Raw genomic sequence first — 57671 nt, 5'->3', positions numbered from 1 at the left:
GTGAGTCGGAAGACGGTGAGAAATATTGTGAGGCGGGAATAGGTCTGACGTGCGAAGAAGCCTGCAGGATCATATTGAGCCGTGAGAACGGATTTACCCTGGTATCGGAAGATGGTGAGGATATAGGCACACCCGACTATGTCAGTGTCTTATTTGATAAGGACCTCTCCGTAGCCCAACGGCTTTGCGAGGCAAGGATAACCCCAGTCGCCCTGTCATCAAGCCGGGCGGAGTTTTTCAGGAGCATTGAGATAATGGATCCTGAATGGCTAAGACTTCTAAAGACTGTAGAAGATGATCCGGTAAGTTTTGATGAGAGGAGAAAAACCATACTCGCTCATGGCAAAGAGTTTATAAACTTCGCGGCTTACCTTAGCTACCGTTACGCTTATTGCAGGGGATGGAAAGAAATGATCAGTGAATCTGTAGGTCTTTTGGCAGATCTTGTTGCCAGGGGGTGCGATGTCTATGAGGCGGCGAGGATGTTCTCTTCCGAGATCGAGTATTCGGATGAAAATATGGATATACTCAGAAGATACGCATTTTATGTGCACCACGACAGGTTCCTAAACTGACTGACATGGCAGTGTAACAATGTTACAAAAGCTTAAAACAAGCATATTCGGAGGTTTTTATGGTAAACAGCTTCAATGAGATGGAATGGACTGCAAATCCCGGTTTTAAGGGCGGAGAGGGGACCTTCTACAACAAGGTCTTCACAGACGGCGTCAACAAGATGATGCACGGAAAGCTTCCGGCAGGTGCCTCGATCGGCTACCACATGCACGAGGGAAACTGCGAGATGATCTTCATCCTCGAAGGCGAGGGCAAGGTCATATACGATGATTCCGAAATGAGAGTAAGACCGGGCGTATGCCACTACTGCCCTGAGGGACATTCACATTCACTCGTAAATGACGGGAATGCCGATCTTGTTTTCTATGCGGTAGTACCTAAGCAGTAAATAAAACGGAGGGATAGAGGATGCCACATTCATCGGGAGGAGGTTCCCACGGTGGCGGTTTCCACGGCGGTGGATCGCACGGGGGAAGCAGTTCTAACAGAATATCAAGGACTTATTTTCCGGGCTCGAGACGTTATCTGAAACACCACCGTTACGGCAGTGAGGATGAGTATATATATGCTAGTTCAATGCCGAGGAAGACAGGTAGATCAACGATAGCGGTAATCGCGGTCATGGCTGCCGTTTTTACCGGAATGACCGGAATCGGTATATTCTCTTCGATTCCGAAAAAACTCAATGCGCATTATCTGGACATGCCCGCTGTTCATGATGACATCGGTGCCATCAAGGATGAGGATGAACTCGAGGAAAGGATCAATGAATATTGCGACCTGACCGGAATATGTCCCGTTATATACACTGTTTATGACGAGGATTGGGAAATCGATTACAGAAACCTTGAAGATTATACTTACGATAAATATGTTGACAATTTCAGAGATGAACAGCACTTCGTGATCGTGTATTCCGTGCCGTACAGAGACATGGAGCTTTTAAATGAAGGTAAGATCCGTGTCCCTGATTACTCCTGGGAAGCCGTTCAGGGTGACGAGACGGATCCTTTCCTGACGGAATCCGAATTCCGCAGTTTCGGAAAGGCCGTCATGAAAGCGCTTGAAAGAGGTTACGATCCCGGAACTGCTTTTTCCGAAGCGTTCAGCCATTCGATCAAGGATGCGGAGAGCAAACTGGATCCCGGTTCCCCGGCAGGCATATTCCAGTTGATCGGGTCAGTATTGCCGCTGCTTTTTATCGCGGGTATCTTTGTGCCCATTCTGATACTTACCATCAAACAGTATAAAAGAGACAAAGATGTTGATTATGTTGAGGTTCCGCTTGATGACCAGCCTCAGGCTTCCGCGGGTGGCGTAAGCGCCGGTTTTCATACGGAAACTTACAGCGGTCCGAATTATTCTTCCAGGTCGTTCAGCTATACTCCGTCTGAATCAGCTCCGATGCCGAAAGGCGTTAAGATCTTCAGCTTATTGTTCTTTATCCCGTTCGTGATAGCAGGCATCGTAATGATAGCGACCGCAGCCGGAATGCTCGCTACGGGCGGCGACGGCAGCTTCGGCATAATGCTCCTGATATTCGGTCTGGTCTGGACAACGATAATAACGGTTACCATCATCAACTTTTTCGTAAAGAACTTCAAAAAGACCAAGGCTGCGGAAACACCTCTTACGGCGGAGTATCCCAAGGCAGAATATCCGCAGGCGGAATATCCCGTGGCTCAGAAGCCCGTGCAGAACAGTTCGCCTGTATCGCCCGCGTCCGGAAATACGGAGTTCGATCCGCGGTTCTTCGGCACGTCAAAGAGCGATTACGATTCGGATGATGAGGATTACAAGCGCATGAAGCGCAAGGGATACGAGTGATCATCCCTCATACTGTCTGAAGTCGTCGGCGTACTTAAGGTTTGGTTCGATGTAGACGGGTTCGGCGTGATCTGTCGCGAGCATTATCTCGTTTACCATGATGTATGTATCGCCTGTGTCGATCCAGACGTAGGCGAGTGTTCTGTCGTACTGGTCGAACTCTTCCACGTCGTATTCGAGATAGACGATATCGATCTCAGACATAAGGTCCTTCATGAATGCGGATGCTTCACGGCCTTCGTCGGTATTTTTGCTCTCGTCCTCATGGACTGATTCGGGAGCGTTGATGCCTGTGAGACGGACTCTTAAACGTTTGCCCTCCGGGTTGTGGACTATTATCGTGTCGCCGTCCACCACGCGCTCGAGTTCACACGGGACCAGAACGGACGGGTCGACCTGAAGGGTGACACCGAATGGCAGGTCCATGCCGCCGACGTCGTTTTCGGAATAGACGGAAGCGACGGTATCGGAGGTCTCGCGGTAAACGGTCTGCTGGGGGAGCGGATCAAAGCACCCCGTCAGAGCCAGGGCTGAAAGGGCAATACCCAGCGCGGCGGCAGGTAAAAAGCGTGCACGCACGCCGCCTTTTCTGCATTTTGCGGTGCGGGAAAGCCCGCTGTTGACTGTAAGTCCGTATTTTTTCATGAGTGTATTGTAATCAATAAAATAAAAAGTGCAAAGACGTTCCCTCAATGTTACAATTCTGTGTTAGAATTCTGTCTAGTAAATTTCATCAGGGCTTAAGAAGGGGGCGTAAATATGCCAAAGAGAGAAGATATAAATAAGATCCTTATTATCGGTTCAGGTCCTATCATCATCGGTCAGGCTTGCGAATTCGACTATTCCGGAACACAGGCGTGCAAGGCTTTGAGGAAGCTCGGTTACGAGATCGTCCTTGTCAATTCCAATCCCGCGACCATCATGACCGACCCGGATGTCGCCGACAGGACTTACATCGAACCGCTCAACGTTAAGCGTTTGGAGCAGATCATCGCGAAAGAACGCCCGGATGCGCTTCTCCCCAACTTAGGCGGACAGTCAGGTCTCAACCTCTGCTCGGAGCTTTCCAAGGCTGGAATCCTCGAGAAGTACGGTGTACAGGTAATCGGCGTACAGGTCGATGCTATCGAGAGAGGTGAGGACAGGATCGAGTTCAAGGAGACAATGACTTCACTGGGTATCGAGATGCCGAGATCACATGAGGCATACTCTGTAGAAGAGGCCATCAAGATCGCAGAGGACTTGGGCTATCCTGTAGTTATCAGACCGGCATATACGATGGGCGGCGCCGGCGGCGGCCTCGTTTACAATATCGATGAGCTCAAGGTCGTCGTAGAGAGAGGTCTTGCAGCTTCCATGATCCATCAGGTACTCGTTGAAGAGTCCATCAGCGGATGGGAAGAACTCGAGCTCGAAGTTGTAAGAGATGCAAAGAACAACGTCATCACGGTCTGCTTCATCGAGAATATCGACCCTATCGGCGTTCATACGGGCGACTCATTCTGCTCGGCACCTATGCTCACTATCTCTGAAGATGTCCAGAAGATCCTTCAGGATTATTCATACAGGATCGTTAAGGCGATCGAGGTTATCGGCGGCTGCAACTGCCAGTTCGCTCACGACCCGAAGACGGGAAGGATCGTGGTTATCGAGATCAATCCGAGAACTTCAAGATCCTCAGCTCTTGCTTCCAAGGCAACGGGCTTCCCGATCGCACTCGTTTCCGCAATGCTCGCGTGCGGTCTCACGCTTGATGAGATCCCTTGCGGCAAGTACGGCACTCTCGACAAGTACTATCCGGACGGCGACTATGTCGTAATCAAATTCGCAAGATGGGCTTTCGAGAAGTTCCACGGAGCTCAGGACAAGCTTGGTACACAGATGAGAGCCGTAGGCGAGGTCATGAGCATCGGCAAGACATACAAGGAAGCTTTCCAGAAGGCGATCAGATCCCTTGAAAAAGACAGATATGGTCTGGGCTTTGCAAAAGATTTCAACAAACTCTCCAAGGAAGAACTTATGCTCAAGCTTACACAGCCTTCTTCCGAGCGTCAGTTCATCATGTATGAGGCACTCCGTAAGGGTGCGACAGTTGAAGAACTCTATGAGCTTACCAAGATCAAGCACTGGTTCATCGAGCAGATGAAGGAACTGGTTGAGGAAGAGGAAGAACTCATCAAGGGTGCCGGAAGGATACCTTCCGAGCCGGTTCTCCGCCAGGCAAAGCTCGACGGATTCTCTGATAAGTATCTCTCTCAGCTCCTTAGCGTTTCCGAAGACCTTATCCGCCGTGCACGTTATGAATACGGCATTAAGGAAGCCTGGGAAGGCGTTCATGTTTCAGGAACACAGGATGCCGCATATTATTATTCTTCCTATCATATCGAAGACAAGTCTCCCGTATCTTCCAACAAGAAGATCATGATCCTGGGAGGCGGCCCGAACAGGATCGGCCAGGGTATCGAGTTCGATTACTGCTGCGTTCACGCTGCACTCGCTCTCAAGAAGCTCGGCTTCGAATCCATAATCGTAAACTGCAACCCTGAGACGGTATCCACAGACTACGATACTTCCGACAAGCTCTATTTCGAGCCTCTGACACTGGAAGACGTTCTCGCTATCCATGAGAAGGAAAAGCCGTTAGGCGTTATTGCGCAGTTCGGCGGCCAGACACCTCTGAACCTTGCGGCAAGCCTTAAGGCAAACGGCGTAAACATTCTCGGTACCACACCTGAGACGATCGACCTCGCAGAAGACAGAGATCACTTCCGCGCCATGATGAACCGTCTTGGCATCCCGATGCCTGAGGCAGGCATGGCCGTCAATGCCGACGAGGCAATCGCCATCGCAAACAAGATCGGTTACCCCGTAATGGTACGTCCTTCTTACGTCCTCGGCGGACGCGGAATGGAAGTCGTTCACGATGACGAGATGATGAGAGTCTACATGAATGCCGCAGTAGGCGTTACACCTGACAGACCCATCCTCATCGACCGTTTCCTGCACCACGCAACAGAGTGCGAGGCAGATGCTATCTCCGACGGCACGAACTGCTATGTTCCCGCAGTCATGGAGCACATCGAGCTTGCCGGAATCCACTCCGGTGACTCCGCGTGCATCCTGCCTTCAAAGAATCTCTCTCCCGAGATCGTTCAGACAATAAAGGAATATACAAGAAAGATCGCTGTCGAGATGAACGTTGTCGGTCTCATGAACATGCAGTATGCGATCGAGGACGGCGTTGTCTTCGTTCTCGAGGCTAACCCCCGTGCATCAAGAACCGTTCCGCTCGTTTCCAAGGTTACGGGCACCAACATGGTCAAGATCGCTACGGATATCATGACAAGCCATCTCACGGGCAGACCTTCACCCGTACCGGAACTCCACGACAAGGTCATCCCTCACTACGGAGTTAAGGAAGCAGTCTTCCCGTTCAACATGTTCCAGGAAGTAGACCCGATCTTAGGACCCGAAATGAGATCCACCGGTGAGGTATTAGGACTTGCAAGCCACTTCGGCGAAGCATGCTTCAAGGCTCAGGAAGCAACAAAGACAGAACTTCCTTTGGAAGGTAAAGTTCTGCTCTCTGTCAGCGATCTTGATAAGGTTGATCTGGTCGATGTCGCACAGGCATTTGCTGATCTCGGATTCAAGATCCTTGCGACCGGCGGCACCTATGACATGATCGTCAAGGCCGGCATCAAGGCAGAGAAGGTTAAGAAGCTCTACGAGGGCAGACCTAACATCGGAGATATGATCCTCAACCGTGACATCGATCTTGTCATCAACACGCCGGCAGGGAAGACGTCAGCTCACGATGACTCCTACATCCGTAAGGATGCCATCCGCCAGCACATCCCTTACATCACCACGATGGCTGCCGCAAAGGCTTGCGCAGAGGGCATCAAGGCTGCGAAGGAGAGAGTCTTCGAGGTCAAGGCGCTTCAGGATTATCACGCAGACATCAAGTAATCTTCTGTTATCAGGTTATTTCCAAAGGCTGTTCCGTTTTACGGGGCAGCCTTTTTCATGCATGCTTCCGTCATGGTTTCAGTTCATTTCGCGGCGGTTTCTTCACTCAAAATTGCCTCAATATTCATATCTTGCTTATTTAACAAATCTTGCTGTATTCACCCGCAAGAAATGTAAAGCCGTTTTTGTGCATCAGAGCGGCTGATGCGCACAGTAAAAACCGCTGAAACCCTTGATATTATTGAGTGATGTCATTCGAACGTTTTCACGTGGCGTCGAAAAACAGGATTCGCAATAAGTGTTGAATTTGTTGAACACGCATAACTTTTTTTGAATAATATTTGCAAAATGGTAAATGTCTTTTGAAAAGCAATCATTTAGTATGTTATTTGTACTATTAAGCGAATCGGGAGGTTCATATGTATTACATTGGAATTGATCTCGGCACATCAGCGGTAAAACTTCTGTTGATGAAGAGCGGGGGAGAGATCGTCAGAACTGTTTCTGAGAGTTACCCCGTAAATTTCCCCCAGACCGGATGGTCAGAGCAGAATCCTGAGGATTGGTTCGAAGGCAGCCTCAAGGGATTGAAGAAGCTCATCGAGGGTATCGACGGCAATGAGGTCGCAGGCATCAGCTTCGGCGGCCAGATGCACGGACTTACGCTCCTCGATGCTGAAGGCAAGGTCATCAGACCGGCTATCCTCTGGAACGACGGCAGATCCCAGGTTGAGACGGATTATCTCAATAATGAGATCGGCAAGGCAAACCTGTCCAAGTACACAGGCAACATTGCTTTCGCCGGCTTTACGGCTCCGAAGGTAATGTGGGTACATAAGAACGAGCCTGAGAACTTTGCAAAGATCGCAAAGGTATTGCTCCCCAAGGATTATCTTGCATACAGACTGTCCGGTGTTTTCGCCACGGACGTTTCTGATGCTTCCGGCACGCTCTATTTCGACTGCGAGAACAGAAAGTGGTCTGACGAGATGCTTAAGATCCTCGACATGAAGCCCGAGTGGCTCCCTGAGGTTTATGAGAGCTATGAGCCTATCGGCAAGATCCTTCCCGAGATCGCGGAAGAGCTCGGAATCAGCAAGGAGTGCATCATCGCTGCAGGCGCAGGCGACAACGCTGCCGCTGCAGTAGGTATGGGCATCATCGGCAACGGCGGATGCAATATCTCTCTCGGAACATCCGGAACGATATTCATCTCTTCCGATTCTTTCAAGAACGACGAAGCTAACTCTCTCCACGCTTTCGACCACGCTGACGGCGGATTCCATCTCATGGGATGCATGCTCTCGGCTGCAAGCTGCAACAAGTGGTGGATGGACGAGATCATCGGCACTTCCGACTACGCAAAGGAACAGGAAGGCCTTGATGCACTCGGAACAAACAAGATCTTCTTCCTGCCTTATCTCATGGGCGAGAGATCTCCTCTCAACAATCCCGACTGCCGTGCAATGTTCATCGGCATGTCCATGGATACAACAAGAAAAGACATGACGCTTGCAGTCATGGAAGGCGTTGCGTTCGCTCTCAGGGATTCTTTTGAGTGCGCCAAGAAGATGGGCCTCGACATCAAGAGTTCCTCCATCTGCGGCGGCGGCGCAAAGTCAAAGCTCTGGTGCAAGATCGTATCCAACGTTCTGGGCATCGAACTTACCCAGACAGAGAACGACGAAGGTCCTGCAATGGGCGGTGCTCTCCTTGCGGCAGTTGCTTGCGGTGAGTATGCATCAGTTGCTGACGCATGTGCCGCTACGGTAGTCAAGCACGTTTCCGTAGTTCCCGATCCTGAGCTCGTTGCTAAATATGACGAGAGATATAAAGAGTTCTCAAAAATCTATCCCGCATGTAAGGAGGCAGGTATATGGTAATTTACGAGGCAACTTCTTCTAATTTCAAAAAGTATGGAAGAATCGTCAAGAACATCGATTTTGCACCCGTTATCGAAGCACTGGGTAAGATCGCACTTCCCGCTGAGGGCGTGGCTTACGAGCCTTCGGTCCCTTCTCTCGAGGAGGCATCCGCAAAGGTTGACGTTACAAGACTCTTCGGCGGCGAACTCGCACTTGAGACAGGTTATTGTGCAGGTCACAACTCTCTTCTCAATGCTGTCGAGTATCACAGATCTTCAGAGATCAACGTCTGCGCTACAGACTGCATCCTTCTTTTGGGTTCTCTGCAGGACGTAACAGACGATTTCTCATATGACACTTCAAAGATCGAAGCATTCCACATCCGCAAGGGAACAGCTGTTGAGCTCTATGCAACAACACTTCACTATGCACCCTGCGGCATCGAGAATGACGGATTCATGGTAGGCGTAATCCTTCCCATGGGCACGAATTTCGATCTCGAAGAAGAACACATCGACTGTCTGGCAGTTTCAGACAGCGAAGATAAGCTCCTTACGGCAAAGAACAAGTGGCTTATCGCTCATCCCGACGCTCCCGGTGAGAAGGGACATTTCCCCGGACTCATTGGTGCTAATATTGAAGTCAACGTGACAAAAAAACAGATGGAGGAAATCTAACATGTCAAAGAAATTATTTAACGCACCCGACGTTAAGCTCGCTATCGTAGCAGTATCCCGTGACTGCTTCCCGGAATCACTTTCCGTAAACAGAAGAAAGGCTCTTGTTAAGGCTTATACCGAGAAGTATGGTGCTGATGACATCTATGAGTGCCCTATCTGCATCGTTGAGTCCGAGATCCACATGCAGCAGGCTCTTGCAGACATCAAGGCTGCAGGCTGCAACGCTCTTTGCGTTTACCTCGGAAACTTCGGACCTGAGATCTCTGAGACAATGCTCGCTCAGCAGTGGGGCGGCCCCGTTATGTTCTGCGCAGCTGCAGAAGAATCACAGAATGATCTGGTTGGCGGCAGAGGCGACGCTTACTGCGGTATGCTCAATGCTTCTTACAACCTCAAAATCCGTGGCGTAAACGCTTACATTCCTGAGTATCCTGTAGGAAACGCTGAAGAGTGCGCTGACATGATCAACGAGTTCATCCCCGTAGCTAGAGCTCTCGACGCTATGAAGAACCTCAAGATCATTTCTTTCGGTCCCCGTCCGCAGAACTTCTTCGCATGCAACGCTCCCATCGAGCCTTTGTACAGAATGGGCGTTGAGATCGAAGAGAACTCCGAGCTCGACCTTTTCGAAGCTTTCAAGAATCATGAAGGCGACGAGAGAATCCCTGCAAAGGTTGCAGAGATGGAGGCAGAGCTTGGCGCAGGCAACAAGAAGCCTGAGATCTTAGAGAAGCTCGCTCAGTACGAGCTCACACTCCTTGACTGGGTTGAGGCTCACAAGGGTTCAAAGAAGTATGTTGCAATCGCCGGTAAGTGCTGGCCTGCATTCCAGACACAGTTCAAGTTTGTTCCTTGCTATGTAAACAGCCGCTTGACAGGTATGGGTATCCCGGTATCCTGCGAAGTTGATATCTATGGCTGCCTCTCCGAGTACCTCGGATATGTTATCTCTGAAGATATCGTTACTCTCCTCGACATCAACAACTCCGTACCTCACGACATGTACGACGAGTCCATCGCAGGCAAGTTCGATTACAAGTTCACAGATACATTCATGGGCTTCCACTGCGGTAACACATGCTCCAAGAAGCTTGCTTTCTGCGAGATGAAGAACCAGATGATCATGGCTCGTGCTCTCCCTGTAGAGGTTACAAACGGTACTCTCGAGGGCGACATCGCTCCCGGTGACATCACATTCTACAGACTGCAGTCCACATCTGACGGCCAGATCAGAGCTTACGTTGCAGAGGGTGAGGTTCTCCCTGTTGCTACTAAGTCCTTCGGCGGCATCGGCGTTTTCGCTATCAAGGAAATGGGCAGATTCTACAGATACTTCCTTATCGAGAAGAACTTCCCTCACCATGGCGCAGTTGCTTTCGGCCACTATGGAAAGGCTCTCTACAACCTCTTCACATATCTTGGCATTTGCCCTTGCGACATCGGCTACAACAAGCCTGAGGGCGACAGATATCCGAAGGAAAATCCTTTCAACGCACCGTTCAACTGATATAGTTTGGATATGTATGGTGGGGCTTGATCTATGGGTCAAGCCCTTCCGTATGTCTCAAGCTTGAAGAATAAAACATTATGAAAAGGGAAAACCTAAAATGAACAACAAAGAACTTCAAATCACAGCGACAAAAGTTCGCAAGGGAATCGTTGAAGCAGTTCACAGTGCAAAGTCCGGACATCCGGGCGGATCACTTTCCGCTGCAGATATGTTCACTTTTCTTTATTTTGAAGAAATGAACATTGATCCTAAGAACCCGAAAGATCCTAACAGAGACAGATTCGTTCTCTCCAAGGGACACACAGCTCCGGGTCTTTATTCCACACTCGCAAACAGAGGATTCTTCCCCGTTGAAGACCTTAAGACACTCCGTAAGCTCGGTTCTTACCTCCAGGGACATCCCTGCATGACAGAGACTCCCGGCGTAGACATGAGCACCGGTTCACTTGGCCAGGGCGTTTCCGCTGCAGTAGGTATGGCTCTCGCAGCTAAGCTTAATGGCGATTCCTACAGAGTTTATGCGCTTACAGGAGACGGTGAGATCCAGGAAGGGCAGATCTGGGAAGCATTCATGTTCGCAGGCGCTAAGGGTATCGACAACCTCACAGTAGTTATCGATAACAACGGACTTCAGATCGACGGTAAGATCGACGACGTTTGCTCACCTTATCCGATCGACAAGAAGCTCGAAGCATTCAACTTCAATACGATCTGCATCGACGGTCACGATTTCGACCAGATCAGGGATGCATTCGCAAAGGCTAAGGAATGCAAGGGCAAGCCTACGGCTATCATCATGAAGACAACCAAGGGCAAGGGCGTTTCCTACATGGAAAATCAGGCAGGATGGCATGGCAAGGCTCCTTCTGATGAAGAGTACGAGCAGGCTATGAAAGAGCTTGATGAGCAGTTAGCAAAATATGAAGCAGAGGTATGATCATGGGAGATATAGTAAAAATCGCTACACGTGAGAGCTATGGTAACGCACTCGCAGAGCTCGGCAAAGTGAACCCCAATGTGGTAGTTCTTGATGCTGACCTCGCAGGCGCAACAAAGACTTCCACATTCAAGAAGGCATTCCCGGATCGTCATATCGACTGCGGAATCGCAGAGGCAAACATGACAGGCATCGCAGCCGGTCTTTCCACATGCGGCAAGATCCCGTTCATTTCTTCTTTCGCTATGTTTGCGGCAGGCAGAAACTTTGAGCAGGTTAGAAACTCAATCGGTTATCCCCACCTCAATGTTAAGATCGGCGCTACACATGCCGGCATCACGGTAGGTGAGGACGGAGCTTCCCACCAGTGCTTAGAGGATATCGCTCTTATGAGAACGATCCCCGGAATGACAGTCATCGTTCCTTCCGACGACATCGAAGCTAAGGCAGCAGTTTTCGCGGCAGCTGAGACAGAGGGTCCCTTCTACATGAGATTCGGAAGAGCTGCAGTACCGGTAATCAACGACAATCCCGACTACAAGTTCGAAGTAGGCAAGGCTGTTGTCCTCAAGGACGGCACAGACATGGTCATCTTCGCTTGCGGCGTTTGCGTTGCTGAGGCACTTGGCGCAGCTGAGAAGCTCGCAGCTGACGGCATCAATGCTGCAGTCGTAAACATCCACACTATCAAGCCCATCGACAAGGATACGATCCTTGAGTTCGCCAAGAAGACAAACAGAGTATTCACAGTTGAAGAGCACTCCGTTATCGGCGGTATGGGCAGCGCAGTATGCGATGTTCTTGCTGAAGAGTATCCTGTAAAGGTTACAAAGATCGGCGTCTATGACAGATTCGGTAAGAGCGGTCCGGCCGGCGCCCTCATGAAGGAATTCCAGCTTGACGCAGAGGGAATCTACAACCAGATCAAAGCTAAGATCTGATAAGTTATTTATACTTAAAACATGGAGCTGTCTCATAGCGGTTACCGCTTAAGGGACAGCTCCTTTTTCATGTCTGCTGATCAGTCTTTGTACCAGGACTTATTTTTCCTCTTCTTCCTTGAAAGAGATATTGGCGCCGAACTTCTCGAATATCCTCTTGAGGAACAGCGAATAGAACAGCGCAATGACGGCGATGCCGATAAACATCAGACCGCTCATCATGATGACGGTGAACTGATATGTAAGGAAGAGAAGTATTCCGGTTATTACGATGAACATGATCGTGACCGGGATATTCGAAAGAGCGATAAGAAGTGAATTCTTAAGTATCTGCTTGAACGTTTCCTCGAACCAGGCCAGGAGAGGGAAGGCATAGCAAGCGGAAGCGAATATCGCTGCCACGAAGAAGTAAGCAGGGTACTGTGCCCATGAGTACTTCGGATCCATCATGGTGTTGACCATATAGATCTCGAAGCCGAAGAATGCAAGAAGTGCGGCATAGAGCAGTTCCAGCGCGGTTGCCTTAATAAAGTTATCTCTGAAGGATTTGAAGTAATCCCTTAAGACGGCGGGATTGTCGCCGGCAAGTATTGCGATCGTTATCCTGTAGAGTGCCGTGATGGATGCGCCTATGGTAAAGATCGGTATACATGTTATTAAAAACAGAAAATTAACGATTATAAGGTTGCAGATCGCGGTCAGTAATCTGGTACCGGTGCTCTTGGGACTGAAAAAAGAAGAAGCCATATCTATCTCCAAATTGCTCTATATAATAAATATACGAAATAATACCATATAAATATTCTTCTTGCTTATCCTGTCATAAGGATCGGATTCTGTATGAGTTTTAGCCTTATGCACAAACACGGCGGGAAAGCCTTGTAGAAAATGCGAAAGAGAATTTTAGAATTTATGCAATTTAACCTTTGCGAAAGCAAAAATTGTACAATTTACTCAATAAAAGCAAAAAATGTATAGTTATAGTCAAATCGTAGCAAAAAATGTGGAGAAACGCACCCCGATTTTGACTATTATCTACTATGTAGAAGGACCGAAAGGTCCCGAACATAATTTTTAAGGAGGAAACTTTATGAAAAAGGTTATTGCCAGTGTTCTTTCTGTAGCAATGGTCGCAGCTCTTGCAGCTGGTTGTACAACAACAGAGACTACTGCTCCGGTTCAGACAACTGCAGACAACGGAAACGGTGGCGAGGTAGAGACTTCTGCTGACGTAGAGCCTACTGATAGTGAGACAGAGGAGACAATGCCTCAGTACGGTACAGGTTCTGAAGTTATCAATCTTTGGTCATTCACAGCCGAGATTCCTAACATGGTAGCTAAGTACATTGAGCTCAACCCTTCTTTCGGCGAGAAGTACACAGTTAAGTGCACAATCGTTGCTACAGATGGTGGTGCTTATCAGACAGCTATCGACTCAGCTCTCGCAGCTGGTGGTGATTCCGCTCCTGATATGTACGCAGCAGAGGCTGCATTCATCCTCAAGTATGCTCAGGGTGATATGTGCCAGTATGCAGCTACATACAAGGATCTTGGTATCGATGTAGATGCTAAGACAAAGGCAGCAGAGATCGCACCTTACACAATCGACATCGGTTCCCGCAATGGTGAAGTTGTAGCTCTCGGCTATCAGGCAACTGGTGGTGCTATGATCTACAGAGCATCCATCGCTAAGGATGTCTTCGGTACTGATGATCCGGCTGAGATCGAGAAGATCGTTGGCGCAGGTTCTGGTAACTGGGATAAGTACTGGGAAGCAGCAGCTAAGCTCAAGGAAAAGGGTTATGCTGTAGTTTCTGGTGCTGATGACATGTGGAACGTTTGTGAGAAGTCTGCTACACAGGCTTGGCTCAACGGTGACCAGGTTGTTATCGCTCCTGAGAGAGAAGCATTCCTTGACATCGCTAAGAAGCTTAAGGACGAAGGTCTTTCCAATGACACAGGTTCTTGGTCTGAGGCTTGGTACGCAGATATGGCAGATTCTAACGTATTCTGCTTCTTCGGACCTGCTTGGCTCATCAACTACGTAATGATTGGTAACTGCGGCGGCACAGCAGCTGGTGAAGGTTCTTACGGTGACTGGAGAGTTTGCGCTCCTCCGGTAGGCTTCTTCTGGGGCGGCACATGGGTTCTTGCAAACAAGGACACAGATCAGAAGGAAGGCGTTGCAGAGCTCATCGAGTGGATCACTCTTGATACATCCGAGACAGGTCTCCAGTATCTCTGGGCTAACGACCTCATGGGCAACGGCGCAAAGGATACAGTTGCATCTGGCGTAGTTATGGCTAAGTCTGATGGTAAGCTTCCTTTCTGCGGCGATCAGAACATCTTCCCCGCATTCATCGCTGGTAACGCAAATGCTTCCGGTAAGGCTATGACTCAGTATGACGAGTCTATCAACGGCTACTTCAAGGATGCAGCTACTCAGTATGCAAATGGCGAGATCGATAGAGATGCAGCTATCGCTCAGTTCACAGACAACGTTAAGGATGCATTCGCATTCTAATAGTGTTTAGTCTTTAAATGCTGTTGGCGGCAGGGTAGATAGATATTTACCCTGCCGCTTTTTAAAACTAGGGGGAGGCTGTAATGAGAAACAAAAAACTTGTTAACTACTCAAAATACGGATATTTATTCTCGATTCCGTTTATTCTCACATTTTTGACATTTACACTTTATCCTATCCTTTTCACATTCTGGATCGGATTTACGGATCTTACCGGTGCCGGCAATACAAATTGGCATTTCATTATGTCGGAGGAAGCAGTCGGCGGTCCTAAGCCGCTGTTCGATAACTTTGTCGCAGTTCTTGGTAACGGTAATTTCCAAAAGGCATTTAAGAATACGGTTCTTATCTGGACACTCAACTTTATCCCTCAGATGGCTTTCGCTCTTTTGTTTACGGCTTGGTTCACAGACAGAAGATCAAAGGTTAAGGGACAGGGTATCTTCAAGATCCTTTTCTATATGCCTAACATCATCACAGCAGCTACGATCGCTATCCTGTTCAACGTCTTGTTCGGATATCCTAAGGGTGCTGTAAATGATATCATTCTCGGTCTTGCAAAGGCTTTCGGTGTTAAGAAAGACCTTATGCTTTCCAATCCTAACGATTGGAAGATAGCTATAGCTTACGACTTCAACAATAATGCTACAGCTCTTAAATTGATCGTTGCTTTCGTTCAGTTCTATCAGTGGTATGGTTATACGATGGTTAACCTCATTGCAGGTGTTATCGGTATCAGCCCTGAGATCTTCGAAGCTGCTGAGATCGATGGTGCAAACAGAGTTCAGACATTCTTTAAGGTCACACTCCCTTGTATCCGTCAGATCCTCCTGTTCGTACTTGTTACATCACTCATCGGTGGTCTCAACATGTTCGACGTTCCGCAGCTCTATGCAGGCGAAAAGAAAGCAAACGGTGCAGTTTTGACACTGAACATGTTTGTGCGCAGCCAGGGTCTTGATAACAGATATCTCTATAACAAGGCTGCTGCTGCCAGCGTTATCATGTTCATAGTCATCGTTATTCTTTCTTCAATCCTCTTCTATGTCCTCAGGGACAAAGATGAAGCAAAGCTTAAGAAGCTCAGAAAACAGGAGCTTAAGGCTTTAAAGAAAGGTATGTGAGGTGAATAGATATGGCTGATAATGCAATTAAAGAATCTTCAATCAAGAAAAACGAGACAGGACTTAAGGTCGTTATCTATATCGTATCTGTCATCTTCGCAATTATGACGCTTTTCCCGTTCGTAATCATGATTACGAACTCATTCAGAAGCACGTTCGAGATTCAGCAGAGCACGCTTGGTATGGTTTCTGCACATCCTTTCCAGAACCTCGCCAAGAACTGGAACGAGATCACGAATAAGGAATTCCACCCTCTCGTAGGTTTTAAGAATTCATTCATCATCTCCACGCTCAGCACGATACTCAACGTATATTTCTCTTCGCTTACCGCATATGCTATTTCCGCTTATGAGTGGAAGCTGAGAGATGCTTTCAATAACATGATCGTCGGTATCATGATGGTTCCCGGTACTGTTACAACAATCGGTTTCGTACAGATCGTTTACAAGCTCGGACTTTCCAACAAGCTCTTCTTGTTCATCATCCCTGCTATCGCATCTCCTATGACCGTATTCTTTATGAGACAGTATCTGCAGGCTTCCCTCTCAATGGAGATCGTACAGTCTGCCAGAATCGACGGTGCAGGCGAGTTCAGAATCTTTAACCAGATCGTTGTTCCGCTCATGAAGCCCGCTATCGCAACACAGGCCATCTTCGGTTATGTTGCAAGCTGGAACAACCTCTTCATGCCTCTCATTCTCCTTACGGAAACTGAGAAGAAGACGATCCCGGTTATGGTTAAGCTCCTCAATGGTGATATCTACAGAAGAGAGTACGGTGCTATCTACTTAGGACTCCTCGTTACAGTCCTTCCGCTTATCGTCGTATACGCTTTCCTGTCGAGATTCATCGTCGAAGGTGTTGCATTGGGCGGTGTCAAGTCATAAGACTTATCCCGTACATGTGACGGCACTCAGCTAAGGCTGAGACAGTTTAAAACAATACACTGCGTCCTTGGTCATTTGCCTCCCCAAGGACGCAGTTTTGTTTTGGCAAAAATCTATATGATATCTGACCGCGGTATCTCCGGAAAGCAAATAAAAACTGCCTCAAACGTGAGGCAGTCTGCATGTTTTATAGAGTAATTTTCAATCACTGTTTTTTCTTAGATCTTCTGATCCTGTTCCTGAACTGGGAAGGGGAGCATCCGTACTGCTTCTTAAAGCATCGGCTCAGCGAAGTAAGGTTGTTGAATCCGCAAGATAACGCGATATCGCTTATCTGAAGGTCGGTATCGGCAAGCATCCTTTCAACTTCCTTGAGTTTTAACGTCGTCTGATAGTCGTTGAATGTCATGCCGGTATACTCTTTGAAGAGACGTGCAAAATGGAACTTTGAATAACCGACGTGAGTTGCGGCCTCATCCATTGATACGTTTTCTGCACTGTGCATCGCGAGCCATTCGGCGAGCGACTTGAATTTGATATAGACTTCGCGCTGCTTATCGTTCTGAGGAACGACAAGGCTGTCGGAATAGTCCTTTCTCATGAGCATTCCGAATACATCCATGAGCTTTGAAAAGATCGATATCTCTTTTACCGAAGTGGAGTAGAAGAAGTAAAGATCATTTATCTCCATGAATCTCTCGAGTATGAGATTATAAACGTCAGGATGTGTTTCAGGAGTTATTACGAGAGGCTCGCGCAGAACTCTCGTGAACTCTTCGTAATCGAAGAAGCCCTTAAGGAAATCAATGTTGAAGAGATATATGAACCTGATGCCGGACCTTGTTGTCCCCGAGATCTTGTGAAGCATGTCGGGCGGTACGAATAAGATCTCTTTCTCTTTCAATATGATCGTTCTGTCGTCAAAGATATACGTATAGGAGTTTTCGATCGGAATAGTGATCTCAAGACAACTGTGCCTGTGGACAGGATAGTCCTCGGAACGGTTGTTATACCATATACGCATATTGGATCCCGGAATAAAATCAACTTCCTCAACGTCGTTGCTTACGATCCTTCCCGCAAAGCTGCCGATCGGCTGTTGATATTTGCCGGGTACTGAATTGTCGTTAAATTGCATTAAATCCCCATCCTTAAATGTCAATGCTTCAATTTTAAATGCCGATTTAGTCATTTTCAAGCCTATATGCGACCAAAAATAGCAAAATCTGTAAAATATTAAGCAAGAAGTACGATATAACTGATTAGCGAAACCATCTATTATATAGTTACTTAAGCAAACCGGAATGACAGGAGAGATTTTTCCATGGACAGAGAAAGAGCTATAAAGAGAGCTGAAGAATTAGTCGCAAAAATGACTGTTGAAGAGGCTGCTTCGCAATTGAGATACGATTCTCCTGCGATAGAAAGACTCGGCATACCCGAATACAACTGGTGGAATGAGACCCTTCACGGAGTGGCAAGAGCCGGTACGGCTACGAGCTTTCCCCAGGCTATCGGAATGGGTGCGACTTTCGATACCGAACTCATGGGTGAGGTAGGCGAGATCTGCGGCAATGAAGGCCGTGCGAAATATAATGAATACAAGGCAAACGGAGACCGCGACATCTATAAGGGACTCACGTTCTGGTCGCCGAATGTAAACCTTTTCAGAGACCCCAGGTGGGGCAGAGGTCAGGAGACTTACGGTGAGGATCCCGTACTCATCTCAAAGCTAGCAGTTCCCTTCATCGAAGGACTTCAGGGCGACGGTGAATACATGAAGACCGCAGCCTGCGCAAAGCATTTCGTTGTCCACTCGGGACCTGAGGCCGTAAGACATGAATTCAATGCTACATGCTCGGACAAGGATCTTTACGAGACATATATGCCTGCATTCGAAGCATGCGTAAAAGAAGCTAAGGTCGAGTCTGTAATGGGCGCTTATAACAGGACCAACGGCGAGCCCTGCTGCGGCCACTCTTATCTTAAGGACGTTATCCGCGACCAATGGGATTTCAAGGGACATATCGTTTCCGACTGCTGGGCCATAAGAGATTTCCACGAGCGTCACAAGGTAACAAAGAACGCGGAAGAGAGCGCCGCTCTCGCTCTTAAGAAGGGGTGCGATCTTAACTGCGGATGCACATACATCCATCTCATGAGCGCCTACAACAAGGGGCTCGTAACAGAAGAAGAGATCAGGACAGCAGCAGTAAGGCTCTTTACAACGAGATTCATTCTCGGAATGTTCGACGAGACAGAATTTGACGGACTTACATATCTTGATGTCGAGACGAAGGAGAATGTCGCGGTAGCAAGGAGAGCATCCGACGAGAGCATAGTTCTCCTCAAGAACAACGGTATTCTTCCCATCGATAAGAGCAAGAATAAGGTCATAGCCGTAATCGGCCCTAACGCCGACTCCAGAGCGTGCCTCATCGGTAACTACTATGGAACATCTTCCGAGTACATAACGGCCTTAGAGGGCATCAGGAACGCCGCAGGAGACGATATGAGGATCCTCTATTCCGACGGATGTGATATCAGCCTTACAAAGCCTGACGTTCTCTCCAGAGACTATCACAGGATCGCAGAGGCAAAGGCAGTTATGTCCAGAGCGGATCTTGTCGTTCTCGTAATAGGCCTTAACGAGAACCTTGAGGGCGAGGAAGGCGACGAGGGTAACATGTATAAGTCAGGTGATAAGCCGGATCTCTTGTTCCCCAAGACGCAGCGTAAGCTTATCGACACTGTCATTGCATCAGGCAAGCCTTTTATCACGGTAGTCATGGCAGGTTCTGCCATGGATCTTTCCGTTCTCAACGATAAGTCGTCAGCCATCCTTCAGGCATGGTATCCGGGTGCAAGAGGCGGTCAGTCTATAGGTGACATTCTCTTCGGCAAGGTAAATCCTTCAGGAAAGCTCCCCGTAACATTCTATAAGGATACAAACGATCTTCCTGCCTTTGAGGATTACTCCATGAAGGGCAGAACATACCGTTATCTCGAGACAGAGCCCCTCTATCCGTTCGGCTACGGTCTCACATACGGTAAGATGGATATCGCAGCTATAGAGCATACGGGAGACGATCCCAGGTCTGAAGGCCTTACGATAAAAGCAACCGTAAGCAATACGGGCGACGTCGTTGTGTCTGAAGTATTGCAGGTCTACATGAAGGTCGATGACGCCGAGGAAGTTAAGAACACGAGACTTGTCGGATTCACCAGAGTAACGCTCGGAGCAGGAGAGACCTCCACTGTCGAGATCCCGATATCGTCTGAGAGTTTCAAGCTCGTAAATGAGTCAGGTGAGAGGTTCCTGTCAGAAGGAAAGGCAGATATCTTTGTAGGTTTCGGACAGCCTGACAGTCTCACAGAGCGTCTTACAGGCAAGAAGGCGTTCAAGTTCACCGTCTGATCGAAAACCTTATAAACCCGCTAAAAATCGGGCTTTGTAACATTGTTACAGAGCCTGTTTTTATGGTTTGAGACAGTAGGACAGGCTTAAAGCCACCCGAAGAGAAGGCTCGAGAACAGGTCTCCGAAAAGAGCCGCCGCACCAAGTCCGTATGCAAGGAAAGGTGCGAGTCTCAGTTTGGACTTGAGCCCTGCTTTTTTGAAAAGAAGAAGATAAATGACGTAAAGTCCCGCTGCAACAGAGGCGATTACGACGCCTGCAATAGTATGTCTCCATCCCAGATAGAGACCTGCGGCAGCCATCAATTTGATGTCTCCGCCGCCAAAAGCTCCTTTTATCAGGAGTGCAATGATCAGCATCGGTACAGATACGCATATTGCTCCCAGAAGGTGCGGAACGGCTGTACTTATTGACACTGTCTCCATTACGAAATATCTGATGATGCCGAGTACGGCAACAGATAACACGACAAGGTCGGGAACGATGCCTGCGTTGATGTCTGATGCCGCACAGGCAACGAGCATCAACAGGAACAGGGTAGTGAAGATACCTGTAATATTGAGTCCGCAGACAAATAACCCCGCAAAAACAGCAACCGCCGCAAATATATAAAACATCGGCGACGGAATGCTCTTAAGATCTTTTATTAAGTTACGGGAAGTTCCCGGAACGTCAGTCGTCATAGTAGGCGACACGCTCGAGTTCTTCGAAGGTCGTAATGCCCTGTTCAACGAGTGAGATAGCTGCCTGCTTCAGGGTCTGCATGTTCTGATGTTCAACTGCAAAGGCCTTCATTTCTTCGGCCTCGGCGCCGGATGTAATCATCTTACGGATAGCCTTATCAACAACAAGAACCTCATGAATGGCCGTACGTCCGAGATAGCCTGAACCATGGCACTGGCTGCATCCAACAGCTTTGCGGGCAGTGGGGATGTCGTGGCCTACGAACTCGATCTGTCTCTCGGTAAGCTGATCGGGACGTGAGCAGTAAGGGCATACCTTACGCATGAGTCTCTGAGCGACAACGCCTACCAAAGCGGATGAGAGCATGTAAGGCTCTGCACCGATATCGACGAGTCTGACAATCGTGGATGCAGCGTCGTTCGTGTGCAATGTGGATAATACCAGGTGGCCTGTAACTGCCGCTCTGATGGAGATGGAAGCCGTCTCCGCGTCACGGGTCTCACCGACCATTATGACGTCAGGGTCCTGACGCATGAGAGCTCTGAGGCCGATCTCGAATGTAAGACCTGCCTGCGGATGTACCTGAACCTGATTAAGTCTCGGGAGGTTCTTTTCGACAGGGTCTTCGATCGTACTGATGTTGATCGGCTTCTGTGACAAAGACTCAAGTGCCATATAAAGCGTGGTTGACTTACCTGAACCCGTAGGCCCCGTAATATATATCAAGCCGTTAGGGGACATGAGCATGGCAAGGAACTTCTTATAGTTATCGGGTGTCATACCGAAAGTCTGGTTGTTGTCAATATGAACTGCCGACATGATGAGACGCATAACAACCTTCTCGCCGAAAACAGTAGGGATGACATTGACACGCACGTTAACGATCTGTCCCTGGATCCTTACACGGAAGTGACCGTCCTGAGGGATACGGCGCTCGGCGATATCCATCTCGCCCATGATCTTGATTCTTGCGACGAGAGAGTCCTGAACGTTCTTCTGCAGCGTGATGTAATCGATGAGAGTACCGTCGATACGCATTCTTACGACTACGTTCTGTTCGAAAGGTTCGATATGGATATCGGATGCGTTATCCTGGAAAGCTTTGTCGAGCAGGGAGTTTACGAGGTTGATGATAGGAGCATCGTCAGCGCCTGCACTGGTGTCGATGACAAGCTCGTCGATGTTTATTCCGGCGGTATTCGCATTGGCATTCTCAGCTGCGAGCTGAGCTTTGATGCCTGCATACTGGTAATCGATCGCACTCTTGAGTACATGTTCCTGCGCAATGAGGATCCTTACAGGCATACCGATGGTCTGTCTGATATCCTCTATTGCATAGAGATTGAGCGGGTCGTTAACGGCCAGGATGACTTCGCCGTTTTCCTGACCTATCGGGAGCATTACATACTGCTCGGCCATCTGTCTCGGAATGAGCTTAACTGTCTCCGGATCAATGGTATAAGAATTGAGGTCGATAAGTCCTATTCCAAGCCTGTTGGCAAGTGCAGAAAGCATCTGTTCTTCAGAAACATAACCAAGCTCAATGAGAACCTGACCGATTCTCTTTCCGCCGGACTGCTTCTGTATATTGAGAGCTTCCTTTAACTGGTCTTCAGTAACATAGCCTGCCTGGACCAGAAGGTCACCTATACGAATCTTTGAATTATCTGCCATGTATTACCCTCCGCTCTGCTGATCAACCCTCAGCAGTAACATTATAGTCATCGATATCAGCCATGTAGAGATTAAGATCTAACTTAAGCCTTACGATGCCGGTATTAACATATTCTATTTCGCCGGTCTCTTCGTTGATTTTCTCTTTCAGATCTACCTTCTGCCATTCAAAGCCCGTTATACGGACTGCGGATTTTGTGCATATATCGTCAATGAATGCCTGACAGGTAGCCTGTGAACCGGTAACAACAAGTGTGAGCTTGACGCACTGTACTCCCGAGAAACTGGTGTTCGTAGCATTATCCCTGGCTTTATTGTAGGGGGTGATAAGTGAATCGACCTGAGTATTTGTATTCTTGCCCGAAGCGGGTGTAGGGGTGTTGGTATTCTTAGACGAATCACTTGACGAATCACTTGACGAATTGTTTGCGGGTTTAGTATTTGCCAGGGATGAGTACGTGTAAGGACTCTCCTTGACTGAGCCGTCGAGAATATTGATAACGAGGTTTTCCGAGAACAGACCAGACTTCAAAACGTAAGATGTGACCATCTTATCGATCTCGGAACTGTCCATTACCGGATAGAATTCCACTGTGGAATCATTCAGATCGTTAACTGATTTCTCGTAAACAGCTTCTCCGCTTGAAAGACTGATTATCTTCTGTTTATATAACTGCTGTGTCTGTTCAGCCTGTTTTATCTTTTCTTCCGTTGTAGTGATCGATGAGATCGAAGGTCTTATCAGAAACCATGCTACAACAAATACCAAAGCCGCAAAAAGGACAATGGCGATCGTCATCTTATCTTTTTTACTGAGGTTTGTCTGCAAAGCCATATCAGTTTGCCTCCTCTTCTGATGATGTGTCCTCGACGGGTTCTCTTGCTGCAAGCGTGCAGATAACATTTATGTGCCAGCGTGAACCGTCAGACGAAATATCGTATCCTGTGTAATCAACGTTTTCAAAAATATCCATCGACATCAGATCTGCGATAAACATATTGATGTCTTCAACAATAGGGGAAGATGCTGTGATATTGAATACTCCCGATGTAGCGCTGTACGAGTTGAATGTGATCGAAACATCGTGTTTCTTTGCTGCTTCAAGAATCTTAGTATTTACAGAAGAATTAGGGAGCGGATAGGTATCGATATATTCCTTGAGCAGATCAACTCCTCCCTGGATCTTACCCATCTCACCCATGTTGTCATACATTGCGTCGTACTCATTGACTTTAGCGATAGTATCAGGGTTTCTGTTATAACTTTCCAGTTCTTTAAGTTCCGCTTTTTTCTGGGCATTTATCGTAAGACATCCGATGTAAACGACTGCTAACACGGCTACAATACCGATAAACGGAATGATGAGTTTTCCCAACCCGCTTCCATCAGCCTTCTTTTTCTGCGTTTCCTTTAAACTCTTGAGGATAGGCATTCTTTCATCGATCTTACGCAGACCCGCAATAGGGTATACGAAGAACGGGAACTGAGTTGAATCGTTTCCGATAGACGTACCCTGAGGCGGCTGGACAAGTGAGATCTCAACCGCACTGTCGATATTAAGGATATCGTTTGCGAGTTGGTTTACCTGCGTGTAGGTCAGACCGGCAAACAGAACATCTTTTAAAGTCTCATTAAGATGCTGAGCTGAAATAAACTGTCTGATGGATGATACTGATGAATAGATCTCTCTGGCAAACTCGGGGGTGCCGGGCTGAGAGAATACGCGGGAAGTGGAGTCGTAGTAGAATTTGCCTTCCGCGAAAAATATGGTAACGAGCGACTTTCCGTCAAGTATCATGTAGAGAACGGTCTTGCCGGCAGCCTGCTTGGTGAAGTACTCGGCTGCGAGCTGAACGCCGTTGTGAATAGACTTTAATTTGAGACCGGCCATATCGAAGATGTCAACGTATTTGTTAACAAAATCAACTTCAGCTGTCTCATAAACGACTTTCTGAGTTTTAGCTTTGTTGTCTTTTGAGACGATGTACCAGCCAGTCGTAGGCTTCTGGAATCTGCCGTAATCTGCATCGGAAGATTCCCTTGTAACAAATTCTGTAGTCTTTTTGTCGGGTAATAAAGGCGTATCAGTCCTGTTTGCCCTTAGTTGTGGGCTGTTGAGTATGAGCGTTACCTCAGATTTTGACAGTTTATTAGCCTGCCAAGCAATTTTAATTGCTTCGATCACTGCATCAGGATTCATTACAACGCCGTTCAGAACTGCGCCTTCAGGGAGCGGTGCAGATATCAGTTTGGATACCTTTGCACCGTCGGAAGCGGATGCACCGACTGCGATCTGTATGTTGGTATTCGACAGAAATACTACTTCAGACATTTGCTTTATTTCCTTTCATTGACCGGCAGGGCTTAAGATCCTGCTCCGATTGTTTGATAAGACTGATATATTGGCTGGATGACAGCTATCATGATAAAACCTACTGTTGTTGCCATGATAACGATCATTACAGGTTCGATATATGATGTCAGTTTCAGAAGTGCCTGTCTTGCATAGAAGTCGAGGTCATCTGCGACTGATTCGAGCATGCTTCCCAAAGCACCGGTCTCTTCTCCGACTTTAATAGTTGAAGAGAGTTTTGCGACAAATCCGTTTACGTCCTGAAGGGCTGCGGAAAGGGGCATGCCTCCGGCGACTTTTCGCTCTACTTCCTTAAACTGATCCTCGATATATGTGTTTCCTATGGTACTTTTTGATATCTCTATACAACTGTGGATCGGTATACCTGATGAATAGAGGGAACTCATCGTACGGGCAAATCTGGCAGAGTAGATGACTTTTGTAAGCTTGCCCCATTTGGACATAACCTTGATGTGGTCGATGTTGTACTTTACGACAGGAATCTTAACGATCATCTTACCGAATATGATCGCCAGAACAACGACTATAAGTATGATATACCATTTATGAGCCACAAAATCTGAAATGGCCATTAGAACTCTTGTCGGAAGAGGCAAAGAGGGCATTGTCGAAAACATCTCTTCGAATTGAGGCAATACGTAACCGAACAAGATAGCAACGACTATGACTATCAATACGCTCAGGATCTTGGGGTATGTGAGAGAATTTTTTGCGGTCTGTTCCAGTTGTGCTTCGCTTGTATACTGTTCAGCCAGACGCAGGCATGTAGTGTCCAAAGTGCCTGATGTCTCAGCGGCTTTAAGCATAAAGATCAGAAGTGGAGGAAAAGCCGGTTCCAACTCTTCCATTACAGTCGAAAGAGATACGCCCTGAACGATGCGGTCGCGGAGTCTTAAATATAATTGACGTTCATAATCTGATATTGATTCATCATTGGCGAGGATCTCAAGTGCTTTGACCAAAGATACGCCTGCCTTAATAAGAGTACCCAATTGACGGCAGAAATCTGCGAGCTTGGGTTTCTTGAGCGGTTTTAAGGCCATCTGCTTTTTTACGGGTTTAGCTTCCAAAAGAAGCAGACCAGAATCGTGGAAGCGCTTTTGAAGATCAGCCTCATCATATGCTTCGGCCTTGCCCTTGACGATCTTACCTTTGCTGTCCTGTGCCTGATATTTATATTCCGGCATATTCAAGAGTCCTTTCTTCCATTATATTTGTTGCTATTGAGCATCGTAATTCAATACTTCCAAAGAATAGTAGATCGTAAAAGTGCCTTCGACACCGGTTGAGAGCCCGGTGGTTTTCCCGGTGTCTGTATATACAACACGGTAAAGCCCTTTCCGATATTCGAACTTTACGGGTCCGTTGCTTATGTCATCCCATTCGAGAAGAACAACCGAACCGTTTCTTGTTGAAATGTCGGCGACTTTTTTCGCAGCCCCGTCGGCCAAACCATCGCTTTTATTCGGATCATATATCGAAGTCAATTCTCCATAATACTCTGTTCCGACGGCTTTAAGGGCTTTTCGGATATCACGGGCTTCCTTATATGCTTGCCGGGCGCCGATATCTATCGCAGCCCAAAGGGTAAATACAGACAACAAACTAAAGACGATCACTGTGGTTACAATGATCCTGAAAGCTTCTCTGAGACTACTTTGTTTGTAAAACTGTGTACCCTCAACCGGCATGCTGTCGGATTTGTTATCTGACACCCTTGATAGTCCTCCTGATAACATAAATTTATAATATCACAGGGAAAAAGTAAAAAACACTTAATAAAATACATTGTTACACCCTGGTAACAGTTTTAACACTATATTAATTTGAATATTTGCGCCCCTCACTCTATAATTATAATAACTAAAAATATCTTTACAGCATTTGGGAGAAGTGATGTTAAGAACGGCTATGACAGGCAGAGCGATCTTTAGGAGCAATGGCAGGAAACGCCATGCCTTTACTTTGGTCGAACTTATCGTAGTCATTGCGATAATTGCCATTCTTGCCGCTGTTGGTGTTACTACAGCTGTCGGGTATGTTAAGCGTTCAAAGTTTGAGAAAAACAACCAGAATGCGGTTACTTTATATCAGATGGCTCAGTCAGCCATATCTAAAAAGATTTCAAATGGTACGCTCGATACATGGGTTAAGACGATTCCGGGTTTTGATATTGAATCAGATGCAGACCTTACACTTATCCAGGATTACGACACAAACTTTTCCAGACATAAGACTATAGCATTGACATTTAACAAGGATACCGCTGACGCAGCTGAGGACAAGTGTCTATATGATCTTGTGTCTCCTTATTTCTATGACAAATCATTCTTTAAAGCTACGATGACCATCGAGTTGGATATCAGTGCTACTAAGGATAATGGTTTCAGTGAGTATTCTGTAAATATTCTTTCTGCTTTTTACAGCGCAGAGAATAAGAACGAAAACGGCGGATGGGATCCTGATTATGTTAACGGATCAGCAGATTCTCTTCCTGACAGATCGGAGTCTTTCCGTTCGAAGACGAGTCTTGTCGGATACTATAACGGCAAGGACAATAATCAGTTTGACAGTCTTGACGGTCTTTCTTTAGTCTCTATTCCCTGGGATGCCACGCATGAACTGGAAGGCCACATTGTAGGACCTACTGAAGACAAATCACAGGCATCAGGATATCTGTTTAATGTACGTAACGGTGAGACCCTTGATGTATCATGGGCTATCTTTGATGCTGATACCGATCAGGAAAGACTCGGAGACAGCGAATATAGATACAGGTATTCGGTAAATCCCGATCATACTGAAGACCTGTACATTTTGCTTACAAACGCAGATCCGCTCAGTTCTGAGACTACAGAACTTCACATTAAGAATGAAGAGCTCAAAAAAGTAAAATATACTGCTTCACAGGATATCTGCGAGATCATTGAAGGATATATCATCAACAGGACAGTATGGACGGGATATGTTAAGGTTGATGTTACAAGAGAGGGTGCAGAGAATGCGACCGAGATGACATTCCCCATTACCAAGTCGCTTGTTACGGGCGACAGAAGAATCGGATGTCCGGTTGAGTATGAAAAAGGTTATTACGAGTACAGGCTGACTTTGGATGCCATGATGACGCGCAGTACGGAAGCCAATACGACTGACCCCATCACAAAATTCTTCGGAATCGAGAGATTGTTCAATTCCAATACTCCTAAGAACATCTATTTGACATTAAGCAATAAGTCTACCTGGAAATCTTATGATAACAACGGTTCCCTTAAAGATAAGGCTGGTCTGAAGAATACATATGCTGCAAGAGCGATCGACGATTCTGTTTATCTGATAGGGTACGGTGTAAATGCTTCAGCGTTTGCATATTATTATTCTGTTTCGCCGGACAGTGCGGCTCTGGATGAAAAGGATGACAGCGAATACTACGAGGATTACATCATCACCGGGAAGGCGATAGTTAATACTTTCTTCGGCGATAAGGTTTATGGAAAGAGAGAGACTGATGATGGCAAGACTGCCTTAGTAGGCGGAACAGACTGGTCTGGATCCACCAAGGAAGCGGTTCTTACTAACTGCAGGCATCTTTATAACATTCGTTGGATGGAGGATGATACCACCAATTACAAGATCGTCAGCGATATCAATTGGTATATCCACAGCGGTTCCAAGTATGGCAGTGAAGTAAAAGTCTTCTCTTTAGAGACCGGTTCTCCTTCGTTTAAGTCTCCTGTAGATAATACGGGTGCACTTAAGATCGTATCTTTCCCGGCTCTCCATGAATTAAAGAGCAAATCCACTCTGACTTCGATCTCTGATACGGACAGAACAGTCTATTCGATCAGGAATTTCCAATTAAGGGCTGCTTCGTTCAGAAAAACTGATGATCCTGTTGCGAGCGGAAGAGATACAGGATATGGACTTATCTGTCAGAATAAAGGAATAATTAAGAATATATTTATAGAGAACCTGAATCTGGTGCTTGCCCCTGTTGCTGATGGAAGCAAATGCGATTATACAGAAGGCAATTCCTCGATCAGTCCAAGCAACAAGGTTAATATTGGTTCGGATCCTTCCGCTAATTACAATAATGATTATGGAGTCGGTACTCTGGTTGGTTACAACAGTGGAACTATCGGTTCAGCTACTGAGACAGATGAGAGTATTAATACTGTTAGAGTAAATAACAGTATCGTTATGTCCGGCGGATATTGGAAATACAGCGAAACTATACGTGATGCCGGAGGCGTTATCGGAAAGAATGAGCAAGGCAAGGGCACGTTAAATGGTCTGATCAAGAACAGCGGAGCTTTCGTTGTTGTCGGTTATATGAATGTCGGCGGAATCGTCGGTTACAGCAATTCAGAGATCAATGCAAGATTCGTAGTCGACGGCACCGGAGGAGAAAAAGCTGAGATTAAATTACCTGTTCTGAATGCTACCGGTAACAGACTGGCCTGCGGAGTAATCGGTTTCCGTAATGTAGGTGGTGCGGTCGGCAGCCTTGATACGGGTACTGAATTTAAGCGTGATGTTGCGCAGTACAGAGTTTCAGAACCGAACAGCGAGACAGGTGAGATCAGATTCAGCGGGTTGGCTGAAACAGCATACCATGTAAGAGTCATTCTTCCTGAGAATTCTCTTGTCCTTCATCTGACAGGTGACGACGGCCGTGCTTCAGCAGGCGGTGCTATCGGATATCTTAAAGGTGCAAAAGGCTCCTATCTAAGCATTTATACTGACATTACAGGTTATGTTATCTCTTCAGGCAATTCGATTGTGCCCTGTGGAGGAGCGATAGGCCGTGAGATCAACAATGCTGTCAATACCTTATATCTTGATTGTTCGAACAGGGATAAGTCAGTAATTGGTTCCCTCAGTGATTCAAAACCTGCAGCTTTCGCTTCAGGCGGAGCCATAGGATACGCCAGTACCGAAGCTGCTAACTCAACCAGAAAGATAGTAATTAATGTAGTTAATGACGGTATTATCAGATCTAACGGAACAGCTGATGGTTGTGGTTCAGGCGGTGCTGTCGGTGGAACTTCCAATAAATTCCAGGCAACCTTCATTATCAGAGCTGTAAATAATTCAGGGTCGATCATCAAGGCAAACGGTTCTGATGTTGCGAAGGGAAATGGCGCAGGCGGCGCGATCGGCGGCATGAGCGTCGGAACTGGCGATAATACGATTTCTCTCCCTTCCGGAGCGATCATTTATGCTGAGAATCATGGCAATATTACAGGAAAACATCATGTAGGCGGAGCTATAGGCTTTGTTTCAATTAACAACGGAAAAATATATGCAGTTAATTATGGAACTATAACCGGTTCTGATTTTGTAGGCGGCGCAGTCGGATGCAGCAACAAGAGTCAGTTCGGTATAATTCAGTCTGTTTTGAACGGCTCTACTATTAGCGGAGGCAACTGCGTCGGAGGAGCAGCAGGAAGAATACTCTATTTCCAGAACAGTTCCAAAATCAGTTCGATCGTAAAGGCTGATTCCAAAGTCACCGGCACTGCATATTTGGTCGGTGGTGTATGCGGTGATATTCTTGTTGATAACAATAACACAAAGGGTACTATCGAGCTGAAAGGTAATAGTACTAACCCGAAATTAACGATCGAAGGCAGTACTGGCAAAAATGTTTCTGGTACAGGCGGTATATGCGGAGCTCTCAGAATCAGAGATGATAAGGCTCCAGTCATTATCATGCCTGCGCAGGCTGACCTTAACAGACTTGTGTTGTGGATATCAGGTAAAAAAGATGTTGGTGGCGCTATCGGCCGTATTGTCGGAAATGAATCTGTAGATGCTACATCATTTACTTATATTGATACTGGTAACGCTAAAGATATTACTATTGGTCTTAATGTAATCCTCAATCCTCAGACACGTATCAGTGGAACCGGTGAAAATGTCGGAGGGGCTGTAGGTTCTATTATTGCAACCGGCGGTAAATTCAAAGGTTACATCAAAGTGTCTTCTTTATATGGCTTGACAAATGACGGTTCATATATTGAAGGAAGTAGAAATGTCGGTGGAGCAATAGGTAAGATCTATTTGTCCTTGCCTTTCTACAGTAATACTGATTCTATGATAAGAGTCGATTTCTCGAAAGCAGCGTGGACAGTAAGAAGCACAGTTGATTCTTCAACGAATGCTAATACCGGCGGAGCGATCGGATATATATATGCAAATAAGGATACAGCAAGCAGTTCCTCAACATTCCCGATAGAAGTCAGATTGGGCACCTCGACTGTTACGGCAACCGGTATGAATGTCGGCGGTGCAGTCGGTTATAATGAAAACTCGCTTTACAGATCTGATCTGGATGTCCGTTTGGATGTTGGCGGTAAGATCGAAGGTGCAGGCAATGTCGGTGGAGTCTTAGGCCAGAATCTCCTTACTCCTGATAAAGGCGAGATCAAGTCTGTTGAGACAATTATCCACGGTAATATCACAGGCACCGGGGATAATGTCGGCGGCGCTATTGGATTTAACCGTGCGAAAATAACCAAGGTGGATTCTACTGTTAGTGGCATTGTTGAAGGCAAGAAAAATAATGTCGGAGGAGCGATAGGTTATTCCTCTTCTGATAATAAGGATATTGTGCTGGCAAGTATCATCTCTCGTGTTCAGGGCTCAGGAAGAACCATCGGACATGATAATGTCGGAGGTGCCATCGGTTACAATATCTGTAATATCACACAGATCGACTCTTATATCTCAGGTAATGCCAAGGTTATCGGTGACAACTGCGTCGGCGGTGCTTTGGGTTATGCTTCCGCAAGACCGGACCAGACTGGTAATAATGTCCTCAACGGATCACATTGGGGAAGAATACTCAGGATCTATTCAAATATTTCAGCCGATTATGCGCTCAGCGGCGATACAAACATCGGCGGTGCTGTTGGACAGGTCGGTTATAAGGAAGCCGCTCATTATAATTCTGCAGCCTTGGTATATGTTGAAGCTACGCTTAATTCTGCTTATCTGTTCGACCCTAAGAACACCGGTACTGACACAGATAACGGAAATGCTTGTGTAGGCGGTGTTGTCGGTATATTCGTGGACGGTCGTCTTGGTGTTACCGGCGGCGGTCAGACCGGAGGCGTTGTTCTGAAGGGACAGGGCGGTGTAGTCCATACGGATGAATTCGTCGATACTGATCACTTCCCTGCTCGCGTATACGGAAATACGGTATTCATCGGAGCAAACGGCTGTTCTATAGGTGGTATAGTCGGTCAGATAGGTGTTGACGGATTCCAGCAGAATTGCTGTCTTTCGAATATTTCTGCAAAGGACGGACCGGATCTTTGTGTTGTTTCACTTAATGGAGGCAGCAGGGTCGGCGGATGGATCGGAAGCGGATATGCAGCACATGGCGGCATCGGAAACAACGACCAGAACGAATTCAATAAAACACCTGTTACATATACTGTTGACAACGTAAAGGCCGTTATCAGTGTAGGCGGCAGCGAGGTCGGCGGATTCTGCGGAAGAACTGATTGTTATAACGGTGCTTCTACCAGCAACCTTGGAACATTTGCATATATAGATGTGGAACTGAATGATGCCAACATTATCGGCGAATCAAAGGTCGGTGGTGTTTTTGGTGAAGCATACTGTGCTGCATATAAAGACGGAAGTATTAAATTATCGTTGAAGTCCTATACTAATATAGGTGATATATATGGTAATACTGTTCCGGGTTCTGCTAAGGCTAAGATTCCTGTCTGCTATGAAGCCGGCGGCGTATTCGGAAGTATCGTGACGACCGGCAGCCGTACATGCTCTATCGAAATTCCTGTTGATGTTACTGTTGATGCTACTTCAAGGATTGCCGGAATGGCTGTTCCTGACAGTAATGCTTCCGAATATGGAGTAGGTGGTGTATTTGGACGCTTCAATGCGAAGCTCTCCACAGACAAGCAGTATGTCAGGATCACCAGTGTGGATGGAGTTAACGCAGCTGTCCGTTCTGCCGGATCAAATGTCGGCGGTGTTGTCGGATACATGATCAATGGCGAGATACGTAAGGTTTATGCAAATGTTTCAGTCCAGTCTGACGATACTGCAACCGGCATAAGCGTTGGTGGTTTTGCCGGAAGGATCGCTACAGGAAAAATATACAACAGCCACGTTGGTCCTGATGTTCAGATCAAGACACCCGGTTACTTTGACGGTGATACGATGTTTGGTAAGGATGCAGTATATAATCCCAGCGGTTATAACGTTATTGCAGAAGGTAATGATGTTATGGCGGGCGGATTTGCCGGATCTTCTGAGAGCAATCTGAATTTGGAGCAAAGTTATACTACTGTGAACGTAACAGCTACAAAGGGAACTGCTGTCGGCGGATTCATAGGTAAGATCAACAAGGGTGAGATAAAGAACTGCTATGTAAGCGGTCATACTTATTCAGGACAGTACATCTCCGGTAAGGGTGATGTTACAGGAAACGGATATGTAGGCGGCTTCTTTGGTTGGACTTATGGCGGAGTGAAAACATATGATTGCTATTCCACAGCATCAGTTCTTGGTACCGGCACTTATGTTGGCGGATTTTATGGATACAGAAATAAAGATTCACAGGCTCAAGCCTGCTATTGTACAGGTCGTGTAATAGGTTCTGATGCAGATACTACCGGTGCTTTTGCGGGTTACTCAGCTAAGACTAATTATTTTAAATACAATAATAATGTATGTTATGTTTTGGCCGGCATGAATAATTCTATGAATATTCTTGGCAATATTCCGCTTAACGAGAGCATTAACAATCTGAGTTATGCAGATGCCTCTGTCATCAAAGGAAGCAATTCCCATACAGGCAGACCATTTGATCAATCTTTAGGCGAAGCATATGCATTCCGTGCGGTTGTTAATTCTGAGCATTGGGGTGACTGGCCTGTTGTCACAGTAGGAACGCACGAGATCACTGACGAATGCATCTCGATGAGCGAGACGATATTTGATTATGATAAAGACGGTGTACTGATTGATAATTATCTGACAATTACAGTCGGTGGTGTTGAACTGGATTACGGTACTCATTACGAGATAACTTATACAAATAACGACAGAGTCGGTCAGGCGACAGCTATTATATCCGGTATAGGTGAGTATTATGGTGCTGTTGAGAAGGAATTCACAATAAAGAAAGCATCCATCAGCAACGCTGTTATCACGATTGCTCATCCTGACGATCTTGACATGGCTCAGCATGAGTATACCGGCGCTCCGATCATCCCTGATATCACGGTAATGGTCGGAGACGATAAGCTTGTTATGAATACAGACTATTATCTTGAATATGATCCGGATAATATCAATATCGGAGAAGTAACCATTAAGGTAATCGGATATGGTAACTATACGGATGAAAAGGAATCACCGGATAAGTTTAAGATCGTTGGCAGAAACTTGGCTGGCGCTGATATTACACTCCTTAATGCTACTCCGGAAGAATTAGTCTATACCGGCAGTGAGATCAGGCCCGGAGTAATCGTACGAATCGACGGAAGAACACTTGTAGAGAATACTGATTTTGAAGTTCAGTATTTCAGCAATATTTATGCGGGCGTAGCTACTGTCAGGATAGTTCCTGTATCTGATCAGTACAGCGGTTCTGCTATAAAGACATTCGAGATAACACAGGCTACGAACCGTATTACGCAGGAACCTGCTATCTCAGGCTGGACATGGAGTTATGATCCCAGTGAACTGTCCGCTGAGCTTGAGACGGTCTTCGGCGAACCTCAGTATTCTGTTTATACTGAAGAAACGTGCTCTGTTGCTGATAAGCGTGTAGTAGCTCCTTGCAGTGCTGCTGACCTTCCTGAAGCAATGAAGGATCTTGATGCCGGTTCATATTATCTGCTTGCTGAAGTCGCTGAGACGGTTAATTATACCGGTGTATTCAAGATCGTTCCGTTTACCATCGCAAGGGCGGATATTTCAGGTTCGGCTACAGTAGACTTAGAATATACGAAGATCGCCTGGGATGGTGACTCACATACTCCTGCAGTTACAGTAACGTTTAACGGCAGGACACTTGATCCAAGTGATTATTCTGTTGATTATGGTAACAACACTGTAGATGAAGGTACGAAGACCATTACCATTACGGGAATCAAGAACTGTTCCGGAAGTGTTAATGCCGAGTATGCTATCTTGCCGGTATTCAGAGTCGATTTTGAAACATTAGGCGGTTCTCTTGGCGATCAGGAAAATCCTGTATATGTAGTATCCGGTGATACTGTTACGCAGCCGGCCGATCCTACTTTTGAAGGTTACAGATTCGACGGATGGTATAAGAATGCATCCTATGCAGTTGAATATAACTTCTCAACTCCTGTCACGACAGATCTGAAGTTGTATGCAAAATGGACGAGACTCTGGACGGTTACATTCATGCTTTATGATGGACAGTCGTTGGAACAGACGGTTCCTGACGGTGATTCCATGGTCAAGCCTGAAGATCCTAACAGACCGGGATATGACTTTGCAGGCTGGTATTCAGATCCTGACTGCACCAATAAGTGGCCTAATTTTGATATTGAGATTACCAAGGATTACACTCTGTATGCAAAGTGGGAGCCTCAGACGCACACGGTTACATTTGATTCCAACGGAGGTTCTGCTGTTGATGAACAGACGGTAACCTGCCCGACTCCGATCGTAAAGCCTGCCGATCCGACACTTGACGGTTTTGTCTTCGGAGGTTGGTTTACCGATACTGAACTTACAACTCCTTATGACTTCGATGAGGCTCTGCCTGTGACGGAAGACTTTACTCTCTATGCGAAGTGGGATGAAGAGGATACTGACTGATATGAAACGACAGAATAAGACAGTTTTATACAGAAGAGCCAAAGATATCCTTTGTAACAACGAAGGTGCAAGTATCGTATTGGTTACGATCATATCCATTCTTGTAGTTACGAGTGTAATTATCCTGTCTGTGAGTGTTAATACTTTGATGGCTTCGGCAGATAAACAATACTTTCAGGATCAGGCTTACGAGGCGGCTAAGAGTATGGGATCTGCTTTGGATTCGCTTATAGCCGGCGGAAATCTCCCTTTGGATGAATACAACGGTCAGGTGCTTGTCAGTGATGAAGATCCTGAAAACCTGGTAAAAGTAAACGCAATAGCTAAGAGCAAAAACGCTGAGTATTTTGATGTTATTATCACTGCAACGGCGGCAGATGAGGAATATGTCTATACACTTACATATTTCAAATCCGGAAAGATGTTCATGCGGGTAAGCTGATATGAAGAAGATAAGAAAGAATTATCAATTAATAAGAGACACCAAAGGTGAAACGATAGTTGAAGTGGTTATCGCTTTTGCTTTGCTGTCGATCATGATGGTCATGTTCACTCAAAGCATATCGTATGCTTCCAGAACGGACATCAGAGCTGGTAATATCCGGAAATATAACGATCAGGCTCTGACCGAACTTCAGCACAGGATTGCAACCAAGACTAATACAGAGTCTCCGGCTCCTTTACAGGTCTTTAACGGTAAAGCGGTTTCCAGGCTTGTATACAACATTGAAGTTGAGGGTCAGACCTATACGTATTATGTTTATGTAGCGGATGAGTAATGATATGAAAAAGCAGGTAAAGGAAACAAGAAAAGGTATTACTCTTGTTGAGCTGGTAGTTGCAATGGCATTAACAGCTTTATTTGCAGCTGCATGCGTTATGCTCATCCTGCCTGTTTCTAAGATCTATACCAGAGCGCTTGATGAGAACAGGGCTCAGATCGTAGCTGATTCCGTTGTTGAAGCATTGAGAACGGAATGTTTAAAGGCCATTATTACGGGTACAGGTGATGCCTGGATAGCAAATCCTGACGATTATGACGGAACAGTAATGACAGATGTGGATCTGAAACCGGCTGGAAGCGTTCTTGTATTCAGGAGGAACAGCAAATATTGTGAGACAATTGCTGCAAATTATGTGCTTGGTGATACACTGAGTGCCGCTGTTTTTGAGAAGGATATGTCTGAAGCGTCATTTAAAGACGAAGACGGGGACGCGAACGGAACTGTCAGCCGTTCTATTTACAGCATTGATGAGGCTGATGCCAGATCAGGTTTGGTCCATTACGGATATTATGAAAGCAATGCCGTTGAGATAAGCGGGGATCAGTATATTTATCCTTTTGATTATTTTGATTTCACTAATCCGTTCACTCAGGCTACATATATGGGGTATACGGTTGAACTGAGATTCCATGATCTTAAGTACACTTCTGAAGATATTCCCAGACCTGCATATGTTACATGTGATGTGACTGTATTGGATACGAAAGGCTCTGTATATACAAGAAGCGCCGTGCTTTGCTTCCAGTAAGCATTGACATTATTACTTTCTCATATATTAAGTGTTTCATTCATATTTCGTTTGCAAACTCCGTTTTTGACGGTATCGGGTTAATAAATTGTTACTCAACCATTAATTGTGGCATAAATGTGTTGAAGTCCGTTTGGGGATGGGTTATAGTAAGACCATCAAGCAAGTCAAACACTTTTGACAAAACAAACAAACTCACTTAGGGTGAATCAAAAAGGAGGTCACTAAGATGAAAAAGTTAGGTAAATCAACAAAGAAGGGCTTCACATTAGTTGAGCTTATCGTAGTTCTCGTTATCCTCGCAGTACTCGCAGCTATGCTTGTTCCTGCACTTACAGGCTACATCAAGAGAGCTAGACAGGAAAAGGACTATCAGATGGCAGCTACAGTATTGACAGCAGCTCAGTCCGCAGCAACATATCAGTATTCACAGGGCAATCCTTCTACAGGTACTCTTACAATTACTGGTGCTACTGATGCAGGAAACAATACAAAAGTTATGGATCTGATCGGTGATGCAAGTGGTTTAGTTACTGATATTTCGTTCACTTCGGATACAAACGGTATTATTACCGGAGGCTCGGTAAAGATCAACAAGTATACATATACTTGGAATCCTGGTACTGCTACATGGACAGCATCTTAAGTTTAATCAAAATCAATAGAGTAGATTAAATCAACTATCGCACCGGGTTCGAAAGAACCCGGTGTTCTTTTATGCACTTTTTGCATTTCGGCTCACAGTGTATAATCAAAGTCAGAATCATCTGTTAAGGAGAGGCTGACCTTGGTTTTATCTTATCCGTTATTTGAGATACCTTTTATCGGTATATACCTGATCGTTCTGGCATTTGTGTTCGGAGCGGTCTTTGCGAGTTTTATCACCTGTACTGCCTGGCGTGTTGTTCGCCATGAGGACTGGATGGGAGGTCACAGCCACTGCGACACGTGCGGACACGAACTGTCGACGGCTGATCTTTTTCCTGTTGTTTCCTATATTGCTTTGAAGGGCAAGTGCAGATACTGTGGTTCCAAGGTGCCGCCGAGAGATCTGATCTTCGAGATAATATTGGGTCTGGTTTTTGCTGCAACGTTGTGGCTCCACGGTGCTGTTGATGCCGTTGTTATCGCCACTCTGACTCTTGAAGTGCTGCTTTTGGGACTGTCACTGGCTGACTGGGATTCGGGTGTTATCCCGGACGGATTCCTTGCAGCGATCCTTGTCGTATGGATCATGACGGTGGGATTCATGCCTGAGATGCAGAAATATGCTGTGGAGGGACTTATCGCATCTGCATGCGTAGGTTTTGCCATGGTAATCGTCACAGCCATTATCGGCAAGGTGAAAAATACCAAGATGAGTTATGGTCCTGCCAAGCTTGCAATGTGCCTGATGCTGTTCTGCCGCATACAGGGTGCTGTAATAGCTGTGAGCATTGCGGTTGTGCTTGGTGTCGTTTTCGCGCTCGTATGCAAGTCAAAGAATAGAAAGATATCTCTGGCGCCGGCTATTTCGATAGGTGTAATAGTTGCTTTGATACTAAAAGATATTATTGGAATTGTCTTCCAGATTCATTTTGTATAACGGTTAATTGCTTTTTAGTAAAGAAGATGTAGAATAACAGTATAAGAGTGCTACCGGAAGACGGTTGACCTCAAGATTGACTAAAAAACAAGCCGCATCTTTGGTCGAGGGCGGCTTATTTCTTTACTTTCAAACAAAGTGCAATGATCGAGACTATAAGGATACCGATAGTGAGCAATACGCTCAGTATTTCATAATCGCTCATATGCATCACCTCCCGTACCTGCAACGTTTCTTTTAAAGAATGTTGCAGTTGATGGTGAGGTCAACCGCCAGAACGCCAAGCGTCACGAATACCGTGCCGATAGCACTCCTTGATAATTCTACTATTTATTCTGGATGCTTGTACGTGGTATGTGCAGGACGAAAGTCGATTCACGTCAATACTGAAAGTTTTTGTCCTCAAAACCGAATATTGACATTTTCATTAGGCAAAGTATATTATCTGTCCAATTTTGGTTCTCGATATATTTTTATAATTGCTGTCCCGGTTTGATACGTAAGGTTTGACTTATCTGCGGCCGTCCTATATAATGTGCTAGTTTGAAATCCACGCACGAGAGGGGGGATAAAGATGTCTGAGATTAAAGTTAAGGAAGGCGAGTCCCTTGACAGTGCACTTCGCAGATTTAAGCGTTCTTGCGCAAAGTCAGGCGTTCTTGCAGAAGTTCGTAAGAGAGAACATTACGAGAAGCCTTCTGTAAAGAGAAAGAAGAAGTCTGAAGCAGCTCGCAAGAGAAAGCATTGATAAGACTTAAATGAGACCGTCCGGCAAGGGCGGTCTTTTTTTGCCTTGGTTTTTCGGACAGTTTGATCTGCCGGTATGTAAAGACTATTTGTTTTTTGTAATATTTCCTCTGTTTTTGCTATAATATCTCCAATAAAGATAAAGTTGAGATATTAGATATGTTGTTGACCGGTAAGAACTGGCGCTTATCGGCATCCCAAAAAGTAGGGGATGCTGATACGCTTCTTGATGTATTGCTAAAAAACCGCGGGATAACCGAAGGGCAATCCGTAGAACAATTTCTGTCTGAGGATGACGGTATCTGGCACGATCCGTTCCTTTATAATGACATGCGCAAGGCTGTGGATATCATCAATGAGACCATTGATAATCACGGCAAGATACTCGTTTACGGCGATTACGACTGCGACGGCGTAACGGCCACATCGATCCTCGTCAGGTATTTCAGGAGCCATCAGGCGAATGTGCAGTATATCGTTCCGCACAGGGCCGAGCACGGCTACGGGCTTACAGAGAAGATAATGGACAAGGTGGTCGAGAAGCACCCTGACCTTGTCATAACGGTTGACTGCGGCGTCACCAACATCGACACCGTTCAGGAACTCAAGAACAGAGGCATCAAGGTCATAGTGACCGATCACCACAATGTTAAGGATGAACTTCCGCCAGCTGACTGCGTTATCTGCGCCAAGAGGGCGGACAACACATATCCTTTCATTGACCTTTGCGGCGCGGGCGTTGCATTAAAGCTCGTAGAGGCTTTGGGCAAGGACGGCACGCATAAAGTGACAGGCAATATCTGGCGTCAGGCAATAGAGCTTGCAGGACTTGCAACCATAGCTGACCTTGTGTCTGTCACCAATGAGAACAGAACGATAATCAAGCGTGCTTTCAAGAGCATGAAGAACCCGTCAAATGTAGGCGTGGGCATCATGAACGAGATGCTCCTGGCACCCGGAAAGACTTTAGACGAGACATTTATCTCGTTTAATTTCGTACCGCGAATTAATGCTGCCGGAAGGCTTTACGATTCGGCTGATGCATTAAAGCTCTTTTTGGAGAATAATCCTACGGAAGCCAAGAATGCTGCACAGGATCTCACACGTGAGAATGACGAGCGCAAGGAGATAGAGGCAAAAGTCTTCGATGAGGCAAGAAACCAGCTCGAGAACCCTTCAAGGCCCGAGAAATGGTCTCTGACCAATACCTGCGGTCCCATCGTTGTATACGGCAAGGACTGGCACCAGGGAGTTCTCGGAATCGTTGCGGGCAAACTGTCACAGTTTTACGGAAGGTCGGCTCTGGTATTTACAGATGATGCAACCGAACCCGGATGTGCCAAGGGTTCCGGAAGAGCATTCGGTGATTTCGATCTTTATGAATGCCTGGAGAGGATATCCGATAAGCTCGTTAATTTCGGCGGACATAAGAAGGCCGCGGGACTTCTTGTAAGAAAGTCCGACATGGCGGCATTCATGGAGGCACTCGAGAAAGAGGCTGCAAAGATCTTCGAAGAGAAGGGCAGGTCCGGCGAGGAGAATGAGGAAGACGCGATCTGCGCGGAGTGCGAGATACTGCCTGAAGGGCTTGATTTCGCATCATACAGGGAGGTCAGCAAGCTCAGACCTTTCGGTATAGGTAATCCGAAGCCCATCTTTGTTACATATGGTCTTGTGATCACAAATATCGCCCAGATGAGCGCAGGAGCGCACATAAGGCTCGACCTGACTGATAAGACCGGGAGGATCACGCTGTCGGCAGTCGGCTTCGGAATGGGCGATTATTTCAATATCTTGAGGGCGGGCGACAGGATCGATATCGCCTACACGCTTAACGAATACAGCTACAGGGGAGAGACTTCGTTAAGTCTCCATCTGGAGGATATAAGGCCGGAAGATCCCGACAGCTTTATGTGGAAGAAGGCTGATATCGCCGAGAAGCTCTATACGAGCGGGCTCGCGATGGACCAGATAGCCAAGATGGCGCCGGGTGAGGACATTACGAAGACCATGAGACCTACTCCGGAACAGTACGGAGCCTGCTATAAGGCCATTGAGAAGTTCGGAGGCACCGCAATGTCCACTGTTGACCTCGGACTTCTTGCAAGATTGGTGTCGAACAATTATGATATTGCGATAACACCGTTTCAGGTGAAGAGGTGTCTTGAGGTCTTTGCGGACTGCAGGCTCATCAGACTCAGAACGGTAACGCCTTTGAGGGTATGCTTCAACATCCTTCAGACGGGCGACAAAGTAAAACTCAGTGATTCTGAGGTGTATAGGAGAATACAAGGTGACCAGGGATAAGAACGACAAGGAATTTAATGCCGTAACCGAAGAGGAAGTGCAGGCCGAGGCCGAACGCGCTTATCTTTCGGATGACAGCATAAAGCCCGATATCCCCCTGGATCTGGAAGAGAAGTTCCGTCAGATAGTTGAGCTCTATGACGAGTATGCCAAAGCGGCTGATCTCGATGAGAAAGACATCGAGAATGACAACGCTCAGATGGAGAAGGCTTTTATCTTCGCATATAAGGCGCACCGTCACCAGAAGAGAAAGACGGGCGAGCCTTATATCACGCACCCTGTTGCTGTTGCTCTCATCCTGGCTGATCTTAAGGTCGACGTGGCCACGATCGAGGCGGCTCTTCTCCACGATACGATAGAGGACACGATAGTCGATGACCAGATGGTCACCGAGAAGTTCGGTCCTGTCGTCTGCAGCCTTGTTGACGGCGTCACAAAGCTCAATTCAAGCCTCGACAACATCGTTTATAATTCAAAAGTGGATATACAGGCGATCAACATCCGTAAGATGTTCATTGCTCTTACAGACGATATCAGAGTCATATTCATCAAGCTCGCGGACCGTCTTCACAACATGAGGACGTTAAAGTCCATGAGCCCCGAAAAGCAGATCGAAAAGGCTCAGGAGACGCTTGATATCTACGTTCCTTTCGCGGGAAGGTTCGGTATCTACAAGATCAAGTGGGAACTTGAGGATCTGTGCTTAAGATATCTTCACCCGGACGATTACTATGAGCTCGTAAAGCTCGTAAACGGCAACCGTACCCAGAGGGAAGACTTCATGGCGGACGTGGTTTCCGAGATCAGGGGCAAGCTCGAGGAGAACGGTATCGTTCACTACGACATTGAAGGACGCCCGAAGCACTTTTACAGCATCTATAAGAAGATGCATGAGAAGGGCAAGACGATAGACGAGATCTACGATCTTTTCGCATGCAGGATAATAGTCGATGAGGTCATTGAATGTTACCAGGTGCTCGGAATCATACACGAGATGTACCAGCACGTTCCGGGGCGTTTCAAGGACTATATCGCCATGCCGAAGGAGAACAAGTACCAGTCCATCCACACGACTGTCGTAAGCCATACGGGTACTCCTTTCGAGGTGCAGATAAGGACTTTCGCGATGCACCAGATCGCCGAATTCGGCGTAGCGGCACACTGGCATTACAAGGAGGCCGGCAATTCTCACGAATTCAAGGCTGACAAGTTCGACACGAAGATAAACGAGATGAGACAGATAATCGATTCCCAGAACGAGCTCACCGACTCGGGCGAGTTCCTGGAATCGTTCAAGATGAACATCGCGCCCGACGAGATCTTTGTCTACACTCCTAAGCATGAGGTAGTTAAGCTTCCTAAGGGTTCCTGTCCGATCGATTTCGCGTATGCGATCCACTCCGGCATCGGCAACCATATGCACGGCGCAAAGGTAAACGGCCGTATCGTGCCGCTGTCTTACGAGCTCAAGAACGGCGATATCGTGGAGATCCTCTCGAGCAGCAAGCTCGTAAAAGGACCTTCCAGAGACTGGGTATCCATCGCGCGCACCGCAAATGCGAGAGCCAAGATCAACGCATGGTTCAAGCGTGAGGCGAGAGGAGATAACATCGCTACGGGAAGAGAGCTCCTTACGAACGAGATCACGCGTAACGGTTTCGATCCCGCGAAGCTCCTGATGCACAAGTCCATCGAGATAATTCTGAAGCGTAATAATTTCCAGTCCTTAGACGACATGTTCGCCGCTCTGGGATACGGATCCATCAGCGTCAGCAAGGTGTTCTCGCGCCTTCGTGACGACTATATAAGGAACATCTCCGAAGAGGAGCGCCGCGCCTTGGGTTACCGTGTCACGGCAGACGGAAACGTCGCATACAGCCCGCAGGAGATCCCGATCGAACTCGGTAAGGCTGACCAGACACGCAATTCGAAGGGTTCGAAGAAGAATGCGCAGCCCGAGAGCTCCAAGCAGGTGCTCTCAATTGACGGCGCCACGATCAACGCGCTTGGTGCAGACCCGCACCAGACGGTTGTTCCGGGCACCAAGGGCAACGATCCGATCGTTGCCGCAGCAGCCGGTACGAAGCCTTCCAGAAATGCTCGTGCAGATGCCGCAAGACGCGCGCACAGCAACGATGTCGTGGTTGTTAACGGTCTCGATACGATCGTCACGCACATCTCAAACTGCTGCCACCCGATCTACGGTGACGAGATTATCGGCTACATTACGCAGGAGAAGGGCGTAGGCATCCATAAGGTCACATGCAATAACATTCAGAACATAATGAGGAACCGTGATGCATCGCCTAAGGCAGAGGAGAGATTCCACCGCCTTGTGGCCGTCAAGTGGCTTTCAAAGGCGAAGTTCTCGACATACGACGTATGCCTTGTGATAATCGCTCTGAAGCGTCCGGGGCTCATTATGGACGTCATCGACAAGATGAACAGCGAGAAGATCGATGTTGAGAAGATCAACACCGTTCTGGACGGGCCTGAGGCAAGGCTCTATGCCAACATCAACATCTCGAGCAGGGAACAGCTCGACCGTATCTGCGATAAGCTCCTGCAGGTGAAAGATGTTGTGGATGTTATCAGAAACTGACAGATTGCTTCTTTTAAACAAAAACTGCCGTGCTTTGCTTGCGCGGCAGTTTTTTATTAGTATGACGGGCATGTCCCGAACCTCAGGTGAAAGTCCTGAGGGGCGTAGTTGCCGACGAACCTTAAAGCGACTTGCAAGGTTTGTACCGTGAGGTGCAGGCGAGAAGAAGCAATAGCGAAACCGTGGCTTGACGGACAGAAACCTGATATTAAGGCGTGTTGAGCGGATGAGATGGCTTGAGACATCAAAGTCCTAAAGGCAACCGTAACCTCAATGCGTAAATCAGGCGAGTAAACGGGGAAAGGTTCGGGGCTTATCCCGTGAGGTCTCACAGACGGAGCACGATCCGTAGTAACAACGAACTGTGAGAAGTCAGCAGAAGCCATAGTACCGAGTAATCGGGAAGGGTGGAACAATTTAACCGTGCGACGCAAATGTATGTCCTGAGGATATGCCCGACAGTGGTAGGATGAAACGTATATGAAATCTGAACACACAACATAAGGCTGAGTCCGAGGGAGCGGAAAGGAGAAGAGCACACAAGGCAATGTCAGAACTGCTCGACAAAATCTTACATAAGGACAATATGAACGAAGCCTACAAACGGGTCTGTGCCAATAAGGGTGCGGGCGGAGTTGACGGTGTCAGTACAGATGAACTTGGTGAGTATATCAAGGCAAATTGGCCTACGATAAAAGAGCAGATACTACGAAGGGAATACAAGCCTCAACCCGTCAGACGAGTAGAAATACCCAAACCTAATGGCGGAAAGAGAAAACTTGGAATCCCTACAGCAATGGACAGAGTAATCCAGCAGGCAATAGTACAAGTGATAGGACCGATATGCGACCCGCATTTCTCGGAGTTCAGTTATGGCTTTCGTCCGAACAGAAGCTGTGAGATGGCAATAAGAAAAGTCCTTGAATACTTAAATGAGGACTACACGTGGATTGTGGATATAGACTTGGAGAAATTCTTCGACAACGTACCACAAGACAGACTAATGAGCTACGTTCACATACTGATTAACGATGGAGACACGGAATCTCTGATACGCAAATATCTCAAGGCAGGTGTAATGACCCCGGAAGGATACGAGCAAACAGAAATGGGAACACCGCAGGGCGGCAACCTCTCACCATTACTTAGCAACATAATGCTGAATGAATTGGACAAAGAACTTGAAAACAGAGGACTGCACTTCGCAAGATATGCTGACGACTGCATAATTGCAGTAAAGAGCGAAGCAAGTGCAAAGCGTGTGATGTACTCCATCACGTCTTGGATAGAAAGGAAACTCGGACTCAAGGTCAACGCAGAAAAGACTAAGATTGTCAGACCGACGAAAGTCAAATACCTCGGGTTTGGATTCTACAAAGACCCAAAGACACTTGAATGGAAAGCAAGACCACACCAAGACTCTGTCGCCAAGTTCAAACGCAGACTCAAAGCCTTGACGCAAAGAAAGAATTCAATGAGATTAGGATTGAGAATTGAGAAGATTAACCAAGTAACGAGAGGTTGGATAAACTACTTTGCATTAGGAGATATGAAGTCAACAATATCTGACATTGACGCACATTTAAGGACAAGGATTAGAACCATTATCTGGAAACAATGGAAGGTGCCGAGCAAGAGACAATGGGGACTCCAAAAACTCGGAGTATCCAAAGACTTAGCAAGACTGACATCGTATTGTGGAGACAGATACCAATGGGTCGTGACCAAGACTTGCGTATCACGGGCAATCTCAAAAGAGGTGCTTGGCAGGGCAGGTCTTATCAGTTGCCTTGATTACTACAATGAGCGCCACGCTTTGAAGTTAAGTTGAACCGCCGTATGCCGAACGGCACGTGCGGTGGTGTGAGAGGGGGATTAAATTCCCCCTACTCGATTTCTGAAGTTATACTGGGAAAATCATGTATCCCCGTAATACTCGTCGTCATATCCGCCGACATAGCTGATATTGAAGAGAATCATCGGCTTTCTGCCTGATTTCGAGTGCACGAAATTCTTTATCTGTTCCCTGAAATTGCGCTTCTGAAGGAAAGCTTCGATGCTGCCTGCCTTGGTGCTGGCCTGCTTGAGCAGATCGTCGACCTTGTCGGAGATGAGCTCGTACATCACATCGATGTTCTCCGTATCGTCAAAGCATCCAATGGAATTGACCGCGGGACTGCAGGCGAGGTCGCCTGTCTCCTCATTGACCGTGATGGCGATCGCAAGGACACCGTCCTCACTTAAGTGGATCCTGTCCGTAAGCACCCTGTCGTCTGCGTCGACCGTACCCGTGCCGTCGATGAGAACGGGGGAGGCGGGAACGTGATCGGCGATCTTTGCACCGTCTGCACGGAGCTCTAATACATCGCCGTTTTCAAGGATATGGATATCCTCTTCCTTCATGCCGAGACTCTCTGCCATCTCCTTGTGGAGGCAGAGCATCCTGTATTCGCCGTGGACGGGAATAAAGTATTTGGGCTTTATCAGGGTGTGGAGCATCATGAGTTCATCCCTGTATGCGTGACCAGAGACGTGAACGTCCGCGAGTGACTGGTAAATGACGTGCGCGCCCTTCTTGTAGAGCTCGTTGATAACGCGGTAGATGGGCTTCTCGTTGCCCGGGATGGGGTCTGCCGATATGATGACCGTATCGCCCTTTGTGATGTCAACGGAGCTGTGTGATGAGTATGCCATACGCGTAAGAGCACTCATCGGCTCTGCCTGCGAACCGGTGGTGAGGACGACGATCTTGTTGTCAGGATAGTTGTCTATCGCATCGATGTCGATAAGCGTGTCAGGCTTGATGTCGATGTAACCTAATGTGTTCGCGATGTTGAATACCTGTACCATCGAACGGCCCGACAGGCAGACATGACGTCCGTATTTCTCCGCTGCGGTGATTATCTGCTGCATGCGGTGAACGTGCGACGAGAACGTGGCGACGATGATGCGGCCCTCAGCTTTGCGGAAGTAGTGCGAAAAAGCTTCGCCGACGTGCTTTTCGGACGGGGAGAAGCCGTCTATCTCGACGTTCGTGCTCTCGCACATGAACATCAGGACGCCTTCCTTGCCGAGCTCGCCCAAACGCTGGAGATTTATGGTCTTGCCGTTGATCGGCGTATAGTCGATCTTGAAGTCGCCGGAGTGAACGATCCTGCCGACGGGGGTATTGATGCAGAGCGCATAGGAGTCGGCGATGGAGTGGTTGACTCTGATGAATTCGGCGGAGAATGCCTTGCCCAGGCTTATTATGTCACCGTTCTTGCATGTGGACAGCTTAATTCCCTCGAAAGGGACGTTCTTATCCTGAAGCTTGAGCTTTATGAGTTCTATGGCCATCGTGCCGCCGAAAACGGGACACTTGAATTCTCTGAGGAAATAGGGAAGGGAACCGATATGGTCCTCGTGTCCGTGCGTGATGAGGATGCCCCTGAGTTTTTCCTGATTGCGTCTGATGTAAGTGAAATCAGGGATGACGCAGTCGACACCCGGCATGTTCTCTTCGGGAAAACTCATTCCGCAGTCGACGATTATTATGTCGTTGCCGTACTCGAATGCCGTCATGTTCTTGCCGATCTCACCGATGCCTCCGAGCGGGATTATCTTGACCGGCTGCTGATTCTTGTATTTGGGATCTTTTATCCCGTGTCTTTTTGAATTGCTGCTCATAATTGTTCCTTTGTATTAAAACGCAAATACTTCCCGTATCCCGAGAAGTATTTGAAACGTTGTATTCTTGTTTACTGTGCTATTACGGTCCGTTTGCACGTGGAGTGGTTACCCGACTCGCCGTCTTCGGCGTATATGTCTATGTGGTATCCCTTGACTCCCGGTCCTCTGTCTTCAACGGTGTAATATCCGTCGCCTCCCAACGGGTCGTTCTCGATATAGATTACCGTTCCGGCAGGATAGATGGACCAGTCTGCCGCACAGGTGCGTCCTTCGGTGCATGTCGTTCCCGTAGCGGTGCTCTTGCTGTAGCCGCCGTTGCCCGTGGGCTGGGGACCGTAGAATGTGATCGTGCAGGTATTGCCCTCACCTGAAGGTGCGGCCTTCTTTTCTTCTGTAGTCGTTGCCCTGGTTGTAACTTCAGCCGTTGTGGAAGATGTCGGCTTGTTTGTCGGCTTCGGCTTGGGCGTCGGCGTGTTGGTGGGCTTTGTCTCAGTTGTGAGTGAAGCCTTAACGTAGTTGCCGTTGTATGTCCTGTACCAGCCGTTTGAAGTAACAGCGCATACGTCGATCTGATCGCCTGCGAAAACGCTCTTTACGACATCGTATTCAGTGCCGGGACCTTTTCTTACGTTGATCGTGGTCTTGGCATATACTGCAAGATATAATTCTTTTTCTGTTATGTACTCTGTAGTCTCAGCAGTTGTTGTAACCGTGGTGGCTTCTGTTGTAGCTTCTGTTGTGGTTGCCGCGGTTGTTGTCGTTGTTGCGTCAGCAGCGGAAGCAGAAGTCTCTGATGTATTTTCTGTTGCATCTGCAATGCTCTCGGCCGTTCCTTCAGATGTGGAAGGTTCGGTAGCATCTGTGCCGTCGGCTGAAGAGCCTGATGCTTCGGTCATATCTGCGAATTCGGTAACAGATGTATCTGTCTCATCGGATGTCAGGATATCAGCCGAAGTCTCTGCGACTGTTTCAACAGGCTGAGCCACAACAGGCGTGTAGTCCAGAGCCGAATCAACAGCAAAAGTAGCCGTGGCACAGAGAGATACTACGACAACGCAATTGACGGCTGAGATGATCTTAGCGCGTGTAATGTTATAGAATTCTTTTATTCCGATCAGTTTCAAAAATCTGATTCTCCTTGTTTCTTTCTCCTCTGTTTCGAGGGCAGAATTGCAAATATATTATATCATACTTTGATTTTTAGGCATTATCAGTGAAAAATCGGGCATTTTTGTATGGAATCTTCACTTAAGGCCCAATGGACCTCTTTACCGCAAAAGTGATTTTGAGTAAAGCGTTTTTCGTAATTTGTCAATTGATTGTCACAACTATGCAAGGCATGTAATTTTTTAAGCGTCTATAATCTAGACACCGACAGGGGGAGTCTTAAGCGAGGGGGGAGAACAGATGTCGTTGGGACGTGTCCGTAAACCGGCCAAAAGAGAATACTACGGAACGACTGAGCGCGATGTTGAGAAAAAGCGCGCACGCGTTTACATTATCTGTGCCCTTATCCTCATTATCTGCGGTATCCTGGACGTCATTTTCCTTATCGGTATCCTGGATCTTTAAGGGTTTTCGCTCACTGAGCGGTTGAAGCATTTTCTGTTTCTTTAAGCGTTTTACGGGTTCTTCATGCATCTTAATGGGTATGGAGAGCTTTTTTCGTATAAGAAAAGTATTGAGTCTCATATTTTTGCTGCTGTTTTTCGACGGCTTCTTTTTGCCTTTGTTTAAGAATGCTTGTTTTGCAGTATCTGTCATGTATCTGTTTTTCTTTCGTGTAGCTTTTCGTTGATGAACACTGTTTTATTTCGAACACATGAAATTGCTATGAACCAATAAAACATGGCATTTGGCCACTTTTGGAGAGAGTGCCGAAAATTGAGACTTGTCTCACGGGGTGCCAATTAGTCTCAATGTTGGGTAAAGGGATTGAAGTCGGTTCTTGTTGTTCAGATAATCTATTTATAGTTCCGAAAAGGAGGCGTACCTACGAAATATCTTTATTTCGATTATTCGGAGGTACATTTGAGCATAATTTGAGGCTTTAGGGACTAAGGCGTACCCCCAAATTGATATTAATTCAAAATTCGTAGGTACGTCTGACTGCTTTTTTAGCTGAACATAACTAAAATGCACCTCTATTTTTCTCGAAAATAGAAATTCGTAGGCACGCTAACAAACGGGGTTAAGGAGGCAGAATATGCAAGTATATAATTCTGAAGCGCTGATAAATGATCTGTTGTTACATGCGACAGAAATAGAAAACACGGTTAAATCATTAAACAAACGGATTAAAGATGCTCCGATGGGTTCTTTACGTATACTGAAAAAAAGAAAGAGTTATCAGTATTATCAGAGGGTAAGAGCATATGACAATTCAGGCAGATACATTGCTGCTAAAGACCGTGATCTTGCCGCCAAACTCGCTCAAAAGGACTACGACCAAAAGCTTCTGGCCGTGCTGAAAGAACAGAAAAAGACGATCGAACAGTTTCTGAAAGACTTTGATCCCGATGCGGCCCGGCAGGTTTACGAAAAATTGAAAGAACCGAGAAAGCAGTTGGTGAAGTCAGAATTCCTGAGTGATGAGGAATTTATTGAACGGTGGCAGAATACACCGTACACCAGGCTCGGATTCGGTAAGAAAGACCCGGAATTCTATACAACACGCGGTGAACGAGTGCGGTCTAAGTCGGAGATACTGATAGCTGATGCGCTGCTGAGAAATAACATCCCTTACCGTTATGAATATCCTGTCACACACGACGGTGTGATCTTTGCGGCACCTGACTTTAACTGCCTGAATGTCAGGCTCAGGAAGGATTACTATTGGGAACACCTGGGCATGATGGGAAAGGAGGACTATGCAGAGAGGAATGTCAGTAAGATCGACAAATATGTGTTGGCGGATGACTTTGATATAAAAAGCCTTATCCTGACAATGGAGACGGAAGCGCATCCGCTGAATACAAAAGTTATAGAGGAGATGATCAGAAGGTATCTGATATAGCCCATCCTTCAGAACTCCCAGGCGATATCTGATCTGAGTTCCGGAATGGACTGAATAATCTCAGGCATGTCGCCCTTTCTGTAATAGCTTTCAATTGCAAAAACACAACCTCTCGTATATACTTACACCCGTAAAATATTAATAATATAGGGAGCAAGATAATGAGAGTTTCCAATCTTTTTATGGCTACACAAAGAGAGATCCCTGCTGATGCCGAGATCCCTTCACACAGACTGATGCTCAGAGCGGGCCTTATCCGCAAGATGGCATCCGGCGTTTATTCGTTCATGCCCATGGGCTACCGCACCTACAAGAAGGTTGAGGCAGTCATCAGGGAAGAGATGGACAAGGCAGGAGCACAGGAACTCATAATGCCGGCACTTCTGCCTGCTGAGGCTTATCAGGGTTCGGGAAGATGGGAGAAGTTCGGTCCCGAGATGTTCAGGCTTACAGACCGCGGCGGCAGATCTTTCTGCCTGGGTCCCACGCATGAAGAGCCTTTTACGGAAGCAGTAAGGGATTCCATCAGATCTTACAAGCAGCTCCCTGTTACCCTTTATCAGATCCAGCACAAGTACAGAGATGAGAAGCGTCCGAGATTCGGCGTCATCAGAGCAAGAGAGTTTGTTATGAAGGACGCTTATTCTTTCGACGTTGACGAGGCTGGTCTTGATATCTCATACAAGAAGATGTACGACGCTTACAGAGCGATCTTCGACAGACTCGGACTTGACTACACGATCGTTGATGCCGATTCAGGCGCAATGGGCGGTTCCGGTTCCCAGGAATTCATGGTAAAGAGTGAAGTCGGCGAGGATGCCATCTGCTTCTGCGACGAGTGCGGTTATGCCGCAAACGAGGAGAAGGCAGGCTGGACGAGAGGCGCTGCCCAGGAAGGTGAGGAACTCGCAATCGAGAAGATCCATACTCCTGACGTAAAGACAATAGAGGAACTCTGCGGTTATTTGAACTGCGGACCTGACGCATTCGTAAAGACGATCCTCTACAACATTGACGGCAAGTTCGTTGCCGCTATGTGCAGAGGTGACAGAGACATTAACGAGACAAAGCTCGGCAACCTCTATGATGCAACCGAGATGGAACTTGCGGCATTTGCGGATGTTGAGATGATCACAGGCGCAAAGGTAGGCTTCGCAGGCCCTGTCGGACTTAAGCAGAAGATCGATATCGTAGTCGATCCGGAAGTTACCGGCATGAAGAACTTTGTAGTCGGCGCATGCGAGACGGACTACCATTTCAAGAACGTTAATATCGGAAGAGATTTCGAAGCCGATCAGGTTGCCGATATCACTAACGCAAAGGCAGGCGATATCTGCCCCAAGTGCGGCAAGGGCAAGCTCGGCATGGCAAGAGGCGTCGAAGTCGGACACATCTTCAAGCTCGGCACAAAGTATTCCGATGCTCTGGGATGCATCTATCTCGACAACAACGGCAAGGAACACAGCATGGTAATGGGATGCTACGGCATCGGCGTTTCGAGAGTCCTTGCTGCCATCATCGAGCAGTATCACGATGACGACGGTATCATCTGGCCTTCCATCGTTGCGCCTTACAAGGTCATCGTCGTTCCCACAAAGGCAAATGACGAGGAGATCATGGGCGTTGCGGAGAAGATCTATGCCGATCTTACTGCTGCAGGCTGTGAAGTCCTTATTGATGACAGAAACGAGCGCCCCGGCGTCAAGTTCAAGGACGCAGACCTTTTGGGTATCCCGCTCCGCATCACTGTCGGAAGAAGGGCAGGCGAAGGCATCGTTGAAGTTAAGAGGAGAGATTCCAGCGAGACTGCCGAGATCACGGTAGATGAAGCTGTCAAGGCTGCCAAGGAGATCTGAACTTGTTCTTAAGGATCGTCACATCACTGATCCTCTGCGCGTCTTTCACGCTCGCTTCTTTTCCGGGATTTCTGGAAAGGAAAGGCGAATTCACGCGCGCTTCCTATGACTCATACACATTAACGCTCTGCGACGGAGAGACTCTCGAAATGAAACTCGCCGGCGGGAGCGTTATATTTGTCTCATCGGATCCCTCAAGGTCTTATACCGTCGTTCTTGCCAAGGCAAAGGACAACAACGTGGTGAAGAACCTCACGGGAGGCGGTGAGTCGTTTATCCTGGATATCGTGAACTTCATGGATGAAGACCAACTTTATTATCTCGTTATCGAATATGAAGCATACGGTCTTGAAGTAACCAACGGCGATAATGTGATCGTCAGGAAAGGCGATAATGTCTTTTTCTGGAAATCGGCAAATTATGAGTACAATCTCAATACCTGTTCCGAGCTCTGGACCGACGAACAGTCGCTTAATGAGTGCCTCGAACCCCAAAATGACATCGAGTGCGACGATCCCGTACTCATTGCTTATTCCAACCGCATATGTGACGGCGCAGCTGACGATTGGGAGAAGGTATTCCGCATCTACTATTACATTGCCACCGAGATGGCATACGATGAGACAGAGGCCGGTGATGCATCGGGCGGTTATCAGGACGGTGCGGTAGCCGTGTTAAGAGACGGAAAGACAATCTGTGAAGGTTTCAGCAATGCTTTCACCGCACTCTGCAGGGCGCAGGGGATCCCGGCTGTTGTGGAGTTCGGCATAGGTTTTGCCGATTATAACGAGATGACAACCAGAATTCCGGTGGCTGAGGATTGGGCGGACCACGCGTGGGCTGCGGTATTCCTTGGCGGCAAGTGGCATTTCGTCGATCCCACATATGATATGGCGAGATTCTACAGCGGTCCGGACAAAGTCAAGACATACGATTATTCCACGTCCTACTATCTGCTGCCGCTTGAATCGTTTTCGAACGATCACAGGATATTGGATGCCGACACCAGACACGGCATACCTTCGGCAGGATACTGCGGAGATTACGCGTCCTATGAGATAACGAGAGACGGTGTTTGCCACATCTCGGGCAGCGGAGAGATAAAGATGCCGGCAGGTGTCAATTGTTTCAACAAGATCGTTTTCGAGCCCGGCAGCAATATCACATCGATAGGCACTTTATGCTTCAGCGACTGTGACCTCATAACCACGGTCGTAATACCCGATACAGTAAAGCGTATCGAGGAATGCGCCTTTGATACCTGTGAGGACCTGGAATATGTCTATCTGCCCGAAGGGCTGGAATACATCGGAGATGAAGCTTTCGATTACTGTGATGAACTGAGCTATGTAAGAGTTCCCGATTCTGTTGAGAGCATCGGGACATGGGCGTTCGACGACTGCCCGAGGCTCTACATCAGCGTCCCTTCACATCTTTCGGGTTTTGCGGACGATTACGACATCCAGCCGATGTTTATCGAGACCAGATAACGGCCGGACGGGAGCTTAAGGTTCCGCAAGACGGTCAGACGGAGAAGAATATGGCTTACATTGAATTCAGAAACGTTAAGAAGATATACAAGACGGGATCCGTCAATGTCACCGCACTTGACGGATGCGATTTCTTCATAGAGAAAGGCGAGCTTTGCGTAATAGTCGGCCAGTCAGGCGCGGGCAAGACTACGCTGCTCAATATCCTCGGAGGAATGGACAGGCTTACAACGGGTGAGGTCTTTCTGGACGGCAAGGAGATCTCAAGGCTCGGTGCTAACGAACTCGCGCTGTTCAGAAGACAGAATGTCGGATTCGTATTCCAGTTTTACAACCTGATACCGAACCTTACCGCGATCGAGAATGTCGAGATGGCGGCTCAGCTCGTAAAAGATCCGATCGACTGCGATCTCCTCATGAGGGAAGTCGGTCTGGCAGACCGTGTAAATAACTTCCCGGCGCAGCTCTCGGGCGGTGAGCAGCAGAGAGTCGCGATAGCAAGGGCTATTGCAAAGAACCCCAAGCTGCTTTTATGCGATGAGCCTACGGGAGCTTTAGACTATCAGACGGGAAAGGCGATACTGAAGCTTTTGCAGTCCTTAAGCAATGAGAAGGGCATGACCGTCGTCATAATAACGCACAACTCGGCGCTTACGGCTATGGCTGACAGAGTCATCAGAGTAAAGAACGGAAAGATCACGAGTAACGTGATCAATGAGAGACCGGTTAACGTAGATACTATCGAGTGGTAATGAAACCTTACGCAAAGACCATCTTAAGATCCATCAGGATGACGCTCCCCAGATTTCTCGCGATATTCGCGATAATCGCTCTGGGCGTCGGTTTCTTCGCGGGTCTGAAGGTAACCACGCCGTCGTTTGTCGCGACTGCCGATAAGTATACGAAAGATTATGCCATGTTCGACTTTAAACTCCTGTCGACAATAGGTTTTACCGATGATGATATAGAAGAACTGGCAAGCCGCACGTCCTGCGTGGTTGAAGGTGCTTATTCGGCCGATTGCTCGGCCTATCTTGGAGAAAGCCTGAGCGCTGATACCGTGAGGTTCATTTCGATCACCGAAAACGTCAACAAGATCAAGATGGAATCAGGACGTCTTCCTTTACGAGACGATGAGGTTGTGGCAGATGCGTATATGCTTCCTTCGGTAGAACCCGGAACAAAGCTCGTTATCGCCGATGAGACATCGGAGAATGCCATGAAGATGTTCAAGTACAGGGAGTATACGGTCGTAGGTACTGCCAGGTCTCCGGTATACATGAATTTTCAGCGCGGCACTTCGAATGAAGGTTCAGGAAAAGTTTCCTTCTATGTTTGCGCGCTTCCCGGGGCATTCGATTCCGAATACTATACCGAAGCGTATCTGTATGCTGATAACGGACTTTATCTCTATTCCGACGAGTATAAGGAATGGGCGGAAAAAGCCGAATCACAATATAAAGTTGCTCTCTCAGGTGTCATAAACGACAGGTTCGAGTCTCTCCTCAGGGAAGAATACGACAAGCTCTACGACGGTATGGACGAATTCAGAGACGGAATAAACGAAGGCCGCGACGAGCTCAAGGACGGGCGTGCAGCGCTTGACGATGCCAAAAAGGAACTTGAGGATGCCCAGGCTGAGATCGATAAAAACCGTATAGAGCTTGAAGAAGGCAAGAAGACTCTGGACAGTTCGAAAAAGGAGATCGATGCTTACAGTAAGGAACTTACATCCACGAAAGTATTGCTCGATGCCGCGGGACAGAGGGTCGAGAAAGCTAAGACGGAGATGGAGAGTATAAAGAGCGATGTCGATTCTCTTTATTCCGAGATAACGGAAGGCCGTTCTGAAATAAGAAAATCGAGGATGGAGATCGAGGCGAGACTGTCTGCGCTCGAGTATCTCGAAGGAACATATGAATCTGTTTTGGCTTCCATTGATGCGGGGATAGAGAACAACAAGGCAAGGCTCGAAGAGGCGGACAACGATTGGGAAAAAGCGATCATCCAGGCCCAGATCGATGTTCAGGAGCAGAACCGCGAGACGAATGCCAAGGCGCTCGAGGCAGCTCAAAAGGAAACGGAGCGCCTCAACGGCAAGCTTGAAGAACTTGATGAAGATGAGAAGGCATTGGACGAAAAGCAGAAGGAATATGAAGGCAAGATAGCCTCATATAATGAAGTGTATCAGTCGTATATGTCCGACAAGATCCAGTACGATATGGGCGTAAAGGAATATGAGAGTTCCAAGGCACAGTTTGACAGTGCTTATGCTCAATATCTCGACGGAGTCTCACAATACAATGAGGGGCAGAGGAAACTGAACGAAGCCCAGACCAAGGTCGATGACGGCTGGAAGCAATACCACGAAGGTGTTTATGAACTCTGGCAGGGATATTCTGAATTTTCCTATAAGGCGGAAACGGTATTCAGGTCGGATCTGGTTTACGGTTTCATGCTCATAGACAGTGTTGACGATCCCGAGACTTATATTCTCGGAAGGGACAAGAATACCGGTTATGTCTGTTTCGACAACGATTCCAGGATAGTTGACGGTATTGCCACCGTTTTCCCGGTGTTCTTCTTTGCGATAGCCGCACTCGTGTGCTCCACCACCATGAGCAGGATGGTAAGCGATGAGAGAGGCATCATCGGCACTATGAGGGCTCTCGGTTATTCTGATACCGCGATAGTAATGAAGTATGCGGTCTATGCCGGTTCTGCTTCCATATTGGGCGGCGTTCTCGGATTCATGGGCGGTACGAAGCTTTTCCCGGCTGTCATCTGGGAAGTATATGCGATGATGTACGGCTTTACGACTCTTAATTTCAGTTCCAGCATACCGCTGTTCTGTCTGTCTCTGGCCGTTGCACTCATCTGTACTGTCGGCGTATCCATAATCTCTGTTATGTCGACACTGACCGGAATGCCTGCCGAACTCATAAGACCGAAAGCTCCGCTTCCCGGAAAGCGAATCCTTCTGGAATACATTCCGTTTATTTGGAAAAAACTCAAGTTCCTGCATAAGGTGTC

Annotated in this window: 41 protein-coding genes (2 of these 41 only partly in view); 29 read left to right on the top strand and 12 right to left on the bottom strand. The window is 47.2% G+C overall.

Annotation, left to right across the window (positions count from 1 at the left end):
• The 3 genes in view from fliB to BO18_RS19925 are tightly spaced (at most 59 nt apart) and all read left to right on the top strand, a layout consistent with a single transcriptional unit that may run on beyond the window.
• Positions 1–575: the 3' portion of a flagellin lysine-N-methylase gene (fliB, locus tag BO18_RS33190; RefSeq protein ID WP_051688990.1), read on the top strand. It extends 286 nt beyond the left edge of the window; only the last 575 of its 861 coding nucleotides appear in the window; its start codon lies off the left edge, out of view; the stop codon is at positions 573–575.
• Between the two features lie 59 nt (positions 576–634).
• Positions 635–964, top strand: a complete 330-nt coding sequence (locus BO18_RS19930; RefSeq protein ID WP_034449131.1) for a cupin domain-containing protein — start codon at positions 635–637, stop codon at positions 962–964.
• A gap of 20 nt (positions 965–984) precedes the next feature.
• Complete coding sequence (locus BO18_RS19925; protein ID WP_034449129.1) at positions 985–2403, top strand: hypothetical protein; 1419 nt, start codon at positions 985–987, stop codon at positions 2401–2403.
• On the opposite strand, the gene BO18_RS33185 is transcribed toward BO18_RS19925, so the two are convergent.
• Positions 2404–3096, bottom strand: coding sequence for a thermonuclease family protein (locus BO18_RS33185; RefSeq protein WP_051688989.1), 693 nt, complete (start codon positions 3094–3096; stop codon positions 2404–2406).
• 66 nt (positions 3097–3162) lie between these two features.
• Here BO18_RS33185 and carB point away from each other — a divergent pair, with 66 nt between their 5' ends.
• From carB to BO18_RS19890, 6 genes are all read left to right on the top strand, one after another.
• Positions 3163–6375 carry a carbamoyl-phosphate synthase large subunit gene (gene carB / locus BO18_RS19915; protein ID WP_034449127.1) on the top strand — a complete coding sequence of 1071 codons (3213 nt, stop codon included), beginning with the start codon at positions 3163–3165 and terminating at the stop codon, positions 6373–6375.
• A gap of 419 nt (positions 6376–6794) precedes the next feature.
• On the top strand, positions 6795–8258 hold the full coding sequence (gene xylB / locus BO18_RS19910) for a xylulokinase (protein WP_034449125.1): 1464 nt from the start codon (positions 6795–6797) through the stop codon (positions 8256–8258).
• Entirely contained in the window at positions 8252–8917 is a 666-nt protein-coding gene (locus BO18_RS19905; RefSeq protein WP_034449123.1) for a DUF4867 family protein, read from the top strand. The genes xylB and BO18_RS19905 overlap by 7 nt, the downstream gene beginning before the upstream one ends.
• 1 nt (position 8918) lies before the next feature.
• On the top strand, positions 8919–10427 hold the full coding sequence (locus tag BO18_RS19900) for an L-fucose/L-arabinose isomerase family protein (RefSeq protein ID WP_034449121.1): 1509 nt from the start codon (positions 8919–8921) through the stop codon (positions 10425–10427).
• Between the two features lie 100 nt (positions 10428–10527).
• Positions 10528–11367 carry a transketolase gene (locus tag BO18_RS19895; protein ID WP_034449119.1) on the top strand — a complete coding sequence of 280 codons (840 nt, stop codon included), beginning with the start codon at positions 10528–10530 and terminating at the stop codon, positions 11365–11367.
• 2 nt (positions 11368–11369) lie between these two features.
• Complete coding sequence (locus BO18_RS19890; RefSeq protein ID WP_034449118.1) at positions 11370–12308, top strand: transketolase family protein; 939 nt, start codon at positions 11370–11372, stop codon at positions 12306–12308.
• A gap of 99 nt (positions 12309–12407) precedes the next feature.
• On the opposite strand, the gene BO18_RS19885 is transcribed toward BO18_RS19890, so the two are convergent.
• Positions 12408–13055, bottom strand: a complete 648-nt coding sequence (locus tag BO18_RS19885) for a YesL family protein (protein ID WP_034449117.1) — start codon at positions 13053–13055, stop codon at positions 12408–12410.
• A 343-nt stretch (positions 13056–13398) separates the two neighbouring features.
• On the opposite strand from BO18_RS19885, the gene BO18_RS19880 reads away from it, so the two are divergent.
• The 3 genes from BO18_RS19880 (at position 13399) to BO18_RS19870 (ending at position 16843) form a co-directional block, all read left to right on the top strand.
• A complete protein-coding gene (locus BO18_RS19880) occupies positions 13399–14832 on the top strand; it encodes an extracellular solute-binding protein (RefSeq protein WP_034449116.1) in 1434 nt (477 codons plus the stop codon).
• An 83-nt stretch (positions 14833–14915) separates the two neighbouring features.
• On the top strand, positions 14916–15956 hold the full coding sequence (locus BO18_RS19875) for a carbohydrate ABC transporter permease (RefSeq protein ID WP_034449114.1): 1041 nt from the start codon (positions 14916–14918) through the stop codon (positions 15954–15956).
• 11 nt (positions 15957–15967) lie between these two features.
• Entirely contained in the window at positions 15968–16843 is an 876-nt protein-coding gene (locus BO18_RS19870) for a carbohydrate ABC transporter permease (RefSeq protein ID WP_034449113.1), read from the top strand.
• 205 nt (positions 16844–17048) lie between these two features.
• Here the strand turns inward: BO18_RS19870 and BO18_RS19865 are convergent, their stop codons facing one another.
• On the bottom strand, positions 17049–17981 hold the full coding sequence (locus BO18_RS19865) for a helix-turn-helix domain-containing protein (RefSeq protein WP_034449111.1): 933 nt from the start codon (positions 17979–17981) through the stop codon (positions 17049–17051).
• Between the two features lie 186 nt (positions 17982–18167).
• Here BO18_RS19865 and BO18_RS19860 point away from each other — a divergent pair, with 186 nt between their 5' ends.
• Positions 18168–20261, top strand: coding sequence for a glycoside hydrolase family 3 C-terminal domain-containing protein (locus BO18_RS19860; protein WP_034449110.1), 2094 nt, complete (start codon positions 18168–18170; stop codon positions 20259–20261).
• A gap of 86 nt (positions 20262–20347) precedes the next feature.
• On the opposite strand, the gene BO18_RS19855 is transcribed toward BO18_RS19860, so the two are convergent.
• The 6 genes from BO18_RS19855 to BO18_RS19830 are packed head-to-tail and all read right to left on the bottom strand — an operon-like array spanning position 20348 to position 26709.
• On the bottom strand, positions 20348–20956 hold the full coding sequence (locus BO18_RS19855; RefSeq protein ID WP_185752525.1) for a prepilin peptidase: 609 nt from the start codon (positions 20954–20956) through the stop codon (positions 20348–20350).
• The gene (locus BO18_RS19850) at positions 20934–22619 is read right to left on the bottom strand and encodes a GspE/PulE family protein (protein ID WP_034449108.1); all 1686 of its coding nucleotides are present in this window, start codon (positions 22617–22619) and stop codon (positions 20934–20936) included. The genes BO18_RS19855 and BO18_RS19850 overlap by 23 nt, the downstream gene beginning before the upstream one ends.
• A 22-nt stretch (positions 22620–22641) precedes the next feature.
• A complete protein-coding gene (locus BO18_RS19845; protein ID WP_034449106.1) occupies positions 22642–23454 on the bottom strand; it encodes a hypothetical protein in 813 nt (270 codons plus the stop codon).
• A gap of 1 nt (position 23455) precedes the next feature.
• Positions 23456–24952, bottom strand: coding sequence for a hypothetical protein (locus BO18_RS19840; RefSeq protein ID WP_034449104.1), 1497 nt, complete (start codon positions 24950–24952; stop codon positions 23456–23458).
• 32 nt (positions 24953–24984) lie between these two features.
• On the bottom strand, positions 24985–26181 hold the full coding sequence (locus BO18_RS19835) for a type II secretion system F family protein (protein WP_034449103.1): 1197 nt from the start codon (positions 26179–26181) through the stop codon (positions 24985–24987).
• A gap of 33 nt (positions 26182–26214) precedes the next feature.
• Positions 26215–26709 carry a hypothetical protein gene (locus BO18_RS19830; RefSeq protein WP_185752524.1) on the bottom strand — a complete coding sequence of 165 codons (495 nt, stop codon included), beginning with the start codon at positions 26707–26709 and terminating at the stop codon, positions 26215–26217.
• Between the two features lie 181 nt (positions 26710–26890).
• Here BO18_RS19830 and BO18_RS19825 point away from each other — a divergent pair, with 181 nt between their 5' ends.
• From BO18_RS19825 to BO18_RS33175, 6 genes are all read left to right on the top strand, one after another.
• Positions 26891–35830, top strand: a complete 8940-nt coding sequence (locus BO18_RS19825) for an InlB B-repeat-containing protein (protein ID WP_034449100.1) — start codon at positions 26891–26893, stop codon at positions 35828–35830.
• A gap of 1 nt (position 35831) precedes the next feature.
• Positions 35832–36272: a hypothetical protein gene (locus BO18_RS19820; protein WP_034449098.1), complete on the top strand. Its 441-nt coding sequence runs from the start codon at positions 35832–35834 to the stop codon at positions 36270–36272.
• A 1-nt stretch (position 36273) separates the two neighbouring features.
• Positions 36274–36609, top strand: a complete 336-nt coding sequence (locus BO18_RS19815; protein ID WP_034449097.1) for a hypothetical protein — start codon at positions 36274–36276, stop codon at positions 36607–36609.
• A 4-nt stretch (positions 36610–36613) separates the two neighbouring features.
• Positions 36614–37363: a PilW family protein gene (locus tag BO18_RS19810; protein WP_185752523.1), complete on the top strand. Its 750-nt coding sequence runs from the start codon at positions 36614–36616 to the stop codon at positions 37361–37363.
• A gap of 229 nt (positions 37364–37592) precedes the next feature.
• Positions 37593–38009, top strand: a complete 417-nt coding sequence (locus BO18_RS33180) for a type IV pilin protein (protein WP_051688987.1) — start codon at positions 37593–37595, stop codon at positions 38007–38009.
• A gap of 141 nt (positions 38010–38150) precedes the next feature.
• Entirely contained in the window at positions 38151–38948 is a 798-nt protein-coding gene (locus tag BO18_RS33175) for a prepilin peptidase (protein WP_051688986.1), read from the top strand.
• Between the two features lie 115 nt (positions 38949–39063).
• Here the strand turns inward: BO18_RS33175 and BO18_RS35700 are convergent, their stop codons facing one another.
• Positions 39064–39153 (bottom strand): putative holin-like toxin, encoded by a 90-nt coding sequence (locus tag BO18_RS35700; protein WP_242856597.1) that lies wholly within the window; start codon positions 39151–39153, stop codon positions 39064–39066.
• A gap of 369 nt (positions 39154–39522) precedes the next feature.
• Between BO18_RS35700 and rpsU the strand changes: the two genes are divergently transcribed.
• The 4 genes from rpsU (at position 39523) to ltrA (ending at position 46435) form a co-directional block, all read left to right on the top strand.
• The gene (gene rpsU, locus BO18_RS19795) at positions 39523–39696 is read left to right on the top strand and encodes a 30S ribosomal protein S21 (RefSeq protein ID WP_028506978.1); all 174 of its coding nucleotides are present in this window, start codon (positions 39523–39525) and stop codon (positions 39694–39696) included.
• A 158-nt stretch (positions 39697–39854) separates the two neighbouring features.
• Positions 39855–42002 (top strand): single-stranded-DNA-specific exonuclease RecJ, encoded by a 2148-nt coding sequence (gene recJ, locus BO18_RS19790; RefSeq protein WP_034449092.1) that lies wholly within the window; start codon positions 39855–39857, stop codon positions 42000–42002.
• A complete protein-coding gene (locus BO18_RS19785; RefSeq protein ID WP_051688985.1) occupies positions 41989–44604 on the top strand; it encodes a RelA/SpoT family protein in 2616 nt (871 codons plus the stop codon). Before recJ ends, BO18_RS19785 begins: the two co-directional genes overlap by 14 nt.
• Positions 44605–45151: 547 nt before the next feature.
• Positions 45152–46435 (top strand): group II intron reverse transcriptase/maturase, encoded by a 1284-nt coding sequence (ltrA, locus tag BO18_RS19780; RefSeq protein ID WP_034449090.1) that lies wholly within the window; start codon positions 45152–45154, stop codon positions 46433–46435.
• An 86-nt stretch (positions 46436–46521) separates the two neighbouring features.
• Here the strand turns inward: ltrA and BO18_RS19775 are convergent, their stop codons facing one another.
• Positions 46522–48273, bottom strand: coding sequence for a ribonuclease J (locus BO18_RS19775; protein ID WP_051688984.1), 1752 nt, complete (start codon positions 48271–48273; stop codon positions 46522–46524).
• Positions 48274–48344: 71 nt separating this feature from the next.
• Positions 48345–49400, bottom strand: a complete 1056-nt coding sequence (locus tag BO18_RS19770) for a 3D domain-containing protein (protein WP_034449088.1) — start codon at positions 49398–49400, stop codon at positions 48345–48347.
• A gap of 283 nt (positions 49401–49683) precedes the next feature.
• On the opposite strand from BO18_RS19770, the gene BO18_RS34980 reads away from it, so the two are divergent.
• The 6 genes from BO18_RS34980 to BO18_RS19740 form a co-directional block, all read left to right on the top strand.
• On the top strand, positions 49684–49848 hold the full coding sequence (locus tag BO18_RS34980; RefSeq protein ID WP_185752522.1) for a hypothetical protein: 165 nt from the start codon (positions 49684–49686) through the stop codon (positions 49846–49848).
• A gap of 634 nt (positions 49849–50482) precedes the next feature.
• A complete protein-coding gene (locus BO18_RS19760; protein WP_034449085.1) occupies positions 50483–51292 on the top strand; it encodes a hypothetical protein in 810 nt (269 codons plus the stop codon).
• A 161-nt stretch (positions 51293–51453) separates the two neighbouring features.
• Positions 51454–53148 (top strand): proline--tRNA ligase, encoded by a 1695-nt coding sequence (locus tag BO18_RS19755; RefSeq protein ID WP_034449084.1) that lies wholly within the window; start codon positions 51454–51456, stop codon positions 53146–53148.
• 2 nt (positions 53149–53150) lie between these two features.
• Positions 53151–54638 carry a leucine-rich repeat protein gene (locus BO18_RS19750; RefSeq protein ID WP_034449083.1) on the top strand — a complete coding sequence of 496 codons (1488 nt, stop codon included), beginning with the start codon at positions 53151–53153 and terminating at the stop codon, positions 54636–54638.
• Positions 54639–54688: 50 nt separating this feature from the next.
• Complete coding sequence (locus BO18_RS19745; RefSeq protein ID WP_034449081.1) at positions 54689–55390, top strand: ABC transporter ATP-binding protein; 702 nt, start codon at positions 54689–54691, stop codon at positions 55388–55390.
• A protein-coding gene (locus BO18_RS19740; RefSeq protein WP_034449080.1) for an ABC transporter permease crosses the window boundary here: on the top strand, positions 55390–57671 show its 5' portion. The gene runs 1129 nt beyond the window's last position; the window shows 2282 of its 3411 coding nt (coding positions 1–2282); it begins with the start codon at positions 55390–55392; its stop codon lies beyond the right edge, outside the window. The genes BO18_RS19745 and BO18_RS19740 overlap by 1 nt, the downstream gene beginning before the upstream one ends.

This window comes from Butyrivibrio sp. AE2032 (assembly GCF_000702965.1).
This window is presented reverse-complemented; position numbering and strand designations above follow the sequence as displayed.

What these genes read in the sequence shown, in the direction of transcription:
- BO18_RS19930 (WP_034449131.1), top strand. Translation starts at nt 635, where the DNA reads ATGGTAAACAGCTTCAATGAGATGGAATGGACTGCAAATCCCGGTTTT.
- BO18_RS19925 (WP_034449129.1), top strand. Translation starts at nt 985, where the DNA reads ATGCCACATTCATCGGGAGGAGGTTCCCACGGTGGCGGTTTCCACGGC.
- carB (WP_034449127.1), top strand. Translation starts at nt 3,163, where the DNA reads ATGCCAAAGAGAGAAGATATAAATAAGATCCTTATTATCGGTTCAGGT.
- xylB (WP_034449125.1), top strand. Translation starts at nt 6,795, where the DNA reads ATGTATTACATTGGAATTGATCTCGGCACATCAGCGGTAAAACTTCTG.
- BO18_RS19905 (WP_034449123.1), top strand. Translation starts at nt 8,252, where the DNA reads ATGGTAATTTACGAGGCAACTTCTTCTAATTTCAAAAAGTATGGAAGA.
- BO18_RS19900 (WP_034449121.1), top strand. Translation starts at nt 8,919, where the DNA reads ATGTCAAAGAAATTATTTAACGCACCCGACGTTAAGCTCGCTATCGTA.
- BO18_RS19895 (WP_034449119.1), top strand. Translation starts at nt 10,528, where the DNA reads ATGAACAACAAAGAACTTCAAATCACAGCGACAAAAGTTCGCAAGGGA.
- BO18_RS19890 (WP_034449118.1), top strand. Translation starts at nt 11,370, where the DNA reads ATGGGAGATATAGTAAAAATCGCTACACGTGAGAGCTATGGTAACGCA.
- BO18_RS19885 (WP_034449117.1), bottom strand. Translation starts at nt 13,055, where the DNA reads ATGGCTTCTTCTTTTTTCAGTCCCAAGAGCACCGGTACCAGATTACTG.
- BO18_RS19880 (WP_034449116.1), top strand. Translation starts at nt 13,399, where the DNA reads ATGAAAAAGGTTATTGCCAGTGTTCTTTCTGTAGCAATGGTCGCAGCT.
- BO18_RS19875 (WP_034449114.1), top strand. Translation starts at nt 14,916, where the DNA reads ATGAGAAACAAAAAACTTGTTAACTACTCAAAATACGGATATTTATTC.
- BO18_RS19870 (WP_034449113.1), top strand. Translation starts at nt 15,968, where the DNA reads ATGGCTGATAATGCAATTAAAGAATCTTCAATCAAGAAAAACGAGACA.
- BO18_RS19865 (WP_034449111.1), bottom strand. Translation starts at nt 17,981, where the DNA reads ATGCAATTTAACGACAATTCAGTACCCGGCAAATATCAACAGCCGATC.
- BO18_RS19860 (WP_034449110.1), top strand. Translation starts at nt 18,168, where the DNA reads ATGGACAGAGAAAGAGCTATAAAGAGAGCTGAAGAATTAGTCGCAAAA.
- BO18_RS19850 (WP_034449108.1), bottom strand. Translation starts at nt 22,619, where the DNA reads ATGGCAGATAATTCAAAGATTCGTATAGGTGACCTTCTGGTCCAGGCA.
- BO18_RS19845 (WP_034449106.1), bottom strand. Translation starts at nt 23,454, where the DNA reads ATGGCTTTGCAGACAAACCTCAGTAAAAAAGATAAGATGACGATCGCC.
- BO18_RS19840 (WP_034449104.1), bottom strand. Translation starts at nt 24,952, where the DNA reads ATGTCTGAAGTAGTATTTCTGTCGAATACCAACATACAGATCGCAGTC.
- BO18_RS19835 (WP_034449103.1), bottom strand. Translation starts at nt 26,181, where the DNA reads ATGCCGGAATATAAATATCAGGCACAGGACAGCAAAGGTAAGATCGTC.
- BO18_RS19825 (WP_034449100.1), top strand. Translation starts at nt 26,891, where the DNA reads ATGTTAAGAACGGCTATGACAGGCAGAGCGATCTTTAGGAGCAATGGC.
- BO18_RS19820 (WP_034449098.1), top strand. Translation starts at nt 35,832, where the DNA reads ATGAAACGACAGAATAAGACAGTTTTATACAGAAGAGCCAAAGATATC.
- BO18_RS19815 (WP_034449097.1), top strand. Translation starts at nt 36,274, where the DNA reads ATGAAGAAGATAAGAAAGAATTATCAATTAATAAGAGACACCAAAGGT.
- BO18_RS19810 (WP_185752523.1), top strand. Translation starts at nt 36,614, where the DNA reads ATGAAAAAGCAGGTAAAGGAAACAAGAAAAGGTATTACTCTTGTTGAG.
- BO18_RS33180 (WP_051688987.1), top strand. Translation starts at nt 37,593, where the DNA reads ATGAAAAAGTTAGGTAAATCAACAAAGAAGGGCTTCACATTAGTTGAG.
- BO18_RS35700 (WP_242856597.1), bottom strand. Translation starts at nt 39,153, where the DNA reads ATGAGCGATTATGAAATACTGAGCGTATTGCTCACTATCGGTATCCTT.
- rpsU (WP_028506978.1), top strand. Translation starts at nt 39,523, where the DNA reads ATGTCTGAGATTAAAGTTAAGGAAGGCGAGTCCCTTGACAGTGCACTT.
- recJ (WP_034449092.1), top strand. Translation starts at nt 39,855, where the DNA reads ATGTTGTTGACCGGTAAGAACTGGCGCTTATCGGCATCCCAAAAAGTA.
- ltrA (WP_034449090.1), top strand. Translation starts at nt 45,152, where the DNA reads ATGTCAGAACTGCTCGACAAAATCTTACATAAGGACAATATGAACGAA.
- BO18_RS19775 (WP_051688984.1), bottom strand. Translation starts at nt 48,273, where the DNA reads ATGAGCAGCAATTCAAAAAGACACGGGATAAAAGATCCCAAATACAAG.
- BO18_RS34980 (WP_185752522.1), top strand. Translation starts at nt 49,684, where the DNA reads ATGTCGTTGGGACGTGTCCGTAAACCGGCCAAAAGAGAATACTACGGA.
- BO18_RS19760 (WP_034449085.1), top strand. Translation starts at nt 50,483, where the DNA reads ATGCAAGTATATAATTCTGAAGCGCTGATAAATGATCTGTTGTTACAT.
- BO18_RS19755 (WP_034449084.1), top strand. Translation starts at nt 51,454, where the DNA reads ATGAGAGTTTCCAATCTTTTTATGGCTACACAAAGAGAGATCCCTGCT.
- BO18_RS19745 (WP_034449081.1), top strand. Translation starts at nt 54,689, where the DNA reads ATGGCTTACATTGAATTCAGAAACGTTAAGAAGATATACAAGACGGGA.